This is a genomic window from Janthinobacterium sp. PAMC25594 (assembly GCF_019443505.1).
Classification (GTDB): Bacteria; Pseudomonadota; Gammaproteobacteria; order Burkholderiales; family Burkholderiaceae_D; genus Janthinobacterium.
This window is the reverse complement of the sequence record NZ_CP080377.1, coordinates 2,745,474-2,803,144: the sequence shown is the minus strand read 5'-3', so window position 1 is coordinate 2,803,144 and position 57,671 is coordinate 2,745,474. Positions and strand designations below refer to the sequence as shown.

Sequence of the window (57,671 nt, the reverse complement as noted above, 5' to 3'; positions counted from 1 at the left end):
CCGAGCTGGGCATCGACGGCGCCAAGGACGATTGACGCATGGCCGGGCGGGGGCTCCCCGTCCGCCTTTCCCCGCGGCGTTCCTTGCACGCCACAACACCCACAACACTCACAGCAGGCGATAAGGTAAGCTGGCGCCTGCCGGACTGTTTCGTCCGGTCTTAACTTTCATTGTGGAACTGTATGCTGATTAACTGCGTGGCCTACCAGGATGGCAAAAAACTGGCCGACTTGCCGATTGACGATATCAGCGATTACGTCGAGCGCCCCGACTGCTTCGTCTGGGTGGCCCTGCTCGACGCCACGCCGGACGAGCTGAAACAGATGCAGCACGAGTTTTGCCTGCACGAACTGGCGGTGGAAGACGCGCAGCGGGGCCATCAGCGTCCGAAGATCGAGGAGTATGGCGATTCCCTGTTTGCCGTCGTGAAAACCGTGGAAATGGTCGAGAACGAACTGGTGCTGGGCGAAGTCGACATTTTTGTCGGCGCCAATTACGTGCTCTCGTCGCGCAGCAACAGCTCGCAAGGTTTCCTCGGTGTCCGCGCGCGCGCCGAGCGCGAACCGCACTTGCTGCGCCAGGGCTCGGCCTTCGTGCTGTACGCGCTGATGGACGCCGTCGTCGACCGTTACTTTCCCGTGCTCGACGCGCTCGAATCGGAGCTGGAACTGATCGAGGACCGCATCTTCGACCGTGGCACCGAGCGCGACAATATCGAACGGCTGTACCAGCTGAAACGCAAGGTCATGGTCTTGCGCCACGTGGTGGCGCCCCTGATGGAAGCGGTGGGCAAGCTGCACGGCGGGCGCGTGCCGCCGCTGTGCCACGATACCCAGGAGTATTTCCGCGACGTGCACGACCATCTGGCGCGCATCAACGGCACGCTCGACACCATCCGCGACACCATCAGCACGGCCATCCAGGTGAATTTGTCGATGGTGGCCATCGATGAAAGCGAAGTGAACAAGCAGTTGGCGGCTTGGGCGGCTATCTTTGCCGTGTTCACGGCGTTTGCCGGCGTGTGGGGCATGAACTTCAAGTTCATGCCGGAGCTGGACTGGCAATACGGCTATCCCGTGGCCGTGGGACTGATGAGCTGTGTCTGCGGTTATATGTATTACTTGTTCAAGCGTTCCGGCTGGCTGTAAAAAATTCCTGTACATCTGTATTATTAAACAATAGCCAGGGGTACAATCGCGGCAGGTCCGCTGCAGCGGGTCATGGCTGAAAATCGCCGCGCCGGCAGCTGTGCCTGCGCTTCCGGTGCCGTGCAGGAGCATTCATGAGTATTCCGTTGTTTGATGTGAATTCGCAAGAACCCCTGTTCGATCCCGAGCAGCGGCGCACCCTGGCGGAGGCAGCCCTGCGCTCGATCACGGCCTCGACGGCGCACGCCCGTGGCGACGACTTCCTGCGCATCCTCGTCAAGGACCTGGCAGAAGCGCTCGATGTGCACTATGTGATCGCCGGGCGCCTGGTGCGCATGGACGATGGCAGCGAAGGCATCCGCACCCTCGCCCTGTGGGGCGGCGACGGCTACCAGCCGAATATCGAATACAGCCTGCAGCACACGCCTTGCCAGGATGTGACGTGCCAAAGCATGTGTTTTCATGGCAGCGACATCCAGCGTCGCTTTCCATTCGATACCCTCCTCGTCGACATGCGGGCGGAAAGCTATGTCGGCATGCCGCTGATCGATACCGAAGGCAAGACCCTGGGCATCCTGTCGGCTATCGACACGCGTCCCATCGATGAAAACAAGCGCTTGCTGGCCTTGCTGCTGCTGTCGATCTTCTCGGCCCGCGGCGCGGCCGAGCTGCAGCACCAGGAGCGCACGCAGCAGCTGGAAGAAATCGTGCGCGTGCGCACCGAATTGCTGCTGGCGGCGCAAGCGAACCTGATCGAGCAGGAACAGATGGCGGCCCTCGGCTCGCTGGTGGCGGGTGTCTCGCATGAAGTCAACACGCCCATCGGCGTGGCGTTGACGGCCGCGTCGAGCATGGGCAGCTATGCCGACCAGCTGGTGCAGCTGCTGGGCGGCGCCAAGGTCAGCCGCGCCGAACTGATCGACATTGCCGAATCGCTCAAAGGCGCGGCGGCCTTGATCGAGCGCAACCTGGCGCGCGCGGCCGACCTGATCGGTAATTTCAAGCAGCTGGCCGTGGACCAGGTCAGCGAATACGTGGCCGATCTGGCGCTGCACGACTATGTGCACGGCCTGGTGTCGGCGCACAGCCCGGAACTGCGCAAGGCGGCGCTGGGCGTGGAACTCGACATCGCGCCCGATTGCCAAGTGCGCCTGGCGGCCGGGAAATTGTCGCAAATCCTCTCGAACCTGCTGATGAACAGCGCCCGCCACGGTTATCCGCAGGGCGGGCCGGGCCGCATCACGATACGCGCGCGCATCGAGGCGGATGGGGATGACGCTGCCTTGCGCTGGCTGCTGCTGGAGTTTTCCGACGATGGCGTCGGCCTGGCGCCCGCCGTGCGCGAGCATATGTTCGAACCGTTCTTCACCACCAAGCGGGGCCAGGGCGGCTCCGGCCTGGGCATGCACATCGTCTACACCATCGTGCAGCAACTGGGCGGCCAGGTCAGTGCCGTCGATGGCACGCCCGGCTGCCACATTGATATCAGATTGCCGTTGACCCACTGACGGCGCCTGCGTTGGCGCCACTTTGGGCGAATGCGCTTCCCCGAATTTTCTTTTTATATTCACAATGTTATATGCCTGCCATACCCATAGTGAGTTTTGTTGACAGCAAGAATGTCCCCGTGATTGGGATTACAATGCCTCCTGCAACTTCTCGGAAAGCCGCGTAAAAGGCAGTATTTCCGGTTATCCTGGCGCGATTGCCGTCAGCAACCTCACATCGAGCAGCTTGCTCGATCCCTTCGTCGGCCCGGGCAAGCAGTCGGCTGCGGCGCAGGAAGCCATCAAGGCGGCTCCTTTACCGGTTGCTGGGATGGCGGCACGTCGCGCCTGCAAACCATCAACCTCAATGGCTCGACGGAAATACGGCGCCTGCCGGGCGGCGCCATGATGCTGGGCGTGGGCGCCAACATCAACCGCGAAGAATTCTCGGCCAAACCGAGTCCGTTTGCGCAAGGCATCCTGGCCGACCCAGTGAAGGGCACCTGGTGCGGTGGCACGACGGGGCTGGAATGCGACCAGCGTTTCGGCGACGTGGCCAGCAGCCAGCCGTACAGCGCCAGCAGCACGTCGAAGGGCATCTTTGGCGAAGTGATCGCGCCTGTGCTGAAAGAGCTGGAACTGGGCGCGGCCTTGCGTTTCGATGACTTCTCGGACTTCGGCGGCGCCACCACGGCCAAGGCCAGCTTCAAGTGGACGCCGGCGCCCACCTTGCTGATTCGCGGTTCCTTCGGCAATGGTTTCCATGCGCCAACGGTGCCACAGGTCAACGCCCTGCAGCGCGGCTATGGTGTCACCAGCGACAAGTACACATGTACGCCGGCCCTGCAAGCCATCACCACGCGCCTCAATGCGCGATGCCAGCCTGGCAGCCACCAGTACGACCAGCTGGCCGGCGGTAACCGCAACTTGCAGCCGGAGAAGTCGAAACAGGCCACCCTGGGCTTCCCTACGAGCCGATCAGCGCCATTACCCTGGGCGCCGACCTGTGGGATGTACAGATCCGCGATTCGCCAGTGGACGAATACCTTGAAAACGGGCAACTGGGCCAATTCGCTGACGGTCAGCTTCCTGTCCGGCTACAAGGACCAGGAAACCTCGGTCGATGTGCTCGACGCGCCCGGCGCTGTGACGGGGCAGGAAGACATCCGCATGCGGGTCGGGTTCTATTCGACCCTGGACTGGCAGACGGTGTTGACACCCAGCAAGAGCTGGGTCCTCACCGCAGGCATGTTGAACCTGGCCGACAAGAGTCCGCCATTCGTGCCATCGACGTCCGGCGCGAACCGCGGCCAGCAGTTCGGCTATGACGACCGCTACTATGATCCGCGCGGCCGCACGGGCTACCTGAATGCCTCGTACAAGTTTTAAGCAGGGGCGGCAGGCATAAAAAAACCGGCACTCAGTGCCGGTTTTTTTCGTCCTGTCTGCAGGGAGGGGCTAGCGTAGCCTAGTCGCGTGCCGCCATCGACAGCGCCACCGCCTCTGCCACCTTGATGCCATCGACGGCCGCCGACAGGATGCCGCCCGCATAGCCGGCGCCTTCGCCTGCCGGGAACAGGCCCCGTGTATTCAGGCTTTGCAGGTTGTCGTCGTGGCGCTTGATGCGGATCGGCGACGAGGTGCGCGTTTCCACGCCCGTCAGCACGGCGTCGGCCTTGTAGTAGCCTTTGATCTGCTTGTTGAATGCCGGGAACGCTTCACGCATGGCCGTGATCGCGTACTCGGGCAGGGCCGGCGCCAGATCCGTCAAGTGCACGGCCGGCTTGTATGACGGCACCACGCTGCCAAATTCGGTCGAGGCGCGGCCCGCCACGAAATCGCCCACCAATTGGCCTGGCGCATCGTAGTTGCCGCCGCCCAGGGCGAACGCGCGCTCTTCCAGGTCGCGCTGCAGGGCGATGCCGGCCAGCGGGTCGCCCGGATAGTCGGCTGGCGTGATGCCGACGACGATGGCGCTGTTGGCGTTGCGCTCGTTGCGCGAGTACTGGCTCATGCCGTTCGTCACCAGGCGGCCCGGCTCCGAGGCGGCAGCCACCACCGTGCCGCCGGGGCACATGCAGAAGCTGTAGACGGAGCGGCCATTGCTGGCGTGGTGTACCAGCTTGTAGTCGGCCGCACCCAGAATCGGGTGGCCGGCGCTGGGGCCGAAGCGGCAGCTGTCGATCAAGGATTGCGGGTGTTCCACGCGGAAACCGATCGAGAACGGCTTGGCTTCGATGTACACGCCGCGGCGGTGCAGCATCTCGAAGGTGTCGCGTGCGCTGTGGCCGATGGCCAGCACCACGTGGTTGCTGGCGATGGTCTCGCCATTGTCCAGCACCACGCCGCGCACCTGGCCGCCGTCGGCGCCCGGCACGATGTCGAGATCGACCACTTTGCTGCTGAAGCGGTACTCGCCGCCCAGCTGTTCGATATTCGCGCGCATTTCTTCCACCATCTTGACCAGGCGGAAGGTGCCGATGTGTGGCTTGCTCACGTACATGATTTCCTCGGGCGCGCCGGCCTTGACGAATTCCGTCAATACCTTGCGGCCGTAGTGCTTGGGATCCTTGATCTGGCTGTACAGCTTGCCGTCCGAGAAGGTGCCGGCGCCACCTTCGCCGAACTGGACGTTCGATTCCGGGTTCAGTTCGCGCTTGCGCCAGAAGCCGAAGGTGTCGACCGTGCGTTCGCGTACCTGCTTGCCGCGTTCCAGGATGAGGGGGCGCAAGCCCATCTGCGCCAGGATCAGCGCCACGAACAGGCCGCATGGCCCCGTGCCGATGACGATGGGACGCGGTTCATTCGTGTGGCCGGCCAGCTGTTCGCCGCCGGCGACGAATTTGTAGTTGGTGTCGGGCGCGGGCATCAGATGGATATCGTGGCCCAGGCGCGCCAGCACGGCCGCCTCATTCTTGACGTCCACCTGCAGCGAGTAAATCAACACCACGGCGCTGCGCTTGCGCGCGTCATAGCTGCGCTTGAAGACGGTATAGCCGAGCAGGTCGGTGGCAGCGATGCCGAGGCGGGCCAGGATGGCGGCGGGCAGTGCCGCGTCGTCGTGTTCGAGGGGGAGTTTTACTTCGTTGAGTCGCAACATAGTGTGTTTGTCTAAAAATGGCAGGGCTCCGTATCTAGCGGAGAGTCTGTGAGGCGCCGCGCACGGCAGCGTCAGGACGCTATTTTACCCGCATGTCCAGTTGCGGGCCATCTGCCGGGAAGGCGGCGCCTTGGCGCGGCAGGAAAGAAAAGGTGTTGCGAAAAGAAAAAATCCGGCGACCACTGCATGGCCGCCGGATTTGTCTTGCTAACTAACTGTTATATCTTGCCTGGTGATTAGAACGTGTAACGACCGCCCAGCGTGAAGTAACGACCCACTGCGCCCGATTGATGCAGCGATGGGTTGTAGTTGATGCGGCCGTAGGTTTGCACGTCCAGTGGTGCCATCCTGTCGAACAGGTTGCTGATCGACGCAGTGAGTTCCCATTGTTTCGTGACATTCCACTTGGCAAACAGATCCGTGGTGGTGAACGAAGCGATACGGCAGTTTTTGTACGGCACGCCGCTCGTGTCGGTATCCAGACAGTCGCCCTTGACATCGTTCTTGTTGCTGATGCTGCTGACGTAGTTCATGTTCGCCGTGACGTTGACCGGACCTTGATCCCAGCCCAGGGTCAGGCGGACCTTGGTCTTCGGCGTACCGCCGTTACCGGACAGGTTGGTGTCGCCGTGGGTGCCGGCAAACTCCAGTACCGTGCCATCGGCGTTGGTACGGGTGAATTCCTTCATGTACGTGACCGTCACGCCCGAGTTGAAGCGGCCGTATTCGCCAGCGTTGTACTTGCCGCGCAGATCCAGGTCGACGCCCGAGGTTTTGGTTTTACCCGCGTTCAGGTAAGGCGCTTTGACCATCAGGATAGGACCAACGAGGCCTGGGAAGTTGCTCGTCGGTTCGCCGCGAACGATGACCGCATCTGGGTAGCCAGCTGGGTTGGCAACCACGGCACCAGGATCGGAACCGTTGATTTCACCGTCGCGGACAATTTGCCACAGATCCACTGACAAACTAATGTTCTTGATTGGCTCGAGTACCATACCCAGGCTGTAGCTCTTCGACTTTTCTGGCTTGATGTTCTTGTTGCCGATGGTGATAGCACCAACTTGTTGCGACGAACAATCGATTGGCAATTTCGTTACGGCGCAACGCACTGGATCGCTGGCGATGTTGGTGAACGCGGCCACGGCGCTGTTGCCGTTTTCCGCTGCGCTAGGCGCGCGGAAACCTTCCGCATACGTACCGCGGAAAGCCACGGCCGATGCTGGCGTGAACTTGAAGCCCACTTTAGGCGTGGTCGAGCGACCGTAATCCGAGTAATCATCGCTGCGCAGCGCGAATTGCAGTTCCAGCTCTTTCATGACTGGCGCGGCGAGCTCGGCGTACAGGGCCTTGACGTTGCGCGAACCTTGCGAAGCGGAATAGCCCAAGCCAACGATATCGTTGATATCGGTGTATGGCGTCGACTGGCTGTTCGTTTCTTCCTTGCGGTATTCGGCGCCCAGAGCAATGCCCATCATGCCGCCTGGCAATTGGAACAGTTCGCGCGTAGCCTTGAAGTCCAGCGAGGTGCTCTTCGTCGTGCCCGAGTTGTTCAGCGTAGGCGATACCAGTGCCAGCACTTCTGGGCTGTTGATGACGCCCTTGCCGATACGGAAGGTGCCGTTGTTCAGTGCCGTGCGCAAGGCGCTGGTACGATAGTAACCCGTTTGCGTGCGGTCGGTTTTGCTTTCTGCATACATCAGGCCGGTATCGTAATCCCAGTTGGCATACGTACCCTTGACGCCGGCCAGGACACGGGTGACGGTCGTTTCGAGGTTCGACACGCGTGGACGCGAGGCGTCGACCCAGCGCGGACGGGCAGCGACGCCCAAGATGTTGTCCGGGTGGTTCGCCGGCATCAGCAGTTGGTCTGCGCCACTGTTGGTGTTGTTGACGCGGGCATTGATCAGGTCAAAGCCGGCGCCGGTCAGACCGGACGGGGTGGTGTAGGTGTCGGCCTTCGACTTGAAGATGCCCACTTCCGTGTAGCCTTGCGCATTTGCGCCCAATGCCAGGGTGCCGCGCATGAACAGGTTGACGTTTTCGGTCTTTGGCTGGATGGTCGCGAACTGGACCGGATCCCACAGGCAACCGCCGCGCGAGTTGTCGTTCGAGGTGCCGCCCTTTGGATCGAGGTTGATCGGATCGCACGAACCCGGCAAGTTGGTTACATTGCCAAGTGCTGGCGAGATTGGACGCAGGGTGCCCAGGAAGGAGCTGCCGCCGCCGTTGCCGGCTGTAGTGGCGCCAGCGCGCTGGTCACGTCCGCCCCATGGACGCGCATCGGCTTGGCCGATCCACTTGTCGCGGTTGCTTTGCTTGATTTCGCCCGATTTTTTCGCATCGATGGTGGCGAAGACGTTGAATTTGTCGGTGTCCATGTCGCCGAAGCCGATGGCGCCGGAGATGCTGGTGACGGTGCCGTCGCCATGGCCGCTTTGGCCGACGTTGGCGGAGATGGTCTTGCCGACATAGTTCTGGCGCAAGATGATGTTGACCACGCCGGCGATAGCGTCGGAGCCGTAAATGGCGGAAGCGCCGTCTTTCAGGATATCGATGCGGTCCACGGCGTCGAGCGGAATCGAGTTCAAGTCGACGAAGCTGCGCTGGCCGTCATCGCCGAAGCCGTATGGCGCCGTGCGGCGGCCATTGATCAGTACCAGGGTCGAACTGACGCTCAAGCCGCGAAGCGAGACGCCCGAGGCGCTGCCGGCGAAACCGCTGGTGAAGGAGCCGCTGATACTACCGTTGTTGTCGGCGGAGATGCTGCGCACGACGTCGGCGATCGAAGACTTACCGGTTTGTTCGATATCCTTGCGGGTCAGTGTTTGGATGACCGAGATGGTCTCGGCTTCCGCGCGTTTGATGCTCGAACCTGTCACTTCAACCTTTTGAATGCTTTCGCCAGTGGTCTGTGCGTTGGCCATTTGCATGCCAAACGCAAGGCTACCGATAAACATCAAACGGATAGACCGCGATAATCCTGTTTCCACCATCATTGCAAAACTCCTCACATTATGAATATGCGGCTTGACATCGCCTTGTATTGGCAAAGCCGGCCTTATATGTCTATTATTTTATCAATCGTCTCATGGACGGTGTCTTTGAAAATTCTGACTATTCAAAATCTCAAGAAGTCAATGAAACCATTGCTGTGGCTTGCCTGTCAATTTTTATAGTCCAAGTGCATATGAAAAAACAACATACCGTGCAGTTTGGCTATTTCCACTTGCCATGGAGATGGAGCATCGAATGTCGCCCAGGCCGCATGCATGCACATCTTCAAGGCCACCACGTGAAGAGGGGAGGCGGGGAGAAGTGTTGTTTTTTCGTATCAAGCAGGAGAATGATAGACGTGCGCGCCATCATGGTGCAATATTAGGTTGGTGTATCAAAAGGGTGCAGCCATGTATTATTTTGGTGCTCAATCACCGGACCTGCGTGTGTTTTTTATTTATGTCGATATTTGAAAATATAATAATGGATCCGCACATTTCATGAATGCGTGGATTACCTTTGTTTATTTATATTTTTTCATGGTGTTGGTGGAGTAGCGGGCGTGCCGTGGTATTGTAAGGTGCGGTAATACCGGTAATACCGGTAATACCGGTAATACCGGTATTATTGACGCCGAATTGATACGCGCGACAATGTGCCGTAAATGGATCGAGTGGAATTGGCGGGGGCGGCAGGTGCCTCCTGGCCGAGCCGGATCGCCCGGAGGGTCCACGCGGGCTGTGGCTGCGGCCGATTTCCGGTTCGCATATCGGCAAACGTTTACAGTTGCCGATATAAAAAATGTACCGGCGCGGTGTTGTCGTTGTTCTTTACATCCCGCCCCACAAGGCACTTAGCGTCGCCAGCGCCGTCAGGCCGGCCGTTTCCGTGCGCAGGATGCGCGGTCCCATCGACAGACCGATGGCGCCGGCGGCCAGGGCCGCCTTTTCTTCCGTTTCCGAAAATCCCCCTTCCGGCCCCACCATCACGGTGACCGCTTGTGGTGGCTGGTGACGCGCCCAGTCGGCCAGCGACTGTTCCGCGCGCGGCGTCAAAATGATGCGTTTATGTAAATTCTGCTGGCTGATCCAGCTACTAAAATCCTGCAATGGCGCCAGCTGGGCCAGGCGGTTGCGTCCGCATTGTTCCGAGGCGGAGACGATGATGCCTTGCCAATGCGCGAGCTTTTTCTCGGCCCGCTCGCTGGACAAGCGCACCACGCAGCGTTGCGCCGCCAGCGGCACGATGCCGGCCGCGCCCAGTTCGATGGCTTTTTCGATGATCCAGTCCATTTTCGACGCTTCCGGCAACGCCTGCGCCAGGGTCACGGCATACGGCAGTTCCGCCTCGCGCGCCGTGTGGGACTTCAGTTCGGCGCTGGCGCGTTTTTTCTCGACGTTGCACAAGACAGCCGTGTACTCGCCGCCCTCGCCGTTGAAGACGGTGATGGCCTCGCCCGGCATAAGGCGCACCACATGGACGTGGTGGGCGACGGCGTCGGGCAGAGCGATGGTGGCGCCTATGGCGAGTGGCTGGGGACAGAAAAAACGCGGCATGCAACATCCTGGCGGAGAGAAACAATGGAAGGTGCCGCGCCGCGCGCGGGTAGGACGCGCGCGGCTGCGACTCGAGGGTGTAATTTTAGTGCCGCTGCGCGCGGCCGGGTGAAATTCTTGCCGCTGGGCCTGCGCGCGGCGCATCCGGGGCGGGAAATTGCGTGGAGATAACAATCTGACTAAAAACAAAATGTTGTTTTTTGATTTCATAAACCATTGCATTATTGACAGTGATGCTTTTAGCGTGGTTTGATGACTATACAAGTTGTGTTGAACGACATCAATTGTTTCCGGCAATGTCGTCCGTGATGTGATTCGGTATGGTATTGGGAGACGCCGCACGTTTCAATGCCTGGGCGTATGACCTGGGCGCGTTGCGGCCAGCTTAAATTGGTTGGAAAAGCATAACACTGTAGCGGGAGCGGGAGGGCCTTGCAGTTTTTCGCAAGACCATGAGAGATTCAAGTGATTATAAAAATATAAACTAATCGCTTATCAAGTCATATCAGGGATCATGAAAAGGAATAAGTTATGATGTTTCGCGAAAAAAAGAGTGTGCAGGTGGTGAGATTGGCGTTGGCCGCGTTCGCCGGCGTCGCAACGATGAGCGTGCACGCGCAGGAAGCGATCGATGCGCCGGTGCCTAAGGTGCAGCGCGTCGAAATCACCGGTTCGAGTATCAAACGCATCGAAGCCGAAGGTATTTCCCCGATCACTGTGATGACGCGCGAATCGATCGCCCGTTCGGGCGCGACGTCGGTGCTGGATCTGATGCGCAACCTGACTGCTGCGGGCGGTAACGGCGGTGAGCTGGCGACGTCGGGTTCCTTCCGCAACGGCGCCACCAGCGTCTCGCTGCGCGGTCTGCCGACCCTCATCCTGTTGAACGGCTATCGCCTGCCGGCGTCCGGTTCGGACGAGTACAGCGGCCAGACCTCGGTCGATCTGAACGCCATTCCGCTGTCGGCCATCGAGCGCATCGATGTGCTCAAGGACGGCGCCTCGGCCATCTACGGCACCGATGCCGTCGGCGGCGTCATCAACTTCATCCTGCGCAAGGATTACCAGGGCTTGACCCTCGACGCCAGCACCGGTTCGACCACCTATGGCGACGGGCAAAACAATAAGGTGTCCGTGTCCGGCGGTTTCGGCGACCGCGACGCGCAGAAATTCAACGTGACCTATTCGGCCTCGTACGAAAAAACCAAGGCCATCCACGGTGTTGACCGCGATTGGGCGAACAGCACCGATTTCACCGGCCACAAGGGCGGCCTGTATCAGGGGGGCGTCTACGGCGCCAAGGGCCGCGATCCCGGCACCATATCGCTGGGCGGTTCGCAGCGCATGCCCGATCCGGAGTGCGACGCGGCCCACAGCAAGCCCTATCCGGATGCGCCGGAATGGGTGGCTGCGCCGAATCGCAGCTCCTGCATGTATTCCGCCGCTGAGTCGATAGACTTGGTGCGCCCGTCCACACGCTACGGCGGGGCGGTCACGGCGAACTGGGATTTGACGCCGGATGTGTCGCTGTTCGCCAATCTGTTTTACAACCACTTCGACACGCGCATCCAAGGTTCGCCGGCCTGGATCCAAAATGCCGACCGCTCCGGCGTGCTGCGTGTGGCGGCGAACAACCCCTTCAATACCTACGGCGTGCCGGTCAATATCCGCCGCCTCTTCCCTGCCGCCGAGGGTGGTACGGGCACCAATGTTGACACCACCTGGCTGGTCGGCGGCGCCACCGGCCGCGCCGCCAACTGGGATTGGACCGTGTCTGTGGGCCACAGCCAAGAGAAGGGCGAAACGCGCGTGTACGGTTCCTTCATGCACGATAAATTGCAAAGTTACCTGGCGCAGGGCAAGTTCAACCCCTTCGGCGGCAACCATAATTCGGAACAGATCATCAACGAACTGACGGCCGACCAGTACACCAAGACCAAGTCCTCGACGGACTTTGCTAAGGTGACCGCTTCGAGCGAATTTGGCCAACTGCCCGGCGGCAAGATCGGTGTGGCCGTCGGTGCCGAGTACAAGCGCGAGAAGCTCAGCTACGATCCGTCGCAGGCGTGGCGCGATGGCGCGATCGGCATCTATTCGACCCTGCGCGGCATCGACGGCTCTGAGTCGCTCGGCGCCGTGTTCGGCGAGTTGGCCCTGCCGTTGCTGAAAAACCTGGAAGCGCAGGCGGCCGTCCGCTATGATCGCTACCAGTTGGCTGGCGGTACCACCAACCCGAAGCTTGGCCTGCGCTGGACCGCCTTGCCGACCTTGATGTTCCGCACCAGCTACAGCACCGGTTTCCGCGCGCCGACGCTGTCGCAGCGCTTTAACGAAGGCCGCGGCGGTTTCGTCGCGACCAAGGATCCGAAGCGTTGCATCGTGGGTGACGCGTATTTTGACACCGCTTGCAGCGGTTCGGCGCTGTCCCTGTTGTCCGGCACGAAGGATTTGAAGCCTGAAAAATCGAAGCAGTTCAACCTGGGCGTGGTCGCCGAACCGATCAAGAACCTGACGCTGGGTTTAACCTACTGGAATATCAAGTGGAACGATCGGGTCGAGAATCTTGACAACGAAACCGTGTTGGCGGGCGAGGATGGTCAGTACAAGGACGCCGTCACGCGCTACGCCGTGACGGCGGAAGACCAGGAGAAGTATAACGCGCTGAGCGCCGCCCAGCGCGCGACGCTGGGTCCGTTGGTAGGTCGCCTGAAGCAGCTGCAGGTTGGCCTGATCAACCGCAGCAAGGTCGTCACCGATGGTCTGGATGTCGAAGCGTCGTACACGCTGCGCACGGCCGAGATGGGGCGTTTCAAGGTGTTCGGCGAGGCGACCTACACGCTGTCCTACAACCGCGTGCTGCTGCCTGACGATCCGGCGATCAATTGCGCCAATAACACGGCTTGCGAGGCCGGTGAATACGGCTATCCTAAGCTGCTGGCCAAGCTGGGCGTCAACTGGGACCGCGGTGCTTGGGCGGCGACGACGAGCGCCAACTTCACCTCGCATTACCACGTGGACCGGACACCGTCGGCGACGATCAACCTTTACTACGACGAGTACACGAACGGCCTGATGATTCCGAGCGCGACCCTGGTTGACGCCTCGCTGTCCTACAGCGGCTTCAAGAGCCTGGTGCTGCGCGGTGGCGTAAATAACGTGTTCGATCGTGTGCCGGCGTTCGATCCATCGTCGAACATCGGCTACGACACCGCCTACGGCAATCCGCGTGGCCGCTACATCTACGTGTCGGCGTCGTACTCCTTCAAATGAGGTGAGGGCAGACTGACGGGCGGGGCGGGCCGATTTGCGGCGCGCTCCGCAGCGGCGGACGTCGCAAAAAACCGGGCCAGGCCCGGTTTTTTTTCGCCCCTACCGGGCGCAAGGGGCACAGGCTGCAGCGGCGGCGTCGCGCGGTTTGATTTTTCCCCTTGTTGGTCTGGTAAAATACATAGCTCTGACTGCGCCCAGCTGCGCTGCAAACGAATTTAAACTCCGCGATCGACCACACACGATGAACTCTACGCTCCCGACTACCAAAATGGCCAATGCGATCCGCGCACTGGCAATGGACGCTGTACAAAAGGCCAACTCCGGCCATCCAGGCATGCCGATGGGCATGGCCGAGATCGCAGTTGCCCTGTGGAGCGGTCACTATCGCCACAATCCCGCGAATCCAAAATGGCAGAACCGCGACCGTTTCCTGTTGTCGAACGGCCACGGCTCGATGCTGCACTACGCGCTGCTGCACCTGACGGGCTACGACCTGTCGATGGATGACATCAAGGCCTTCCGCCAGATGCATTCGAAAACGCCGGGCCACCCGGAAGTCGATGTCACGCCAGGCGTGGAAACGACCACCGGCCCGCTGGGCCAGGGCATCGCCAACGCCGTCGGCATGGCCCTGTCGGAGCAATTGCTGGCCGCTGAATTCAACAAGCCCGGTCACGACATCGTCGACCACTACACGTATGCTTTCCTGGGCGATGGTTGCCTGATGGAAGGTATTTCGCACGAAGTGTGCGCGCTGGCCGGCACCCTGGGCCTGAATAAACTGATCGCCCTGTACGATGACAACGGCATTTCCATCGACGGCAAAGTCGAAGGCTGGTTCACGGACGACACCCCGGCTCGCTTCGAAGCGTACGGCTGGAACGTCATCCGCGCCGTCGACGGTCACGATGTTGCCGCCGTGGCTGCCGCCATCGCCGCCGCCAAGACCGCCAGCAAGCCAACCTTGATCTGCTGCAAGACCATCATCGGCAAGGGTTCGCCGAACCTGCAAGGCGGCGACAAGGTCCACGGCGCCGCGCTGGGCGACAAGGAAATCGCCGCCGTGCGCGAATACATCGGCTGGGATGCCGCACCGTTCGAGATGCCTGCCGACGTGTACGCGGCCTGGGATGCCAAGAAACAAGGCGCCCTGCTGGAAGCGGACTGGAACGAGCGCTTCGCCGCGTACGGCAAGGAATTCCCGCAGCAAGCCGCGGAACTGACGCGCCGCATGCAGGGCGAGTTGCCACAGGCGTTCGAAGCGGCCCTGAGCGCCGCCATCGCTTCCTGCGTAGAAAAGAAAGAAAACATCGCCACGCGCAAGGCCAGCCAGAACGCCATCCAGGCACTGGCGTCGTCGCTGCCGGAATTCCTCGGCGGCTCGGCCGACCTGACCGGTTCGAACCTGACCAACTGGAAAGAGTGCGTGGCCGTGCGTTCGGGCCAGCCTGGCAACCACATCAACTACGGCGTGCGCGAATTCGGCATGAGCGCCATCATGAACGGCATCACCTTGCACGGCGGCTACATCCCGTTCGGCGCCACGTTCCTGACGTTCTCCGACTACAGCCGCAATGCGCTGCGCATGGCCGCGCTGATGAAACTGCGCTCGATCTTCGTGTTTACCCACGATTCGATCGGCCTGGGCGAAGACGGCCCGACCCATCAATCGGTCGAGCACGTCTCGTCGATGCGTCTGATCCCGAACCTGGACAACTGGCGTCCATGCGACACCGTCGAGTCGGCTGCTGCCTGGGGCGCCGCCGTGCGCCGCAAGGATGGCCCGTCGACCCTGATCTTCTCGCGCCAGAACCTGCCATACCAGGAGCGTTCCAGCGAGCAAATTGAAAATATCTACCGCGGCGGCTATGTGCTGAACGACGTGGCGGACGCCAAGGCGATCCTGATCGCCACCGGTTCCGAAGTGGAACTGGCTGTCGCTGCCGCCAGCGCGCTGGCCTCGGAAGGCATCAACGTGCGCGTCGTGTCGATGCCGTCGACCGACGTGTATGACCGCCAGGACGCCGCCTACAAGGCCAGCGTGCTGACGAAGGGCGTGCCGCGCGTGGCCATCGAAGCGGGCGTGACCAGCTTCTGGTACAAATACGTGGGCCTGGAAGGCGCCGTGGTCGGTATCGACACGTTCGGCGAATCGGCGCCTGCCGGCGTGCTGTTCAAGCATTTCGGTTTCACGGTCGAGAACGTTGTCGCCAAGGTGAAAGCCGTTATCGCTGGCTAATATTGATTTTTAACGGTCCTGGCGATGTGCTCGCCGGGGGCGTGCATGTACCTTCTTTTTTAATCAGGAGCAGAGTATGACGATCAAAGTTGCAATCAATGGCTACGGCCGCATCGGCCGTAATGTGTTGCGCGCTTTCTACGAAGGCGGCAAGAAACAGGATATCCAGATCGTTGCCATCAACGACCTGGGCGATGCCAAATCGAACGCCCACCTGACCCGCTACGACACCGCGCACGGCAAGTTCCCGGGCACGGTCACCGTCGAAGGCGACAACATGATCGTCAATGGCGATCCGATCCGCGTGTTTGCACAGCGCAACCCGGCTGAAATCCCATGGGGCGAGCTGGGCGTGGACGTCGTGCTGGAGTGCACGGGCTTCTTCACCACCAAAGAGAAAGCTTCGGCTCACTTGAAGGGCGGCGCGAAAAAAGTCATCATCTCGGCACCAGGCGGCAAGGACGTCGATGCAACCGTCGTGTTCGGCGTGAACCACTCGGTACTGAAATCGACCGACACCGTCATCTCGAACGCATCGTGCACCACCAACTGCCTGGCACCGCTGGTCAAGCCACTCAACGACGCCATTGGCATCGAAACGGGCCTGATGACCACCGTGCACGCCTACACCAACGACCAGGTGCTGTCCGACGTGATGCATGAAGACCTGCGCCGCGCCCGTTCGGCCACCATGAGCATGATCCCGACCAAGACGGGCGCCGCCGCCGCCGTTGGCCTGGTGCTGCCTGAGCTGAATGGCAAGCTGGACGGCTTCGCCATCCGCGTGCCGACCATCAATGTGTCGCTGGTCGACCTGACATTCATCGCCAAGCGCGACACCACCGTGGAAGAAGTCAACGCGCTGATGAAAGCCGCGTCGGAAGGCGCGCTGGAAGGCATCCTGACGTACCAGACCGAACCGCTGGTCTCGATCGACTTCAACCACAACCCGGCTTCGTCGAACTTCGATTCGACCCTGACCAAGGTCTCGGGCCGTCTGGTAAAAGTATCGTCGTGGTATGACAATGAGTGGGGTTTCTCGAACCGCATGCTCGACACCACCGTCGCACTGATGTCGGCCAAGTAATTTTTTGACCGCATAAGAAAAAACGCCCTTCGGGGCGTTTTTTTCGTCTGTCGCCAGCCTATTCCTTGGGTTCGCACTGATTGCGCCACTGCTCACACGACGCCTCGACGCCCTGGTAGCACATGTTGAGGATGTAGTCGCAGTTTTCCGATGGAATCCACGTGCGCACGGCGGCCGTGCTGGAGAACGAAGCTGCGGCGCCGATGGCGAGGGCAAAGACAAACAGGGCTTTTTTAGTGGAAATCATTTTTCTCGCTTTCACAATTGGACAACGGTAGGGTGTCAAATCAAAAGGCCGCCACGGCAGGCATGATGGGCCTGCCAAGCGCAGAAAAATATTAGCATAAAGTTGGATTTTTATTGCTTTAAAGAGAAATATTTTTATTAATGTTGCACGTGCAGGCGGCGCCGGTAGAAGCGCCACAGCACGCGCAAGTCGCGCAGCACGGGCACGCCGGACAGCAGGGTCAGCACGCCGGCGAGCAGGATGGTGGCGGCCGGAAAGCCGATGTGCTTGAAGGCCAGGGCGCCGCTGACGCCGCCGATGAAGAAGCAGCTGATCAGCAGGCTGTGCGTTCTCAGCTTGCCGCGGTTGACCTTCACCATCCGGTCCGGCAGGTGGCGCCGGTTGTAATACGCCATCTTGCCCAGTTCGATGCCGATATCGGTGGACAGGCCCGTCACATGCGTGGTGCGGATGACGGCGCCCGAAATCTTGGTGATGATGGCGTTCTGCAAACCCATGACAAAGCACAGCAGCAAGATGGTGACGGGACCCAGCACGTCGGGCATGGTGGCCAGATAATTGCCCGTCAGGCCGAACAGCAATAACAGGGCCGCTTCCAGCAGCAGGCTGGCGGCAAACTGGCTGTGCAGCCGGCGCCGCTTGCCCCAGTTCACCATGATGGCCGTGACGGCCGCACCGCTGACAAAGGCCAGCCAGGCGCCCAGCGCGGCCAGGGCCAGCGTGATATTGCCCAGCGCCAGGTCATCGGCCATGCCGGAAACGATGCCCGTCATGTGCGAGGTATAGCCGCCGATGGCGAGAAAACCGCCCGCGTTGACGGCGCCGGCCACCAGCGCCAGCACGCAGCCCAGCTGCAGGTTGGCTTGCGTATCGCGTGCCGATCCGCTCAGGCGGGACAGGTAATGAAGCGGCATGCGGGCGCGGTTTCCTCTTTCCTTGGCTTATTTATAGATGCCGGAACCGACAATCATATTGTCGACCCGTTCGATGTAGCCGGATTTTTGCTCGACCACCTTGGTCAGCGGATTGGGCCACTTGAAGTCTACCCAGCCGCGTCCGGCCGGCGTATTGGCCGTGGTGATCAGCGACTTGACGATGGCCTTGCCCTCATTGTCCTTCAGATCGATCAGGTTCTTGCCGACCATCTTGGGATTGTTACCGTGCGCCAGGGTGACACCATTCATGTCGTACACATAAATGTACAGGTCGCGGTCATGGAAGCTGGTGTTGGCGGGATCGGCGATGGCGGCAAAGGCCTTTTCCTTGCCATCGGCCTTGATCATGGCCACGGCGCGCTTGGTCATGGCGATGGCTTCGTCCGCGCTGCCCTTGGGGGCTGCCCATGCCGCTGCCGGCATGGCGCAGAGGATGAAACTGGCAACGAGGGCGTGGATGCCCGTTTTTACACTCGTCTTCATACGCTGTCTCCTGGGATGATAGGCAATCCCGGCGCGGCCTGTTGTACGGCACTACTGGGAAGTGGAATTGCCTGTACGTATCATACGCCGCCGCCGGGCTTATGCAATCGTTGCGGGAAAGATCGTGTGCCACAGGCGCATCACGTTGTCCGCATGCACGCGCACCCTTTCCGGTTCCACCCGGGCCAGGTCGTGGCCTTGCAGGCGCAACTGGTGCTGCAGCTTGCGCAGCGCGCGGTAGGCATCGGCCACCAGGGCGGCCAGCTGCGCGTCGATCAGCCCCAGTTCGCCGCACAGGCGCAGCAGGGCGATATTGCCCGAGTTGGCCGTCAGCTGCGGATACTGCGCCGCATGCTGCAGCACCAGGTATTGCACCATGAACTCGATGTCGATCATGCCGCCCGGATCTTGTTTCAAATCAAAGCTGCCGGGGCGGGGCGGGTGGGCGTCCAGCATCTTCTTGCGCATGGCCACCACTTCGCCCTTGAGCGGGCCGTTTTCCGGTCGTTCCTTGCGCAAGATCGTGTCGCGGATGCGTTCGAAGTGCTTGCCGATGGCGACGTCGCCGGCGCAGAAGCGCGCGCGCGTGAGCGCCTGGTGTTCCCACACCCAGGCCGCGCTGCCCTGGTAGCGCTCGAATGCCTGCACGCTGGAAACGAGCATGCCCGAGGCGCCATCGGGGCGCAGGGCGATATCGATGTCGAACAGGATGCCGGCCGAGGTGTGCGAGGTCATCCAGGTGATGAAGCGCTGCGCCAGCTTGGCGTACAGGCCGGGCGCTTCCTGGTCGTCGTCGTCGAACAGGAAGATGACGTCCAGGTCCGAGACATAGCCCAGTTCCTTGCCGCCCAGCTTGCCGTACGCGATGACGGCGAATTTCGGCACCTCGCGGTGGCGCGCAGGTAACGTTTGCCACACGGCTTGGACGGTGGCGGCGACGATGATGTCGGCCAGCTGCGACAGGTAGTCGGCCAGCTTTTCCACGCTCAGGTCGCCCGCGAGGTCTTGCGCCAGACACTGGAACAGCTGCGCATGGTGGGTTTCGCGCAGGATATCCATCTGCCGCTCCGTGTCGCCGGGCGCGTCGTCGAGCTGACGCTGCAGGTCCAGCGCCAACGCGGCCGGGTCCGGCACCGTGTTGCGGATGCGCTCATCGAGCAGTTCATCGAGCAAAATCGGGTGTTGCGTGAGGAAGGTGGCGGCCCAGCCGCTGGCGCACACCATGCGCACGACCCGTTCCAGCGTGTGTGGATACTCTGTCAACAATGACAGATAGGCCGAGCGCCGTGCAATCGCTTCCAAAAAGTCGAGCAGGCGGCCCAGGGTGGCCAGCTGGCTGGCGTTACCGTTGGAAACGGAACAATCGGTGATCAGGGGCAGGGCGGAATTGACGAGGGCCACCAGCCGCGTGCGGCTGGCCTCGGGCAAGGATTGCAGCCGCGGCGCCTGCCACGTGGCCAGCAAACGGCGCGCGCAGGCGGCGGGCTCATGGAAACCCAGCGCGGCAAAGCGCGCCTCGATGGCTTCCTGCTGGTCCGAGGCGGCGCAGTCGTTCGACGTCTGCGGGTCGATGCCCGTGTCGGCCGGCGGCGTGCCGCTGCTCTTGTCGCTGAACATTTCGTCAAATTGTCCCGCGACAAACACGCGGTGCGCTTCCAGCCGGGCCAGCAGGGTGGGTGTGTCGGGCAAGCCCATCATCTGCGCCACGATGAGGCGGTCGGCGTCATTCGCGGGCAGGGTATGGGTTTGCGCATCATCGAGGTATTGCAGCCGGTGTTCGAGGTTGCGCAGGAAAGTATAGGAGCCGAGCAGTTGTTCCACGATGGCCGGTTCCAATAAACCCTTGTCCGCCACCGTGCGCAGGGTGGCGCGCGTGGAACGCTCGCGCAGCTCCGCGTCGCGCCCGCCGCGTATCAATTGAAACACTTGCGCCAGGAATTCGATTTCGCGGATGCCGCCGCGGCCCAGCTTGACGTTGTTGCTGCGGTCGGGATGCAGCCGCTCCTGGCGGTTGACCTCGGCGCGGATCTGGCCGTGCATGGTGCGGATGGCGTCGATGACGCCGAAATCGAGGTAGCGGCGGAAGACGAAGGGGCGCACGATGGCGTCGAGCGAGGCGATGTCTTCCGGCTTGCCCGTCACGGCGCGCGCCTTGACCCAGGCGTAACGCTCCCATTCGCGCCCTTGCACGATCAGGTACTGTTCCACCATGCCAAGGCTGGCGGCCAGCGGCCCCGAGTTGCCGTTCGGGCGCAAGGCCATGTCCACGCGGAAAGTAAAACCGTCTTGCGTGATCTCGGCCATGGCGGCGATCAGTTTCTTGCCCATGCGAATGAAAAACTCGTGATTCGACAGGCTGCGCTGGCCCGGCACGGTGACTTGCGTGTCGCCATCTTCCGGGTAGACAAAGATCAGGTCGATATCCGACGAGACATTCAGTTCGCCGCCGCCCTGCTTGCCCATCGCCAGCACCATCAAGGCCTGTTCCTCGCCCGATTCCTCGCCGACGGGCATGCCGTGCAGGGCCACCATCTCGGCCATGATGGCGTCCACATGCGTGCGGATGGCGAAATCGGCAAAGCCCGTCATGGCCGTCACGACTTCGTTCAAGTCGGCCTGGCCGCCCAGGTCGCGCGCGATCAGGCCGCAGACGAGCAGGTTGCGCAGGCGGCGCATGGCCCGCTCGGGCGGCAGCGGCGGCGTGGCGGCGTTCGCCTGCTCGGCCAGCGCGGCGGCAAAATCGAGCCCGTCCAGCGGCGCGCGCACCAGTTGCGCTACCTGTGCGGCGCGCTCGGGGGCGGCGTCCAGCCAGCGCTGGTAGAAACGGGAGGCGGAGATCAAAGGCTGTGTGCTCATGGTATCGGTAAGGGTCTCGTGGATGCTGCGTGCATGTTCTTGTTTAACTTGGCTGCGAACGGCGGGGGATGCGGTAAAATTGTGCCGCCGGCCCCACCGCCGGTAGTGCGTGCCCTTCCGGACGATGGTAAGGGAGGCTTTGCTCAGACGCAAGCGCAAGGATGCAGGCGCGCACCACGAATGCAGACGATTTTTGCCATTATTTGACGCCGGGCCAGTTTATTAGCTTATTGATGCAAAAACCGCCAGAAGCAAGCGTGACAGAACATGTGCCATTGGCCCTGCGCTGGCAGCGGCTGCGTGCCGCCTATCGCATGGCGAATCTGGCCACCCACCATGTGTTGGGTTTTACCGTCAAACTGGTGCTGCTCGCGTATTTCGCCTTCGCCGTGCTGTTTTTATTCCTGCGCTACGCCATCCTGCCGAATATCGATTATTACAAGGGCGATATCGAGCGGGCGGCCAGCCGCGCGCTGGGCAACCCTGTCAGCATCGCGCGTATTTATGCCTCCTGGCATGGCGTGCGGCCGAATCTCTTCCTCGGCGACGTGAGCCTGCGCGACCAGGCGGGTCGCCAGGCGCTGAGCCTGCCGAGCATCTCGGCCACCGTATCGTGGTGGAGCGTGCTCGGTTCCGTGCGCTTCGATACCCTGGAAATCACGCGGCCCGACCTGGACGTACGGCGCAGCAAGGATGGCAAGCTGTATGTGGCCGGGGTGCTGGTCGACAGCACGCAAGGCAGCGATGGCAAGGGTGCCGACTGGCTGCTGTCGCAGCATGAGATCATCATCCGCGACGGCAAGGTACGCTGGACGGACGAAGCGCGCGGCACGCCGGAGCTGGCTTTAAGCCAGGTCAACTTGCTGCTGCGCAACCACTGGCGCAGCCACCGACTGGGCTTGCAGGCCACGCCGCCCGCCAGCCTGGCCGCGCCCATCGATGTGCGCGCTCACTTCAGTCATCCGCCTTTCAGCACGCGCATCTCGGATGTGTCGATGTGGAAGGGCGAGTTGTACGCCGACCTGAAAAACGCCGACCTGGCCGCCTGGCGCCGCTACCTCGATTATCCGTTCGAGCTGAGCCAGGGCAAGGGCGCCCTGCGCGCCTGGCTGAGCCTGGATCACGCGCGCCTGGCCGGTTTCACGGCCGACGTGGGCTTGACGGATGTGCAGGCGCAACTGGGCCAGCATATCGCCCCGCTCGACTTGCTGTCGGTCAGCGGGCGCATTTCAGCAAAGGAAGAGCTGTCGGCGCAGGTGCCGGACGGCAAACCCACCTTTGGCGCGAATGGACACCAGGTGGAGTTGACGAATTTCGCGGTGGAAACCCGCGATGGCCTCAGCTTGCCGCCCACGACCTTGTCCGAGCGCTACATTGCTGCCACCAAACGTAAGCCGGCGCGTACGGAAATCACGGCCAAGTCGCTCGATTTGCACACCCTGGCCGCGCTGGCCGACAAGCTGCCGCTGGGCGAGCAGCAGCGCCAGCGCCTCGATGCCCTGGCGCCGCGCGGGCGGTTGCAGGATTTTTCAGCGCAATGGGAAGGCGACATGGCCACGCCCGCCAGCTACCGCCTGCGTGGCAAGCTCATCGATCTTGGCCTGAATGCGCAGCCGGCACGCCTGGCCGTGGCGAAGACGGCGACCAGCCCCGCACAGGCGGCCGCGCCGGCCATTCCCGGCTTCGACCACTTGACCGGCAGCATCGACGCCAATGACAAGGGCGGCAGCATCAGTATCGACGCGCAGGACCTGGTGTTGCAGTTCCCCACCTATCTGAGCGAGCCGGCCTTGCCGTTCGAACAATTCGCCATGCAGGCGCGCTGGACCTTCGAAGCGGGCAATATGCTGCAAGTCGGGCTGGACAAGCTTGATTTCGATCAGCAAGGCTTGCGCGTCGCCCTGCAAGGCACGCACCGCATGCCGCTCGACGGCAAGAATCTGGGCCAGGTCGACTTGACGGGCACGATCGATAATTTCCAGATCAACACCATCGGCCGCTATCTGCCGCTGCAAACGCCCGAGCACCTGCGCCACTGGCTGACGGGCGCGCTGGAAGGCGGCGTGGCGCGCGATGCCAGCCTGCGCCTGCGCGGCGAACTCGAACATTTCCCCTTCAAGGGCGATACGCCGGCTCAGCGCAGCCGGGGCGACTTCCGCGTGGCCGGCAAGCTCGAGAACGGCATCCTGAATTATGCACCGGGCGAATTGGCGGAAAACGGACCGCTGGCGGGCAAGGCGCCCCGGTGGCCGCAGGCGGAAAAAATCAAGGGCAGCTTTGTTTTCGAGCGGGCGCGCATGGAAATTCGCGGCGACACGGCCACCACGGGCGGCGTGGCTTTGACGAATGTCAAAGCCGTGATTCCCGACCTGACCGTGTTCGACACCTTGCTCGACATCGAGGGCAATGCGGCCGGCCCGATGCAGGAATTCCTCAAGTACGTGACGGCCAGTCCCGTGCTGGGCTGGATCGAGCATTTCACGGATGAAACGACGGCGACGGGCAACGCCAAGCTGGCTCTCAAATTGCACTTGCCGATCGAGCGCATGCTCGAGGCGACCGTGCAGGGCGGCTTGCAACTGGCGGGCAATGACGTGGTGCTGTTCCGCGACATGCCGCCCGTGCTGGGCACGCAGGGCAAGATCGAATTCAACGAAAAGGGCGTCAACCTGAATGGCTTGAACGGCAGCCTGCTGGGCGGGCCGCTGGCCATCTCGGGCGGCTCGCAGCCGGACAATTCCATCCAGGTGAAAATCGCCGGCAACATGACCGTCGACGGCTTGCGCAAGACGTATCCGGCACCCGTGTTGCAGCGCCTGGCGAAACATTTGAATGGCGGCGCGCGCTACAGCGGCCTGATCACGGCGCGCGACCACCAGGTGGTGGTCAATGTCGAGTCGCCGCTGACGGGCCTGGGCCTGGATTTCCCCGCGCCCCTGAAAAAGCCGGCCGGCGACAGCCTGCCCATAAAATTCACCCTGACGGGCAATGCGGCCAACGGCGCCGGCCTGCGCACGGACGATATCCGCATCGCGCTGGGGGCCGGCATCGCCGCCCGCTACCAGCGTCAGAAGCAGGGCAAGGAAGCCTGGCGCCTGGTGCGCGGCGGCATCGGCGTGAACGTGCCGGCGCCGGAACCGGACAGCGGCATGATGCTCAACGTGAATATGAAAACCCTGGACGTGGACAGCTGGATCGCCGTCGGCAGCGAAATCGCCGGCAACGCCACGGCGCCAGCCGATGCGGGTGGCAATGCCGACGACGCACCCGATATCGCGCAATATGTGGTGCCGGACATGATGGCGGCGCGCGCCAGCGAACTGATGCTGGGCGAGCGCAAGCTGGAAAATGTGGTCGTGGGCGCCACGCATCAAAAGGATGTGTGGCAAGCCAATATTGACGCGAAACAAGTGTCGGGCTATGTGACGTGGCTGGAAACGCCGTCCGGCCTGGGCAAGATGACGGCGCGCCTGTCGTCGCTGATCATTCCGGAATCGGCCGCCAACGATGTGAAGAGTTTGCTGGAAGGCAAGAGCGGCGCCCAGTCGATCCCGTCGCTCGATATCATCGCCGAGCACTTTGAACTGTTCAACAAGAAGATCGGCCGGCTGGAGTTGCAGGCCTATAACACCATGGCGGCGGGCGGGCGTGAGTGGCGCGTGGGTAAGTTGCAATTGTCGAATCCCGATGGCGCGCTGAGCGGTAATGGCAAATGGGTCATCAAGGATGGCCAAAGCACGACCAGCCTGCGTTTCGGCCTCGATATCGTCGACGCGGGCAAGTTGCTCGACCGCTTCGGCTTTGCCGACACGGTGCGCCGCGGCAAGGGCCGCCTGAGCGGCGACATCGCCTGGAACGGCTTGCCGTATTCGCTCGACATTCCCACCCTGTCGGGGCAGATCGAGATGAATGTGGAATCGGGCCAGTTCCTCAAGCAGGATCCGGGCGCGGCCAAGCTGTTGGGCGTGCTCAGCCTGCAAGCCTTGCCCCGTTTGCTGAAACTCGATTTCCACGATGTGTTTTCCGAAGGGCTGGCCTTCGACGGCATCACGGCCAACGCCAGCATCAAGCGCGGCGTGGTGACCACCGACAACCTCAAGATGCACGGCGTGGCGGCCACGGTGCTGATGGATGGCAAGGCCGACATCGCCAATGAAACGACGAATTTGCACGTGGTGGTGATCCCGGAATTTAACCTGGGCACGGGGCCGCTCGTGTATGCGCTGGCCGTCAACCCCGTCATCGGCCTGGGCAGCTTCCTGGCGCAATTGTTCCTGCGTGCCCCCGTGATGAAGGCGCTCACCTATCACATGCAGATCGCCGGCCCGTGGAAGTCGCCCGTCGTGACCAAGCTCGATGGTGGTAAATTGGAGCCTGTCGCCGTGCCTGCCGCCGCAGCCGGGGAGGCGGTGGCGAAATAGGCGAAGCGTTCGAATGGAGAAGAATGGCAATGATGCATACAGTGGCAGCAGTACAAATGATTTCCTCGCCGTACGTGGAAGAGAACCTGGCCACGGCGCGGCGCCTGGTGGCGCAGGCCGCCGCCGCTGGCGCGCAGCTGGTGGTGCTGCCCGAATACTGGGCCATCATGGGCCAGCAGGAAACGGACAAGCTGGCCCATGCGGAACAGCCCGGCAGCGGACCGATCCAGGATGGCATGGCGCAGATGGCGCGCCAGCACGGCATCTGGCTGATCGGCGGCACCTTGCCCCTGATCTCCGGCGAGGAGGGTAAAGTCCTCAATACCACACTGGTGTACGACCCGCAGGGCGAGCCGGCCGGCCGCTACGACAAGATCCACCTGTTCGGTTTTACGCGCGGCACCGAGTCCTACAACGAATCGCGCACCATCGTGCCCGGTGCGCAGGTGCGCGCTATCGAGACGCCGTTCGGCCGCGTCGGCCTGTCCATCTGCTATGACTTGCGCTTTCCCGAACTGTATCGCGCCATGGGCGATTGCGCGCTGATCGTCGTGCCGGCCGCGTTTACCCATACGACGGGCAGCGCCCATTGGGAAGTGCTGCTGCGCGCGCGCGCCATCGAAAACCAGTGCTATGTGCTGGCCTCGGCACAGGGCGGCTTGCATCCGAACGGCCGGCGCACCTGGGGCCACAGCATGCTGATCGACCCGTGGGGCGAAGTGCAAGCCGTGTTGCCCGAAGGCGAGGGCGTGGTCAGTGGCGAGATCGACCTGGTGTTTTTGGCTGGCGTGCGCGAATCGTTGCCGGCGCTCGCTCACCGCACCATGTAAATTGAATGTTGAGAAAAGATAGCCATGATTCCATTTGAACCCAATCTGTCCAGCCTGGCCGTGGCGCGCGAGATCCTGCTCACGCCGTTTGGCCTGGACGAAGACAAGCTGCTCAAAGCCCTGGGCACGATGTTTACGCACAAGGTCGACTATGCCGACCTGTATTTCCAGTCGACCAAGAGCGAAGGCTGGAGCCTGGAAGAGGGCATCGTCAAGACGGGCAGTTTTTCCATCGACCAGGGTGTGGGCGTGCGCGCCGTGTCCGGCGACAAGACGGCCTTTGCGTATTCCGACGATATTTCCGAGCGGGCCTTGCTGGAAGCGGCAGCGGCCACGCGCACGATTGCGCGCGCGGGTGCCGGCAGAGTCAAGATCGCGGGCCAGATGCAGCCACAGGGCGGGCGTACGCTGTACCTGCCCAATGATCCGCTCGCCTCGCTGGATGCCACGGCCAAGGTGCAATTGCTTGAGCGCGTGGAAAAGATGGCGCGGGCGAAAGATCCCAGAGTCGTGCAGGTGATGGCGGGGCTGGCGGGCGAATACGACGTGGTGCTGGTGCTGCGCAGCGACGGCGTGCTGGCGGCCGACATCCGCCCGCTGGTGCGCGTCTCGCTGACCGTCATCGCGGAGCAGAATGGCCGCCGCGAAACGGGCTCGGCCGGTGGCGGCGGGTGTTTCAGCTATGACTATTTCAGCGATGACGTACTGGAACAATACGCGGCCGACGCCGTCAACTCGGCCCTGGTGAACCTGGAAGCGCGCCCCGCGCCCGCCGGCCCCATGACCATCGTGCTGGGACCGGGCTGGCCCGGCATCTTGCTGCACGAGGCGATCGGCCATGGCCTGGAAGGCGATTTCAACCGCAAGGGTTCGTCCGCGTTTTCCGGATGCATCGGCGAGCGCGTGGCGGCCAAGGGCGTCACGGTGGTCGATGACGGCACCCTGGCTGGCCGGCGTGGCTCGCTGAATATCGACGACGAGGGCAACCCCACGCAGTGCACGACCCTGATCGAGGATGGCATCCTGAAGGGGTACATCCAGGACACCATGAATGCGCGTCTGATGAAGATGCCCGTGACGGGCAATGCGCGCCGCGAATCGTTCGCCCACCTGCCCATGCCGCGCATGACGAACACGTATATGCTGGGCGGCGACAAGGACCCGGGCGAGATCCTCGCCTCCGTGAAAAATGGTTTGTATGCCGTCAACTTTGGCGGCGGTCAGGTCGACATTACCAACGGCAAGTTTGTCTTCTCGGCCAGCGAAGCGTACATGATCGAAAACGGCAAGCTCAGCTACCCCGTGAAGGGCGCCACCCTGATCGGCAATGGCCCAGACGTGCTCAACCGCGTCTCCATGATCGGCAACGACATGCGCCTCGATTCGGGCGTGGGCGTGTGCGGCAAGGAGGGGCAGAGCGTGCCCGTGGGCGTGGGGCAGCCGACCCTGCGCCTGGACGGCATCACGGTTGGCGGCACGGCCTGACGTTTTGGATGGTTTGCGTAGGTCGGGTTGGTCGCGTAGGTCGGCTTAGCGCGCAGCGCGTAAGCCGACACCATCAACGGTCGCGTAAGTGTCAACAATGGTGTCGGATTACGCGTGGCTTCGCCCCGCTAATCCGACCTACGCTCCCGCTTTTCCGATTTCTCAGAATTTGTATTTCACCCCCGCACTGAAAAAGCGTCCCGCCGCGCCCGCGTAGTCGAGCGGGTTATAGCCTGTGGCGCCATACGTGAGCGGATCGAGCGGGGCGATCTTGTCGAACAGGTTTTGCACCGTTGCAAACACTTCCAGCTTGGGCGTGGCCAGCCAGCGGGCCGTCAGGTCCACCGTGGTGAACGAGGCGATGCGGCAGCCGCGCGGCGCGTCCGTGCCGTCGGCAAAGTGCGTGGCGCAGCCGTCCGGGTCGTTCTTGAAGCTGATATTGTCGAGCGGCGCGCGGTAGTTGACATTGGCCGTGACGCGCCAGTTCTGACGCTCCCAGGTGGCGCTCAGGTTGACCCTGTCAGCGGGCGTGCCCATGCAGTTGGAGACATCGCAATTGCCGTGCGTGCCGGCGAAATCGCGCTGCGTGCCGTCCTGCTCCGTGCGCAGCCATTTGTACAGATGCGTCCACTTCACGTCGAACACCAGGTTGCCATAATCGCTGCCCAGGTCGAAGCGCTGGCGGCCGTCGATATCGATGCCGCGCACCGTGGTTTGCGCGGAATTGACATAGCTGGCCAGCACGGCCGTGATGGCGCCCGGATCGCCGGGAATGCCCGTGGCCGTGGACGGGTCGCGCGCCACGTGGCCCTGCGCAATCGCCGTGTCCGTCTGTTCCTGGTTGATCTCATTCTTGCGGCGGATTTGCCACAGGTCGACCGAGAGGCTGGTGCGCGGCAGCGGGTCCCAGATGGCGCCCACGGAATAGCTGCGCGAACGCTCGGGCGACAGTTTGGGATTGGGCGAGGTGATGACGGCGATGGAGGCGGGATCGCATGCCACTTCCACGCCCAGCGCGCAGCGCAGCGGATCGGCGGCGGTGGAAAACGCGGCCAGGCCGCCGACGCCGTTTTCCGCCGCGCTGGGCGCGCGGAAGCCCTTGGCAAAGGTGCCGCGCAGGGCCAGTTCGCGCAGCGGCGTCCATTTCACGCCCACCTTGGGCGTATAGGAATTGCCCACGTCGGTGAAGTGGTCGGCGCGCAGGGCTCCCGACAGTTCCACGGTTTTCAGCACGGGCGCCAGCACTTCGGCATACAGGGCCGAAGCGTTGCGGCTGCCCTTGTAGGCGGAATAGCCGAGGCCGATGATATTGCCCCGTTCCGTGCCTGTGGTCGGGTTGAGTTCCGTCGATTCGTGGCGGAACTCCGCGCCCACGGCCACGCCCAGCTTGCCACCCTCGAGTTGGCCCATTTCGCGGCTGGCCTTGAAGTCGATCTGCGCGATATGCGTCTTGGCGTCGTTCGAGATGCGCGGCGACAGGGCCGCGTACAGGGCGGGCGAATTGAGGCCCGCGTTTTCCGCGATGCGCCATACGCTGCCGGCGGGCAGGGCCGCATAGGCCGGATTCAGGCGGGCCGCGGCGACATTGGCGTCGCTGGGGTTGAGCAGGGCGAAAGCCACGTCGCGCTGCAGGAAGCCGCCTTGCTCGTTCGCGACCTTGTTTTGCGAGTACAACAGGGCGCTGTCGATATCCCAGCCCGCCACGCTGCCCTTGATGCCGGCGACGAAGCGCGCAAAGGTGGAATCGACTTCCGAGGTGCGCGGGCCGACGTCGGCGGCCAGGTAGCGCAGCCGTGCATCGCGGCCGAAGTAGGGATTGTCAGGATGGCCGGCGCCCAGCGCCACTGCCGCATTACTGACCGGGCCGCCCGGAAAACCCACCGAGCCGCTGACGGTCGACGGCGTGGTGACGGAACTCGATTCGCTGTGATACAGATTCAGTTCCACATAGGTTTGCAGTGCCGGCGTCAGTTGCCAGGCGCCGCGGCCAAAAAAATTGATGTTCTTTTGCTTGGGCTGGATCTGGCCGTATTGCTGTGCCGCATCGGTCAGGCAGCCGCCGCCCGGATCGCCCTGCGGGTGGTTGGTGAAGTTGCCGCAGGCGGCGCCGGGGAAGGTGCGCGTAAAGCCCACGCCGGCCAGGTTGCCGCGGTTGTAGTAGTCGAAGGTGTCGGGATTGCGCACATTGCCGTTGACGGCGCTGCCGGCCGCGTTGTTGGTGGTGATGGCACCGGCGCCGCTGAGGGTTTCCTGCGCGCTGAAGCCCAGGTCGCGCAAGTCGCTGCGGCCGACGGCGCCCCGTCCGGCCCGGTCGCGGTTCGAGATCGCCCCTTTTTCGCTGTATTCGAGGTTCAGCAGCACGTTGTAGCGGTCAGCGTCGATATCGCCGAAACCATGCGTGATGGACGCGCGCGCCTCGCGCCCGTCCCAGTCCTTCGTCTTGCCATAATTGCCCTTCACGGCCGTGCCCTGGTAATCGCGTCGCAGGATCACGTTGACGACGCCGGCGATGGCGTCCGAACCATAGATGGCCGAGGCGCCATCCTTGAGGATTTCCACGCGCTCCACCGCTTCCAGGGGGATGATGTTCAGGTCGGTAAATGTCAAGACCGGCCTGGTTATATACGCGTTTAACGAATAATTCCGGCTTTTTCTCCTGCCATTTCTTCATCGCCTGAATCGGTGTTGCGTTATCCAAGGCGCGCTGGGGAATGTTGTGGTTGTAGATTTTCAGGTAATTGCGCAGCGTCGATTCCAGTTCGGCCCGGGAGCCGAAACGAGTCTGGTTGACGACCTCGCTGATACGGCCATTGAAGCGTTCGACCATGCCGTTGGTTTGCGGGTGACGCGGCGGAATCAATCGATGTTCGATCACCAATTGCTTGCACAGCACGTCAAAGACATGCTTGCCGCTCGGGATACGGTCGCCGCTGACAGGGTCTTTTTTCTTGCTGGTAAAACGGTCGGTGAACTGGCTGCCGTTGTCAGTGAGTAGTTTGACGATGGTGATCGGGCAAGCATTTTTCAGTTTGAGCAGGAAGTCGGTACTGCTGCTGTCGGACTGGTTGGCATAGATTTCCATGAAGACCCAGCGTGTGGCGCGGTCAATGGCGACGAACAGGTAACGGCGTTCGGTTTCATCGAGCATCTGCGGTAAGTACTTGATATCCATATGTAAAAAGCCCGGCTCGTAGTCCTTGAACGACTTTTTGGTAACCGGTTTGTCGTCTTCGAGTGCGGCCATTTTAAGCAAACTGGAGACACCATGGCGCCGCAAGCAGCGGCCCAGGGCGCCACGCGAAAGCGCCGGGTTGACGAACTCACGCGCCACCGCCAGCAAGTCGTCGGTGGGCAAAAGCAAGGTGGTGCGTAGCGCGATGACGACCAGTTCCTGCGCTGGCGTCAGCGTCGTATGCATGGTGTGGGGCCGGTGCGAACGGTCCTCGGCGCTGTCGCGGTTCTGCCATTTACGGATCGTCAGGCGGCTCACGTTATAGCGCTCGGCAAGCTCCCGTTGGGGCAGTGTCGAGTTGCGGATTTCTTCCCGGATCAGGTGGGTGGTGCGGGCTCGGCTGTGAAGGGCTTGGGTCATGGCGCTGGCGGTGAGGTGACAGGAATCAACAGTGTACTCAACAGGCGCCTGGCTTTGAAGTAGGGCAAGCTGCGAATAGGAATATGATCACCCAATTCTAAACAGGTAAACACTTTCTGGCCGTCGTCGGCCAGGCCGTAGGGCGCCACGCGGCGCCCGTTCAGCAAGACCAGGGTCGACGCCGTGCCCAGGCCGCGCAGCGAGATGCCCGACGCGCCGGCGGCAAAGCCGCCGCTGAAGCTGGTAGGGACGGAGCCCTGGTTGTCGACGGCCAGGGTTTGCAGCAGTTCGGCCACGCTGGCCTTGCCCGATTTCTCGATATCGGCCGCATTCAGGGTTTGCACGGCCGAGGCTGTTTCAGCCTGGGCGCGGCGGATGTTCGAGCCGGTGATTTCCACGCGCTGCAGGGGCGCAGGTGCGGCATTGTCCTGTGCCAGGACGGGTAGACTCAGCAGTGCACTGGCCAGTGCCAGGCCCAGGCGTGGTGGCGAAAAGGCAGCGGGCTGAAACAAGGGAGTAGGGCTCATTTTGTTCTCCGGAAAGGTCAGGCAATCAAAGGTTGTCGATGCGTCCTTGAGTCTTGTCCGTCCGGTCCGCCCGGGATTAGATCTTGATCAGTAGTGTGTCGTTTGCCGTCGCCGCCGTGGTGTGTGCGCCACGACGGGCTCAGCACTGAACTGACCATGCCGGTCGAATGGCGCGCAACTTTTTATGCTTTTTTACGCGCTTTGCCGTGTAAAACGGCAGCGGCATGCGGCTTTGCCGACAAATATGCTTGCCAACCCTTGCAATTTAGGTTTATAGTCGTTCATCACTTATGGATGACTCGCATGTTCGCTCGCCACTTTTTTACCGCTTATTTTTACTTTAGCAATTCCAACCCAAAGGCGGTGGAGTAGCGGTCGGTTCACGTAGCAGCAAAAAACGAGATCCCAGCAAATTCTAAAAAACCGCCACTGATGGCGGTTTTTTTTTACCCAGATGTTTTACCCATCCTTAAATTTTGGAGAAAATGATGCCCCGCACCGATGATTTGCGAATTCGCGAAATGAAGGAATTGACCCCGCCGTCCCACCTGATCCGCGAATTCGCCTGCTCGGAGCAAGCCGAACAGACCGCTGCCAGCGCCCGTATCGCCCTGCACCGCATCCTGCACGGCCAGGATGACCGCCTGATGGTGGTGATCGGGCCTTGCTCCATCCACGATACCAAGGCGGCGATGGAATATGCGCGCCTGCTGGTCAAGGAGCGCGCGCGTTTCGCCGGTGAACTGGAAATCGTCATGCGCGTCTACTTCGAAAAGCCGCGTACCACGGTGGGCTGGAAGGGCTTGATCAACGACCCGTACATGGACAACAGCTTCCGCATCAACGACGGCTTGCGCATGGCGCGCGAATTGTTGCGCGATATCAATGAGCTGGGCTTGCCTGCCGGTACCGAGTTCCTCGACGTGATCAGCCCGCAATACATCGCCGACCTGATCAGCTGGGGCGCCATCGGCGCACGCACGACGGAGTCGCAGGTGCACCGCGAGCTGGCCTCGGGACTGTCGTGCCCCGTCGGCTTCAAGAATGGCACGGACGGCAATGTGAAAATCGCCGTGGAAGCCATCAAGGCCGCCTCGCAGCCGCACCATTTTCTCTCCGTCACGAAGGGCGGCCACTCGGCCATCGTCTCGACCAACGGCAACGAGGATTGCCACATCATCTTGCGCGGCGGCAAGACGCCCAACTATGACGCGGCCAGCGTGGACGACGCGTGCAAGGCCATCGCGGCGCAAGGCCTGGCGGCGCGCCTGATGATCGACGCCTCGCATGCGAACAGCTCGAAAAAACCGGAAAACCAGATCCCCGTGTGCGCCGACATCGCCAGCCAGGTGGCGGGCGGCGACAGCCGCATCGTCGGCGTGATGGTGGAGTCGCACCTGGTGGCGGGGCGCCAGGATTTGATCCCGGGCAAGGAATTGATCTATGGCCAATCCGTCACGGATGGCTGCATCGACTGGAGCGCCAGCGTGGCCGTGCTGGAAAACCTGGCGCAAGCCGTCAAGCAGCGCCGCCTGCAGGGCGACGCGGAATGAAATGATGTGGCGCGCCGCATGAAAAAAAACCCCGGAAAGCTTAGCTTTCCGGGGTTTTTCAGTTTTCAGCTGACGGTGAGCTTAGAACTTGTAGGAACCGCTCACATAGAACTGGCGGCCCAGGGCGCTCGAGTACGATGGGTTGTAGCCCACTTGATGCGAACCCGTGTTACGCAAGGTGAACGGCGGGTCGCGGTCGAACAGGTTCAGGATGCCGCCCGTGATTTCCACGTTCTTCAGCGGACGATAAGCCGTCTGGAAGTCGAAGGTGGTGTAGCTCGGCACTTCCAGCTGGATGCCATAGCATTCGCCAGGGCTGCCGGCGACGATCACGGCGCAACCATTTGCCGTCTGTTCCTTGTCCGTGTAACCATTGCGGTAGCTGGCGCTCAGCGTATGCGTGAACTTGGCCGTCTCGTACGTGCTGGTGGCACGGATGATGTTGCGGAAGCTGACCTTGTCGTTCGAACCGTAGCGATTCAGGCTGGTTTCCCATTGATCATTGGTGCCTGGCGTCGTGTAGCGCGAGCGCAGCAGGTAGGTACCCATCAGTCGGCTCGTCAGGCGGCCGTCCAGCAGCTTCATCTTGTGGGTGAAGTCGTAGTCGATACCGCGGTTTTCCACCTTGCCGATGTTGATTGGCAGCAGTTTGACGGCCAGCACGTCCTTGCCCGTCGAGGTGATGTGCTTGGTGGTGAACAGGTCGGCGTACTTGGCCGGATTGTTGAAGATCAAGCCTTCGGAGACCGCGGTCACCTGATCGTTGATCTGTACGTTCCACAGGTCGAACGACATCGACAGGCTGTCGATCGGCTCAAATACGGTACCGATGCTCCATTGCTTCGACGTTTCCGGTTTCAATTCCGGATTGCCGCCCTGGAAGGCTTCGAACTGCTGGCGCACCACGCCTTCGCAATAGTTGGCCAGCGGATGGCCGCCCATGCCGTTTGCCGCCGTCAACGGGCATTGGTAGTTACCGCCCGTGACGCCCCAGTCTTCCAGTGGGCCGGCAATTTCCTGCATGCTGGCGGCGCGGAAGCCGGTGCCGGCAGCGGCGCGGAACATCAGGTTCTTGGTCGCGGAATACTTGCCGCTGACTTTCCAGGTGGTGGCGTTTTCTTTCTTGCCTACCGTCTTGCCCGTCAGCTTGTCGTCGATGGCGCCGATCTGGTCATAACGCAGCGAGCCGGTCATTTCCAGTTTTTTCGAAATCGGCAGCATCAGTTCGGCATACGCGCCAGCGTTGTCGCGTGCGTATTCGCTGTCGACCTGTGCATTGTCAAACAGGATTTGCGCCTGCTTGGCGACGTCCGCCTGCTGCACCTTGTACGACGTGTTGCGGTAGTCGGCGCCCACGCCCAGCATGGCGGTGCCGCCTGGCAGCGAGAACACGGGACGCGAAGCGCGGCCATCGACGCCCTTCATTTCCACGGTTTGCGTGTTGTAGGTGCCGCTGAAACCGGTGCCCATCAATGCCTGGCGCATGGCGTCCGGCATGGAACCTACAGGGTAGGCGAACGGGTCGATATTGCCGGCGGCGATTTGCGCGTCGAACTTGTCGGCCAGCGGGAAACCGCTGACATAGGTCTGCGTTTGCTTGTTTTTCGAGTACGTTACAGCCGAGTTGATATCCCAGCCGAATGCATTGCCATCGATGCCGGCGACGATATGGGTGGCTTTGGTGCCATAGTCGTAGACGCGGTTGCCCATTTCCGACAGGCGGTATTTGGCGACGGCGCCCGTGGCATTGGCCAACTGCGCCGGCGTCAGGTTAGGCGCCAGGTATTTGTTGAACAGCGGCGAGCCGACATCGACGGAGAAATCGGCCGGGTACGGCGCAATGCTGGCGATGACGCGCGCTTCTGTGTAAGCAAGGTCATAGAAACCCTGGAAGCCGGTCTTGCCCAGTTTGACGGTACCCGAGCTGAAGATGGCATCGCGCTTCGATTCGGGATTGATTTCGATGGTCGATGGCGAATCGAAATAGCAATTGCCGTCGCCATAGAAATCCATGTTGCTGGCGGCGCACTTGCCGCCATGGGCCAGTGCATACGGGTTCAGGTTGACGGTATCGACGAAAGGCTCTTTGGTCTTCGGATTGATGACCACCTGACCCGTTACCGGGTCGGTACGGTTGTAATCGACAGCCGCATTGCCCGGGGCCGAACGCGAGGAACCGTTGATGAATTGCAGCGCCTTGCCGGTCTTCGGATCGTTGAAATTGATGATGCCGCTTTTCGCGAAGCTGCGCTGCGATGCTTTCAGCGATTTTTGTTCGTCATGGCTGGCCGACACGAAGATGCTGTAGCCGTCTTCGTCGATGTCGCCAAAGCCCTTGCTGATGGAAATGGAATTGCTGGCGCCGCCTTTTTCTTCCGGGCGCGAGTACTTGGCATTGATTTCCAGCGGCGCCGCACCTTTTTTCAGGATGAAGTTGACCACGCCGGCGATGGCATCGGCGCCGTACAGGGCCGAGGCGCCGTCAGTCAGCACTTCGACGCGTTCGATGGCCGACAGGGGGATCGAGTTCAGGTCGATGGTGGTGCCTGAATTGGACGGCGCCACACGGCGGCCGTTCAGCAGCACCAGCGTGTAGGCCGCGCCAATATCGTGGATCGATGCCGTGGTGACGCCGCCGCCGCCGCCGCCAACCGAATCGGCCGCCACGGAGAAGCCTTGCATCGCCGGGATTTGCTGGATGAAATCGGTGACCGTGGTGACGCCCGTTTTCTTGATATCTTTTTGATTGAACGTCTGCACCGGCAGCGACGCTTCGGAAGCGATGCGCTTGATGCTCGAACCCGTGACTTCCACGCGTTGCATGGTGCCATCTGTTGTTTCTTGTGCATACGCGGCGTGCATGCTCAGGGCCATGCCGCCTGCAAACATCAGGCGCAGCGACCGCGATATTACATTTTCTATCATCATCTGAAATTCCTTGTTATTGTGATAAAGGCGGCAATTATTTTGAAATAACTTGTTGCTTGCCAACAATTTATTTGCCTTTTTGAAAATCCACCAATGAAAATTCTGTAAATTTTCTGGGCCCTCATCAAAACATTCATGATTCAGATTGTCAATTTCGTGCGGACTTTTTGGATGAAATGCAACATATTCCTGTTTTTTTCATAATCCTTCAGTAATAAAATATCGTGAACCCTTGTCAGGCGTGCTCAGATGGGTAAAATAAAACGGCGCACATCATCGCTGACGGCGCCGCTTTTCTGTTGCTGGCACGCTGTTGCCAGCGCTGCCTGTTTTATCTGTCGCCCTGAAAATTCCCCTTAAAACGTATAGCTGCCGCGCAGGTAATACGCGTGCCCGATCGGATCCGTGTAGCGCGGGTCATAGCCTTTCTGGAACAGGGTGCCCTGGTTCGAGAACGGTGGTTCCTTGTCGAACAGGTTTTTCACGCCGGCCGTCAGCAGCAAGCCTTTCCACACGTAGCTGCCCGACACGTTCAGCAGGCTGTAGGAGGGCACATCGTGGCGGTATTGCGGATCGACCTGGTTCTGGTCCGTGTAGCCGGACTTGAACGATTGCGACACGGTGGCGCCCCAGTTGCCCTTGCGCCAGTTCAGCGCGGCCGTGTGTTTCCAGCGGAACACGGGATTGTTGTCCGCATAGCGGCCCACGTTGGCGATGAATTCGCCGCCGCGCTCGTTCTGGTAGTCATACTTGTGGGTCCAGGTGCCGTCCACCGACACGCTGAAATCGCCATAGGCGCCGCGTCCCAGGCGTGCATTCAGGCTGACGTCGATGCCGTCGGTTTTCACTTCACCGAGGTTGTCGTTCAGGTCGAGAATGGCAAAAGGCGAGCCGTCGGGATTGCGCAGGAACAAGGCCTTGTATTTCTCATAGTTGCCATAGATGGATTGCTCTGGCAGCGAGGAAATCTTGTCTTTCAGGTGGATGTTCCAGTAGTCGATGGCAACCGTGACTTCCTTGACCGGTTCGAGCACCAGGCCGAAGGCAAACGTGGTGGATTTTTCCGGTTTCAGCTTTGCATTGCCGCCTTGCAGCTTGAATTGCTGCAAGTCGCAATCGCGCAGCGGATTGGCGCCCGGCTGCGGCACGCCGCCCGGGCACAGAATCGGGTCGTCGTAGGAATCGTTGGTATCGTTCTTCGACGGCGGCGCGTTCTTTTCAAACAAGGTCGGGGCGCGGAAGCCCGTGCTGGCCGAACCGCGCAGCACCAGCGCGTTGCTGGCCTGGTAGCGCAGGGCCAGCTTGGGATTGGTGGTGCTGCCCACGTCGCTGTAATGGTCGAAGCGGGCGGCCAGCTGCACTTCCAGATCCTTGATCAATGGCAAGTTGACTTCGCCGAAGACGGCCTGGATGGTGCGCGAACCGCTTTTCGACAGCGAACCGGACAGGCCGGAACTGGCGGCCTGGCTGGCGATATCGCGGTTGACATTGAAGTCGGCTTTTTCACGCCGCAGCTCGCCGCCGAGAGCGATGGCCAGCGGGCCGCCGGCCAGCTGCATCAGTTCGCGGCTGCCCTTGATGTCGAAGCCCGTGGTGGTGACCTTGGCATTTTGCACTTCGCCGCGCAGGGCCGTGCTGTCCAGGTAAGCCTTGCCGGCCGCGTCCTGCATGCCGAAGGGGTTCAGGATGCCATTGAGCACGCCAGCGGCAAAGCCCGCATCCTGCACATAGCCGCCCGTAAATTTCTCGGACGACTTGCTGATCGCATGGCTCAGGCCCGTCTTGTAGTCCCAGCCAGCCAGCTCGCCTTCGAGGGCCAGCACCAGGCGGTCCGCCTTGCCGGTGGAATCGATCTGCCGCTGACCCGCTTCCACAGGGCGCCAGTTGACGCTCAGCGGCTGTCCCGACAGCCCCGGCTGGGCCGGCACGCCGCCCGCATTGCCCGGATAGTATTTGCTGGTATTGGGCAAGATCAAGCCCGTTTGCGGCGGCGGCGCCGTGCGCGCCTCCACCTTGTTTTCCGAATGCAGATATTCCACGGTGGCCAGGTGCCCGTCGCCCAGCTTGAAGGCGCCCTTGCCGAAGAATGCCACCTGCTCCTGTGCCGGCAGGTCGTCGATCTGCCGCGTGTAGTCCTGGCGGCAGGTGCCGTTGGCCGCCGCCACGGACAGGGGCGGGTTGCAGCCCGTGGCCGCATACGGATTGCCGGCCAGGCCCTTGCCGCCATTGGCCGCCGCATCGAAGTAGTTGCCGGGGAAAGTGGTGCCGCTGGTGAGCGACAGGCCGCGCTCGGGAATGATGCCCGTTGCCGAGAAGGCGCGGTCTTGCGAGGTCAGCACATTTTGCTTGTGGTAATCGACCACGCCGAAAATATTGTAGCCGTCCGTATCGAGCTTGCCGAAGCCCGTCGACAGGTTGATGCGGTGTTCGCCAGCCCCCTTGTGCTCGGGCGCGACGACCTCGGCGGTGATATTCGTGACGTTGACCGAGCGCTTGGTGATGAAGTTGATGACGCCGCCGATGGCGTCCGTGCCGTAGATGGCCGAGGCGCCGTCGCGCAGTACTTCGACGCGCTCCAGCGCGGCGATGGGAATGATGTTCAGGTCGACGCTGGCGCCGTCATACGGATGGTTGGCGATGCGCCGGCCATTGAGCAGCACCAGGGTCTTGTCGCCGCCCAGGCCGCGCAAGTCGGCGCTGGCCTGGCCGCCCGTGGGCAAGCCGCTGGTATTGCCGCCGACGGCATTGCCGCTGCCCATGCTGGAGGAATTCGAGGGTATCTTGCTGAGCACTTCCTGGGCGGTGGTCAGGCCCTGTTTGGCGAAATCCTCGGCCTTGAAGATGGACAGCGGCGTGGCCGTTTCCGAAACGAGGCGCTTGATGGACGAACCGGTGACTTCGACGCGCTGCATGCCGGCCGTTTCACCGGTTTCCTGGGCCAGTGCCGGCTGGCTGAGGATGCCGGCGGCGAGGCCGCTGGCGCAGATCAGGCGGATGGAGCGGGACAGGCATATTTCTCTAATCATGTTCAAGACTCCTGATGAAGCGGTTGGCTAAAAGGGCAAGAACGGCCGCGCTGGTTGGCGCACCGAGAATATTAAAAAGGATTTATATCTTTTCAACGGAGCCACTGTAATGATCCGCAAAAGTCCTTGTCAACATGGCAAACGGCTTTGTGTGCTTAAACAACGTAGTACGTCATTGGTACTGATTTAAAACAAAGAAGATGCATTTTGTGCCACATTGGCGAGGAAAACGGCCGTGCCCAATGCAGGCTTCGGGTAAGCAAAATAAAAACGCCCGCTGCGGTGCAACGGGCGTTGGCGTGACTGGCATGGCGATAGTGACTTGCGCCTGCGCCGGGGCTTAGAAGAACTTGTAGCTGGCGCCCAGTTTGAAGTAGCGGCCGATGGCGCCGCTGGCATCCATCGGGTTGTAGCTCATGCCGCCGTAGGTCAGCGGGTCGAGCGGCGCGATCTTGTCGGTCACGTTGTTGATCGAGGCAAACAGTTGCAGCTGTTTGTTGACGTTCCAGCGGCTCGACAGGTCCAGCGTGGTGAACGAAGCGAGCTTGCAACCGTTCGGCGCCGGCGTGCCGTCGGCCAGCTTGGAGGCGCACGGCTTGCCTTCAAACAGGATGTTTTTCATGTCCGAGCGGTAGTTCAGCACGCCGCTGAAGTTCCAGTTGCCCAGGTCCCACGAGCCGGTGAGATTGATCTTGTCCTTTGGCGTGCCGGCGCAGTTGGAGGTATCGCAATTGCCATGCGTGCCAGCGAACTGGTAGCGCACGGTGGCCGACTCGGCGCGTACCCACGAGGCGATGTGGGTCCAGGTCAGGCCAAACGTGGCGCGGCCGTAGTCGCCCAGGCGCACGCGCTGCTTGACGTCCAGGTCGACCCCCTTGATCTCCGTGAAGCTGGAGTTGCGGTATGGCGCCTTGGTGATCAGCAAGGTGCCCGTGTTCGGCGTGACCACGCCATTGATGGTCAGGTTGTTGTCGGCGCGGACGGCGGTCGGCAGTGCGGCCGCTTCGTTGTACGGCAGCGGATTGATCTCGTTTTCACGCTTGATCTTCCAGCCATCGAGCGACAGGCTGGTATCGTTGAACGGATCCCACACGAGGCCCAGGGTGTAGCCCTTGGACTTTTCCGGCTTGAGGCTGGGGTCGCCGATCTTGACGGCCGCCACCTGCAGTTCGCAGTCGCTGGCATTGGCGCCCGGCAGGCGGGTGCCGCCCGGGCAGCGCACGGGATCGCTCACCGTCGAGGTGCCCGTCGATTGAGAATTGGCATTGCTTTCCGCTGGACCAGGTGCGCGGAAGCCTTCCGAATATGTGCCGCGCACGGCGAAGGTCTTCAGCGGCGTCCACTTGGCGCCCAGTTTCGGCGTGGTCGAGGAGAACCGGTCATATTTGTCGTAACGCAAGGCGCCCGACAGTTCCACCGTCTTGATCACGGGCGCCAGCACTTCGAAGAACACGGCCGAGACCTTGCTGTCGCCTTTGGCCGCCACATAGCTGGAGTTGATGGAACCGTCCTGCGTGCCCGACAGCGATGGATTGTCGAGCTTGTCGCGGCGGTGTTCCGCGCCTACGGCCAGGCCCAGGGAGCCACCCGGCAACTGCATGAGTTCGCGCGATGCCTTGAAGTCGATGATGTCGAGCTTGGTGGTGGAATCGGAGGTGGCGTTCGTCACCATGGCCGCATACAGCGAGGCCGGATTCTTGCCTGCCTGCGCGCCGATGTAGTACGGGAAGTGTGGGCTGTTCGGATTGCCCAGCGCATCCTTGACGACGGCCATGTTCAGCATGTTGCTGTAATCGAGGTGCAGCTTCGATTCCGAATGCGTATAGCCGGCATCGTAGTCCCAGCCCATGGCGTTGCCCTTGATGCCGAGCACGATGCGGTTGAACTCGTTGTTGGCCTGGCGCGTGCTGGCGCCCACGTCGAAGGCCTGGTAGCGCACGCGCACGGGCACGCCATACGGATTTTGCGGATGGTTGGCGGCCAGCACAATGGTGGTGCCGGCGCCGGAACCGTAGTTGACGACGCCAGTCGGGCTGGTGGCATTCGGCGGGAAGGCGATGGTCGGCGTGATCGATGGCGGTATCAGGGTGAAGGCCGTATCGCGCTTCGAATAACCCGCTTCCGCATACACCTGGGTGTCGGCATTGACTTGCCAGGTGCCGCGCGTGTACAGGTTGATCGATTCGATCTTCGGCTGCATCGAGCGGAACTGGTCGTGGTGCCACAGGCAGCCGCCTTTCGGATCTTGCGGTGAAGACACGGACAAGTTGGCGCAGCCGGGCAGGGACACATAGTTGTTGGTGACGGGGTCGCGGATCAGGCCCGTCGGCGCGGCATTCGCATCGTTGTTGCCATTGATGTAGCCGCCGGCGAACTGGGTGTTGATCGCGTAGCCATACGGCCGCAGGTCGGCCTTGCCTATCCATTTGCGGCCGGCGCGGTCATTGTTCATCAGCATGTCCGATTTGCTGTACTCGGCATTGAGGACGAAGTTGAATTTATCCGTGTCCAGGTTGCCCTTGCCGAAGGTCAGCGAGGCGCGGTGCTGCTTGGCGTCGCTGTCGCCGGAGATGCCCGTGTCGCCTTTCAGGGTCAGGCCTTCGAAGTCCTTGCGCAGGATGATGTTGACGACGCCGGCGATGGCGTCCGCGCCGTAGGTCGACGATGCGCCATCCTTGAGGATTTCGATGCGCTCGACGATCTGCATCGGCACGGTGGACAGGTCGGTAAAGCTCTTCTGGCCGTCATCGGCGCGCGCGAACGGCGCCATGCGGCGGCCATTGAGCAAGACCAGGGTCGAGGTGGCGCCCAGGCCGCGCAGCGAGATGGCCGTGGAGCCGGCGGCAAAGCCGTTGCCGAAGCCCGTCGGCAGGGAGCCGGCGCCATCGGCGGTCAGGGTTTGCAGGTATTCGGCGACAGTGGCCTTACCCGATTTCATCAAATCGTCGCGGGTGATGACCTGTACCGGCGATGCGGTCTCGGCCGTGGCCCGTTTGATGCTCGAGCCTGTAATTTCCACACGTTGTACATTGGCGTCTTGCGCCATTGCCGGCGCAGCCATCATGCCTAGGCTGAGCGCTGCTACGCTACCTGAAAAAATCAGGCGTACGGATCGGGACATCACTGTTTCCATCATCATTCTCAGAACTCCGAAAGTGTGCTCGGCCGGCCCTTGTGCGGCACAGCTTTGCCAGGGTGATAAAGATTGCTGCGTCGGCAATCGCCATGGGTCAAACGGCATATCGCGTGAATTGCCGTCATTGATAAGACCACTTGCCAAGAAACTTTGTCAACGCACACGCATGTGCTTTCATCATGGAAACAACAGTGTTTTTTAGAATGTTGATATGTTTTAATATTTGCAATTATTTTAATGTTGCACTGCGATGCGTATTTTTCGTACTGCCATAAAAACAGTTGTCATTGGCGGCCGTAACGGTTACTGCCAAGTCGATTTTTCATGGCGGCGGCCTGTCTTTGTTGCGGTGCGGAAAATTCTCTCCGCAAGGCAGGTGGCCGTGGCTGCGCGCCACGCCAGTGCTGCGGCTTTTCGCCCGGCGAACGGAATATGCGTTATCGTTACGCCTTTTTCCGGCTCGCCTGCTTGTGGGTGTGGCTGGCGACGAACAAGGCACAGATCTTGCGAGGATGGACTGGTTTTGGCGGTGGACTCCTGTATCCCAGGGGGAAGCCAGTACAAGCGCACTAATACGGTGCGACAGATAATCGAGATGAAGGGTATTACATGAAGTCACCATGGATGCGGCGCGTGGCGCTGCTCGCCTGCCTGGCCACCCTGCCGCTGGCGGCCGTTGCCGTTGCTGCGGATGCCACCCCGGCCCCCGCGGCCGCGCCGGTGAAAACCTTGCGCTATATCCTGCCGGCCGCCGAGACGGGTTTCGACCCGGCCACCGCGCGCGACCTGTATTCTAACCACATCACGCAGGCCGTCTTCGACACCCTGTACACGTATGACTACCTGGCGCGCCCCGTCAAGGTGGTGCCCGGCGCGGCGGCCGCCATGCCGGAAGTGTCGGCCGACGGCAAGACCTACACCATCCGCCTGAAAAAAGGCATCCTGTTCACGCCCGACGCCGCGTTCGGCGGCAAGCGCCGCGAACTGACGATGGCCGATTATGTGTATTCGTGGAAGCGTTTGTTCGACCCGCGCCTGGCCTCGCCGCACAGCTGGCTGTTCGAAGGCAAGGTAGTGGGCCTGGACGATCTGGCCAAGGAAGCGGCCAAGTCGAACAAACTCGATTTCAATAAAAAGGTGGCGGGCCTGGAAATCCTCGACCCGTACACCCTGCGCATCTCGCTGACCAAGACCGATTTCAATTTCCCCATGATTCTCGCCTATGTGCCGACGGCTGCCGTGGCGCGCGAAGTGGTGGAAAAATACGGCGACGTGAAGGGCGAAGTGGGCTCGAATCCTGTCGGCACCGGCTACTACACCTTGGGCGAATGGACGCGCGGCAACCGCATCGTTTTAAACCGCAATCCGCAGCACTTGCCCGAGACGTGGAATTTCATGGCCGGCGACGACCCGGACGACCAGCGCATCGTGCGCCAGATGCAGGGCAAGCGCATACCCGCCATCGACCGCATCGAAATTTCCGTGATGATCGAAGACCAGTCGCGCTGGCTGTCTTTCCAGAGCGGCGGCACGGACGTGTTCTGGCTCGATGGCCCGCTGGCGCCGAAAGCCTTGCTGAACGGCAAACTGCGCCCCGAGCTGGCGGAGAAGGGCGTGCAACTGTCGCGCCTGCTCGATCCCGAGATCAGCTATTACTACTGGAATATGCAAGACCCGACCCTGGGTGGCTTCAGCAAGGAAAAGATCGCCCTGCGCCGCGCCATTGCCATGGCGCACAATATCGACGAGGAAATCCGCATCATCTGGAATGGCCAGGCCAAGCGCCTCGACTATCCAATTCCACCGGGCGTGGTCGGCTACGACCCGCACTATAAATCCCTGCTGCAATACGATCCCGTGCTGGCGAATAAACTGCTGGATAAATTCGGCTACAAGAAGGGCGCCGACGGCTGGCGTACTTTGCCAGATGGCAAGCCGCTGCTGATCCGCTACGCTTCGCGCAACGAAGCCAATGGCGTGCTGCAGGCGGAAATGTGGCGCAAGACGTACAACTCGCTGGGCATCCGCATGGAAAACGACCGCATGATCTTTTCCGACATTCTGAAGACGGAAAAGCAGTGCAAGATGCAGACGCGCACGGCACCGTGGCTGGCCGATTATCCGGACGGCGACAACTTCATGCAGCTGTTCTATGGCCCGAACACGCACCAGAACAACAATGGTTGCTACCAGGACCCCGAGTACGATAAATGGTATGCGGCCAGCCAGGCCATGCCGGCCAGCCCCGAGCGCGACGAGCTGTTCCACAAGATGGCGCGCCGCCTGGAAGTCAATGCGGGCGCCCTGATCGGCTACGCGCGCTATCGCAACATGCTGGCGCAAAAGTCGGTGCAAGGCTACAAGAAGCACCCGATCCTGTTCCAGGAATGGGCCTTCATGGACATTGACAGCAATGGCGCACCAGTTCCCGCGCCAGCCGCCAAATAAGCGCAGCTTATAAAAACAAGGAATCATTATGTTTGCTTATATCCTGCGCCGTCTGTGGCAGATGCTGCCCACCATGCTGGGCGTCGTCCTGCTGGTGTTTATATTGTTCAACTGGGTGGGCGGCGACCCCGCCTACATTTTGGCCGGCAAGATGTCGAGCGCGGAAAGCATCGCCAACATCCGCCGCCAGCTCGGTGTCGACCAGCCGTACTACGTGCAGCTGTGGATCTTCATCAAGCAGATCGTCACGTTTGACTTCGGCCAGAGCTGGGCGACTGGCGAGTCCGTGTCGCACATCATCACCTCGCGCCTGGGGCCGTCGATGATGGTCTTGATCCCGCTGACCGTGCTGGAAACGTTTTTTGGCGTGGCGCTGGCGCTGGCCATCGCCTTCGTGCGCGGTTCGCTGACGGACCGGATGGTGATGATCGCCTGCACGGTGGGCATGTCGATTTCCATTCTCGTCTACATCATCGTCTTCCAGTATGGCTTCGCCTATAAACTGGGCCTGTTCCCCGTGCAGGGCTGGGGCGACAGCTTCTGGGAAAACCTGCTGCGCTATTCGACCCTGCCGATTCTGATCGGCCTGGCCGTGTCGATCGCGCCGACCCTGCGCCTGTTCCGCACCTTCGTGCTGGACGAAGCGAACCAGGATTACGTGCGCACGGCGCGCGCCAAGGGCCTCAAGGAAGGCCGCATCATGTGGGTGCACGTGCTGCGCAACGCCGGCATCCCCATCATTACCTATGTGATGTCGAACTTGCCGGCCCTGCTGATCGGCGCTTTCCTGCTCGAGCGCTTTTTCGGCATCCCCGGCATCGGGCGTGAAGTGATTCTGGCCGTCGAGCGCAGCGACTTTCCGGTGATCAAGGCGATCACCGTGTACGTCGCCGCCGCCACCATGCTCTTCAACCTGCTCACCGACCTGCTGTACCAGGCGGTCGATCCTCGCGTACAACTGAAGTAGAAAGAGACGATGTCGAAACCTCATACATCGCCCGGCCTGTGGGCCCTGGCGTGGCGCCGTTTGCGCGGCGACAAGATTGCAATGGTATCGCTGGCCGTGGTCGGCGCCTTTTTCCTGCTGGTGCTGGCCTCCGCCAGCGGCCTGGTGGCCTCGAACTGGGAAGATGAAGTGGCCGTCAGCTATGCGCCGCCCACTTTTGTGGGTGCCGACAAGGACGCGGCCGGCGCCGGCGACGGCGCCATTCCCCAGTCCGACGAGCGCAGCGCGCCGACACCCGTCAATGTGCTCGACCTGCTGGCCGACGATATCGCCGAACTGCGCGCGCAGATGGGCAGCAATCCTTCTGCCGGCGTGGACATGTACGGCGTCACCGACCCGCTGGCCGACGACTTGACGGCCTTGCGCGCCGGCATGGGCAAGGCCAAGAAATTGATCGCGCACAAGGCGGCGACACTGCCATTCGGCGCCGACAAGTGGGGCCACGACATCGTGCAGAAAACCATCAAGGGCGGCGAGACATCGATCGTCGTGGGTCTGGTGGCGGCCTTGCTGGCCGTTGTGCTGGGCACACTGTTTGGCGCCGTGTCCGGCTACTTCGGCGGCATCGTCGATGACTTTTTTAATTGGTTCTACAGCATCTTCACGTCGATTCCGTCGATCTTGATGATCTTGACGGTGGCGGCCGTGCTGCAACAGAAGGGCGTGCTGACCATCGTGCTGATCCTCGGTTTGACGGGCTGGACGGGGCCGTACCGCCTGATCCGCGCCGAATACATCAAGCACAAGGCGCGCGAATACGTGATGGCGGCCGACGCCATCGGCGCCTCGCACTGGCGCAAGATGTTTTCGCATATCTTCCCGAACGTCAGTCACGTGGCGCTGGTGCAAATGTCGATTCTGGTGGTGGGCTTCATCAAGGCCGAAGTGATTCTGAGCTTCCTCGGCTTTGGCGTGCCGGTGGGCACCGTCTCGTGGGGCAGCATGCTCAACGAGGCACAAAATGAACTGATCCTGGGCAAATGGTGGCAGCTGACAGCCGCCGCCACGGCGATGGCCGTGCTGGTGACGGCGTTCTCGCTGTTTACCGATGCCTTGCGCGATGCGCTCGACCCCAAAGTGAAATAGGAGTTGCTCATGGACCAGAATAACCTGTTGGAAGTGCGCGACCTGCGCGTCACCTTCCGCCTGGACAAGAAGACCACGTTCGAAGCCGTCAAGGGCATCTCGTTCAACGTGCCGCGCAACAGCACCGTCGCCCTGGTGGGCGAGTCGGGCAGCGGCAAGTCCGTCAGCTCCTTGGCCGTGATGGGCTTGTTGCCGCCAGATAACACCATCATCGACAAGCAATCGAGCATCCTTTTCGGCGGGCGCGATTTGCTGCAATTGTCGATCGCCGAGCGGCGCACCATGTGCGGCAAGGATATCTCGATGATCTTCCAAGAGCCGATGTCGTCGCTGAACCCCGTGTTTACGGTGGGCTTCCAGATCGCCGAAGTGTTGCGCCAGCATATGGGCATGAACCGCAAGCAGGCGCGCGCGCGCACGCTGGAGTTGCTCGACGAAGTGGGCATACCCGATCCCGCCACCAAGATCGACGCCTATCCGAGCCAGATGTCGGGCGGCCAGCAGCAGCGCGTGATGATCGCCATGGCGATCGCCTGCGAACCGAAACTGCTGATCGCGGACGAACCGACGACGGCGCTGGACGTGACGATCCAGAAGCAGATCATGGACCTGATCGCGGCGCTGCAAAAGAAGCATCAAATGTCCGTGCTCTTCATTACCCATGACCTGGGCCTGGTGGGAGAGATCGCCGACCAGGTGATCGTCATGCGCCATGGCGAAGTGCGCGAGACGGGGGAAGTGCGACAAGTGTTTGAAGCGCCGGCCGACGCTTATACCAAAGCCCTGCTGCATTGCCGCCCGTCCCTGGACCAGCGCCCGTGGCGCTTGCCCGTCATTGCTGATTACATGGACGGCAAGGCCGGCCCCGGCATCGAAATGCAACAGCGCACGCGCGGCTACACGCCGGGCGACGAACCGGTGCTGGTGGTGAATAACCTCAGTAAAAGCTTTTATACGCGTGTAGGCCTGTTCGGCAAGCGCGAATTCCAGGCCGTCAAGGATGTGTCCTTCACTTTACCGCGCGGAAAAACCCTGGGCGTGGTGGGCGAGTCCGGTTCCGGCAAGACGACGGTGGGCCTGACCTTGCTGCGCCTGCACCAGGCAACGAGTGGCACGGCCATGTTCCACGGCAAGGACCTCATTTCCATGCCGAACAGGGAGTATTTGCCCTATAAACGCCGCATCCAGATCATCTTCCAGAATCCGTATGCGTCCCTGAACCCCCGCTTTACGGTGGGACAGATCTTGCTGGAGCCGATGCGCATTCACAAGATCGGCGCGAACGACCAGGAACGCATCGCCAAGGCCTACTGGCTGCTCGATAAAGTCGGCTTGCCGGAACAGGCTTTCCACCGCTATCCGCATGAGTTTTCCGGCGGTCAACGCCAGCGCATCGCGATTGCCCGCTGCCTGACCATGCAGCCGGAAATTCTGGTGTGCGACGAATCCGTGTCGGCGTTGGACGTGTCGGTGCAGGCGCAGGTGCTCAACCTGTTGCAGGATTTGCAGGATGAATTCGGCTTGTCGTACATCTTCATCTCGCACGACTTATCCGTGGTGAAATACATCGCCGACCAGGTGATGGTGATGCACAAGGGGCAAGTGGTGGAGCTGGCCGATTCGGATGAGCTGTACCGCAATCCCGTGCATCCGTACACGCGGACCTTATTGAGTGCGATCCCGAAGGGCGTGCAAATATAAACACGCTTTTACGGTAAGATAGCGGCCATGCCCAACCTCATTTACCTGCTCGAACATTACGGTGTCCTGATTGTCTTTGGCATCGTGCTGGTGGAGCAGCTCGGCTTGCCGATACCCGCCTTTCCCATCCTCGTGGTGGCGGGTGCGCTGGCCGTCGATGGCGACATGAATGGGGGGCTGGTGCTGGCCGCCGCGCTGGGTGCCTGCCTGATCAGCGACTTCACATGGTTCCGCGCGGGCCGGCATTTCGGCAAGCGCATCCTGCGGCTGCTGTGCCGCATCTCGCTGTCGCCCGATTACTGCGTCAGCCAGACGGAAGACAAATTCAAGCGCTGGGGCCCGAAAGCCCTGATCGTTTCCAAGTTCGTGCCGGGATTCAATACCGTGGCCGCGCCCATGTCGGGCGCGCTGGGCACGCCGCCGGGCCTGTTCTTCTTGTACGCGAGCCTGGGCGCCTTGCTGTGGAGCGGCACGGGCATCGTCGTCGGCGTGATTTTCCATGCCAGCGTGCAGCAGGTGCTCGACTTGCTCAGCACCATGGGCAGCACGGCTTTGCTGATGCTGGCCACCTTGCTGGGCTTGTTCCTGCTGTATAAATTCCTCGAACGCCGGCGTTTCCGCCAGGCCTTGCAAATCGAGCGCATCGGCATCGATGAATTGTTCGAACTCATAGAGCAGGGCGAAGAACCGCTGATGGTCGACGCGCGCAGTGCCACGGCGCAGGCGCTGGAGCCGGCCGTGCCGGGCGCCTTGTTCTTCAATGGCAAGGAACCTGTGCCGGCCTTGATCGGCATGGACAAGGACCGCCACATCATCGTGTATTGCAGCTGTCCCAACGATGTGACGGCCGCGCAAGTGGCCCAGCTGCTGCACCAGCACGGCTTTCACCGGGCCAAGCCCCTGCATGGCGGCCTCGATGCGTGGAACGCCGCCTACCGCTCGGACCAGCCGGCGCCCGCCAGCCTGCTGGGCGAAGGCATGCCCTCCTGATCAGTAAAAACCGGTAGTAATAATACGAAAACACCGCCGCCGGGCCACCGGGACGGCAGCGCCACGCCTGCGCCGTTCCATACAAAGCGGCTTTGCGCAAACTGCGGCATACTCTCCGTGGAGGGCTATTCCTGCTGCTGTGCAGCATGCTTTTCGCGCGCTTGTCGAGTGCAAGTACTTACTATAAATCATTGTTTTTGAGTAATTTTGGCGCCGCCTGTTGCATTTGGAGTGGAACTACCAATAAAGGCCTGATTTGATGTACTTAAACTACAAACTTTGCTTGCCTCCGGGCGCATTCATCCTTTAAGCTTGGCGTCCCATGCGTCCCACTTCATCATTTAAAATCATGAGCGCTTCGTCTTCTCCCGTACTGCCGACTTCCGCCTTTGCCGATGGACCGCGCCTGCTGGCCGACGTGGGCGGCACCAATGCCCGTTTCGCCCTGGAAGTGGCCACCGGCCACATCACCCTGGTGGAAGTGCTGCCCTGTGCCGATTACCCGAGCCTGTCCGCCGCCCTGCAAGCCTATCTGGCCCTGCCGCACATCGCCGCCGCTGGCGGGCAAGCTGTGCGCCATGCCGTGATCGCCATCGCCAACCCGGTCGACGGCGATTTCCTCAGCATGACGAATCACCACTGGTCGTTCTCGATCCGCGCCATGCGCGAAGAGTGCGGTTTCACGACCCTGGACGTGGTCAACGATTTCACGGCCCTGGCGCGCTCCTTGCCGCAGCTGTCGAGCGAACAAAAACACCAGGTGGGCGCGGGCACGGCCCGTCCGAACACGGCCATCGGCCTGATCGGCGCCGGCACTGGCCTGGGCGTGTCGGGTCTGATTCCCTCGCACGGCGGCTGGATCGCCCTGCAAAGCGAAGGCGGCCACGTCAGCTTCGCGCCGTTCAATGAAGTGGAAGTGAGCATTCTGCAATTTGCCTGGCGCGAATACGAGCACGTCTCGGCCGAACGCCTGATTTCCGGCGATGGCCTGGAACTGATCTACCGCGCCCTGGCCGACCGCGCGGGCGTGCCGGCGGAAGCCTTGCCGGCGGCGGAGATCACGCGCCGCGCGCTGGCCGGCGAATCCCAGCTGTGCGACGACGTCATCGAAGCGTTCTGCTGCATGCTGGGCACGGTGGCGGGCAACGTCGCCGTCACCCTGGGCGCGCTGGGCGGTATTTATATCGGCGGCGGCATCGTGCCGCGCCTGGGCGCGCGTTTCGACCGCTCCGGCTTCCGCGCCCGTTTCGAGCGCAAGGGCCGCTTCGCCAATTATGTCTCGCAAGTGCCGACCTTCGTCATCACGGCGCAGTACCCGGCTTTCCTGGGTGCATCGGCCATTCTCTCGGAGAAACTCGCCTCCCTGTGATGCGGGCAGCGGGCGATATGTCGCGCCAGAACCGGGTAAAACGCGTGTTTTGCCCGGTTTTGCGCTTTTCCGCTTTTTATCAGGTACAATTGGCATCGTTGGATGAAACGACGACTGTCGCTCTCCTGTCTGGCTGAATCTTCGCCACGGGAATAGCAGCGGCTCAGGAGTTCGTTTCATTGCTGGTTATTTAAGGCCAGCACCATGGATGGCAGGACTTTCACTGCATCCGCTTTAATCCCGCTTTGCGCGCATCGGCCAAGGCGTCGGAAAAACAGCCTCAACTTGTAACCCAGCACGGCGTCATCATCGATGTCTGCCATCTGTTACGTTGAAATGAACGTTTTTGATTTCTTTCTCTGCCTACGAATTGCAATACACATCCGCACAGAATTGCTATGAATACAATTGAGGCTAAAAAAGTCCTCGAAACCGCGTTGCTGTGCGCTCGTGAATCGCTGACGATCCACAGCCTGAAAAAGCTGTTCGTCGATGCGGACGAGAACGGTCGCGTGCGCGGTGTCGGCGTCGGCGCCGACACGATCAAGCAATTGCTGGAAGAATTGCGGCAGGAGTGGGAAGGGCGCGGCATCGAGATCGTCAGTCTGGCTTCGGGCTGGCGCTTTCAAAGCCGCCCGGAAATGAAGATGTATCTTGACCGCATGACGCCCGAGCGGCCGCCCAAGTATTCGCGGGCGACCCTGGAAACCCTGGCCATCATCGCCTACCGCCAGCCGGTGACGCGCGGCGATATCGAGGAAATCCGCGGCGTTGCCGTCAATTCGCAGACGATCAAGATGCTGGAAGACCGTGGCTGGGTCGATGCCATCGGTTACCGCGACGTGGTGGGACGGCCGGCCTTGCTGGCCACCACCAAGCAGTTTTTGGATGACCTGGGTTTGCATTCGTTGTCCCAGCTGCCGCCTTTGCAGCAAATCAGTGAAATGCAGGGCAATGGGCTCGAAGCCCTGGAAGCGGCCCTGCAAGAAAATTTTGACAAGGCAAGCAACGAGCTTGTCCCCCAGCTTGGTGCAGGTAGCAATACGGCTGTGACAGATGTAGATGTGACAGCAAGCCTTGATGCCGGCCCCGATGCTTCGCCCACGGACGAAGCCTACACTCACGACCCTGCGCCAGAACTAACGGTTGACGCTGCGCCAGGTCAGCACAGCCAAGAAACGAAGAATGAATAATCCGAACACACCCGAGACAGTAATCGCCAGCGACGAAGCCATCGTTGCCAAGCCCAAGCGCCGCACCAAGGCCCAGATCGAAGCTGATACGGCCGCTGCTGCCGTTGCCGGCGACGCCGTCGCTGCCAAGCCGAAGCGCCGCACGAAAGCCGACGTGGCCGCCGACGCGCCCGTCACCGCCGCCGCTGGCGATGCTGCCGCAGAAGCTGCGCCAGCCGTCAAGAAAACCCGCGCCAAGCCGGCCCTGAAAGCCGTCGCCGACGCCGCCGAAGCGGCCGCCGAGGCGGTTGCCGCCCCGGCGCCGCGTCCGCCGCGCGCGCGCGCCGCCGCCAAGGCCGCCGCCGCCGAGGCGGAAGCCGCGCCGGAAGTCGTCGCCGACAAGCCGGCCGAAGCACATCCGACCCGTGGTCCGCGCCAGATGCGCGGCGTACAGGCGGAACGCGCATTGCGCCAGCCGCCGCGCGCGGAAGCGCCGCAGGCGGCCGAAGCCGTTGCGGCAGCGCCTGCCGCAGAGCAAGTAGCCGCGCCTGTCGCCGATGTGTTTGATGCCGAAGGCAACCTCGTTTCCGGTCCGCGCCTGCCGCGCGGTCCGCGCAACGACGTGCCGGGCGCCGGCAAGAATGCCGGCAAGAGCCGTAAAAAGGGCAAGGGCCGCCAGGCTGCGCCAGGTAAACTCAGCGACGCTGACGCTGTCTTCTCGTTTGTCACCTCCGACGCGTTCGACAGCGAAGAAGGCGGCACGGGCCGCGTGCAGAAAGTGGCCGTGCGCCGCGACCTGACGTCCGACGACGACGCGCCGAAGCTGCACAAGGTGCTGGCCGAAGCCGGTCTCGGTTCGCGCCGCGACATGGAAGACCTGATCATGTCGGGTCGCGTGTCCGTGAATGGCGAGCCAGCCCACATCGGCCAGCGCATCTTGCCGAGCGACCACGTGCGCATCAATGGCAAGTTGATCCAGCGCCGCGTCAGCAAGAAGCCGCCAAGAGTGCTGGTGTACCACAAGCCGGCCGGCGAAATCGTCAGCCACAACGACCCGGACGGCCGTCCATCCGTGTTTGACCGCCTGCCGACCATGAAAGCGGGCAAATGGCTGGCCGTTGGTCGCCTCGACTTCAACACGGAAGGCTTGCTGCTGTTTACCACCTCCGGTGACCTGGCCAACCGCCTGATGCACCCGCGCTACGGCATCGACCGCGAGTACGCCGTGCGTACCCTGGGCGAGCTGGAAGAGGGCATGCGCCAGAAGCTGCTGGCCGGCGTCGAGCTGGAAGACGGCCTGGCGCAATTTTCGAAGATCGCCGATGGCGGCGGCGAAGGCATCAACAAGTGGTACCGCGTGGTGATCGGCGAAGGCCGTAACCGCGAAGTGCGCCGCATGTTCGAGGCGATCGGCCTGACCGTTTCGCGCCTGATCCGCACCCGCTACGGCGCCATGACCCTGCCAAGCGGCTTGAAGCGCGGTCGTTGGGAAGAAATGGAAGAAAATACCGTGCGCGATCTGTTGACCGCCTACGGCATTGAAAAGAAAATGCCGGCATCGGGCGACCCCCGTGCCGCTGGCGCCGCCAAGGGCCGCGAAGCGCGCAAGGTCGAACGCAAGGACCGCGATGACGAGCCGAATGGCAACCGCATCGATGTCAGCAACCGCAACGCCGATCCATTCCCGGTCGCGCCGCGCCGTGGCCAGCCGCAAGGCCAGTTTGCCCGTCCGCAAGGCCAGGGTCGTCCAGGCGGCACCGGCCGTCCAGGCGAAGCGCGTGGTCCTGGCCGTGGCCAGCCGCAAGGTCCGTTCCAGGGTGGGCAGCCGCGCTCGTCGGCATCGTTCGACGGTGCGCAAGGCCAAGGCCAAGGCCAAGGCCAGGGCCGTCCGCCGCGTGCGGCAGGCCAGGGTCAGGGGCGTCCTGCCGGTGGTGAAGGCCGCGCGCCGCAGCGTGGTCCGCGCCAGCCCGATCCGCTGCAAACGACCTTCGGCTTCGCCAACACGGGTCCGCGCCGCAATGCGGGCGGTGCTGCCGGTGGTCAGGCGCGTTCCGCTGGCCAACCGCGTGGCGGCATGGACCGTGGCGGCATGGATGGCATGCCGCGCCGTCGCAGCAAAGGTTAAATCAGAGGATTTCTTCTTGCGCGCCCGATAATCCGCTGCGGGCGCGCGCTCTTGTAACTGTTGTAAGCCGGGCCGCTCCTTGTGTGCGGCATTGCGGCGAAGTTAATAAGAGGTTATAATCCGCAGCCTAATAAAAGTTCTCCGCAGGGTTGTTTGGCGGGGAGTGCTTATCTGGTTGGGGAAATACAGGAAGATGGGCAGATGCCCATTTTTTTTTGTTGAACCGTTTGTCATGGCTCCGCAAGGGGCCATATATGACTTGAATGCGTGTTTTTGCATGTTGTCGGCGCTCAATGCGGCGCTGTCATGCCGAAAACGGGCCTTATTTCTGGAGAATTTCTTGCAGCAGTTGGGATTAATTGAAAAGACAGTTACAGGTCTGGGCTATGAGCTCGTTGATGTCGAACGTGCCGAGCGCGGAATGCTGCGCGTCTTTATTGATTTCAGCGCCGCCGATGCCGCTGAAAAAGGTCCGATCACGGTCGAAGACTGTGCCACGGTGAGTCACCAGTTATCGCATGTGTTGACGGTAGAGAACGTTCCTTACGAGCGTCTCGAGATTTCTTCCCCGGGTCTCGATCGTCCGGTGCGCAAGCTGGAAGACTTTGTCCGTTTCGCAGGCCAGGAAATCATCGTCAAGCTGAATGTGGCGATGCCGGGTACGAACAACCGGAAATCGTTCCAGGGGATCTTGCAAGAACCCGTGGGCGATAAATTGTCGTTGGAATTTGAAGGTAAGGATGGTCCGGCGATGTTGGAATTTACGCTCGCGGATGTGGATAAGGCACGCTTGGTGCCGCAGGTGGTTTTTAAGGGACGCAAAGCATGAGCCGCGAAGTTTTATTATTGGTTGACGCGCTGGCGCGCGAAAAAAACGTCGATAAAGATGTCGTCTTCGGCGCCCTCGAATTCGCGTTGGCGCAAGCCACGAAGAAACGGTATGAGGGTGAGGTAGACATCCGCGTTTCGATCGACCGCGAAACGGGCGAATTCGAATCGTTCCGCCGCTGGCACGTGGTGCCCGATGAAGCTGGCCTGCAATTGCCGGATCAGGAGATCCTGCATTTCGAGGCAAAAGAACAGATTTCCGATATCGAAGTCGATGACCACATCGAAGAGCCGATCGAATCCGTTGAATTTGGCCGCCGTTTCGCCCAGGATACCAAACAGGTTGTCCTGCAGCGCGTGCGTGACGCCGAACGTGAACAGATCCTGGTCGACTTCCTGGAACGCGGCGATTCGCTCGTCACCGGCACCATCAAGCGCATGGAACGCGGCGACGCCATCGTCGAATCGGGCAAGATCGAAGCGCGTCTGCCACGCGACCAGATGATCCCGAAAGAAAATCTGCGTATCGGCGACCGTGTGCGTGCCTACATCTTGCGCATCGACCGCAATATGCGCGGCCCGCAAGTGATCCTGTCGCGTACCGCGCCAGAATTCATCATGAAGCTGTTCGAACTGGAAGTGCCGGAAATCGAGCAAGGCATGCTGGAAATTAAATCCGCAGCCCGCGATGCCGGCGTACGCGCCAAGATCGCCGTCTACACGGCCGACAAGCGCATCGACCCGATCGGTACTTGCGTCGGCATGCGCGGTTCGCGCGTGCAGGCTGTCACCGGCGAGCTCGGTGGCGAACGTGTCGACATCGTGCTGTGGTCGGAAGATCCGGCGCAGTTCGTCATCGGCGCCCTGGCGCCGGCGAACGTGTCGTCGATCATGGTCGATGAAGAAAAACACGCGATGGATGTCGTCGTGGATGAAGAAAACCTGGCAATCGCGATCGGCCGTTCCGGCCAGAACGTGCGCCTGGCCTCGGACCTGACCGGCTGGAAGATCAACATCATGACGGCCGAAGAATCGGCTGACAAAGCTGCCCAGGAAACGGCTGCCGTGCGCATCCTGTTCATGGAAAAGCTCGATGTCGACCAGGAAGTGGCCGATATTCTGGTGGAAGAAGGTTTCGCCAGTCTGGAAGAAATCGCTTACGTGCCAATTTCCGAAATGCTGGAAATCGAATCGTTTGACGAAGATACCGTCAATGAACTCCGTACCCGTGCGCGTGATGCGCTCGTGACCGAAGCGATTGCTTCGGAAGAGGGTCTGGAAGGCATGGACGAGGCGTTGGTGGGTCTGGAAGGCATGGACCGCATTACCGCCGGCAAGCTGGGTCTGGCTGGTATCAAGACCGTTGAAGCATTTGCAGCACTGGCATACGACGAATTTGGCGCAATCCTGGCCTTGTCTGCGGACCGTGCGCGTGAACTGATTACAAGTGAATTTAAAGATGTGACCGACGATGAGATGAAGTTGGTTGACTCGAAATATGACGATCGTGCCAAGGCGTTGCAAGCCAAGGCATGGAGTCTGGCCGAATCCGCAAAGGCTTAATTTGAGTATCTTTATCATCTCCGCGACACATAGAAAAGAGGACTGAATGGCGAGTAACAACGTAGCCCAATTTGCCACCGAACTGAAGATGCCTGCAGATTTGCTGCTGACGCAGCTGCGTTCTGCCGGCGTCGAGAAAAGTTCGACGTCAGATCCATTGTCGAAAGATGATAAGGACAAGCTTTTGGATCATCTGCGCCGCACACACGGCGCAGCGGCTGACACAGAAAAGAAAAAAATCACCGTGACCCGCAAGGAAACGACTGAAATCAAGCAAGCTGACGCCACCGGCAAGTCGCGCACCATCCAGGTGGAAGTGCGCAAGAAACGCACTTTCGTCCAGCGTGACGAAGCTGTGCCGGTCGCGGCAGAACCGGTCGCGCCTGCCGCACCGGTGATCGATCCCGCCGACGTGGCGCGCCGTGAAGAAGATGCCCGTAAACAGGCTGAACTGATCGCCCGCCAGGAAGCCGATCTGCGCGA

Annotated in this window: 34 protein-coding genes and 1 pseudogene (2 of these 35 cut by a window edge); 22 read left to right on the top strand and 13 right to left on the bottom strand. The window is 61.4% G+C overall.

Features of this window, described 5'->3' with window-relative positions; translation table 11 throughout:
* From ntrC to KY494_RS12565, 4 genes are all read left to right on the top strand, one after another.
* Positions 1 to 35 carry the 3' end of a nitrogen regulation protein NR(I) gene (gene ntrC, locus KY494_RS12580; RefSeq protein WP_219891157.1) on the top strand. The gene continues 1,456 nt to the left of window position 1, outside the view, so only the last 35 of its 1,491 coding nucleotides appear in the window; its start codon lies off the left edge, out of view; it ends in the stop codon at positions 33 to 35.
* A gap of 147 nt (positions 36 to 182) precedes the next feature.
* A complete protein-coding gene (gene corA, locus KY494_RS12575) occupies positions 183 to 1,148 on the top strand; it encodes a magnesium/cobalt transporter CorA (RefSeq protein WP_086146847.1) in 966 nt (321 codons plus the stop codon).
* A gap of 134 nt (positions 1,149 to 1,282) precedes the next feature.
* The gene (locus tag KY494_RS12570; RefSeq protein ID WP_219891156.1) at positions 1,283 to 2,656 is read left to right on the top strand and encodes a GAF domain-containing sensor histidine kinase; all 1,374 of its coding nucleotides are present in this window, start codon (positions 1,283 to 1,285) and stop codon (positions 2,654 to 2,656) included.
* Between the two features lie 384 nt (positions 2,657 to 3,040).
* Complete coding sequence (locus KY494_RS12565; protein WP_258194829.1) at positions 3,041 to 4,024, top strand: TonB-dependent receptor; 984 nt, start codon at positions 3,041 to 3,043, stop codon at positions 4,022 to 4,024.
* A 79-nt stretch (positions 4,025 to 4,103) separates the two neighbouring features.
* Here the strand turns inward: KY494_RS12565 and KY494_RS12560 are convergent, their stop codons facing one another.
* The 3 genes from KY494_RS12560 to KY494_RS12550 form a co-directional block, all read right to left on the bottom strand.
* A complete protein-coding gene (locus KY494_RS12560) occupies positions 4,104 to 5,735 on the bottom strand; it encodes an NAD(P)/FAD-dependent oxidoreductase (RefSeq protein ID WP_219891155.1) in 1,632 nt (543 codons plus the stop codon).
* A 236-nt stretch (positions 5,736 to 5,971) separates the two neighbouring features.
* Complete coding sequence (locus tag KY494_RS12555) at positions 5,972 to 8,659, bottom strand: TonB-dependent receptor (RefSeq protein WP_258194828.1); 2,688 nt, start codon at positions 8,657 to 8,659, stop codon at positions 5,972 to 5,974.
* Between the two features lie 900 nt (positions 8,660 to 9,559).
* On the bottom strand, positions 9,560 to 10,285 hold the full coding sequence (locus KY494_RS12550; protein WP_219891153.1) for a 16S rRNA (uracil(1498)-N(3))-methyltransferase: 726 nt from the start codon (positions 10,283 to 10,285) through the stop codon (positions 9,560 to 9,562).
* Between the two features lie 564 nt (positions 10,286 to 10,849).
* Here KY494_RS12550 and KY494_RS12545 point away from each other — a divergent pair.
* The 3 genes from KY494_RS12545 to gap all read left to right on the top strand — a co-directional run bounded on the left by KY494_RS12545 (position 10,850) and on the right by gap (position 16,881).
* Positions 10,850 to 13,555, top strand: coding sequence for a TonB-dependent receptor (locus KY494_RS12545; RefSeq protein ID WP_258194827.1), 2,706 nt, complete (start codon positions 10,850 to 10,852; stop codon positions 13,553 to 13,555).
* A gap of 241 nt (positions 13,556 to 13,796) precedes the next feature.
* On the top strand, positions 13,797 to 15,794 hold the full coding sequence (tkt, locus tag KY494_RS12540) for a transketolase (protein WP_219891151.1): 1,998 nt from the start codon (positions 13,797 to 13,799) through the stop codon (positions 15,792 to 15,794).
* A 76-nt stretch (positions 15,795 to 15,870) separates the two neighbouring features.
* Complete coding sequence (gene gap, locus KY494_RS12535) at positions 15,871 to 16,881, top strand: type I glyceraldehyde-3-phosphate dehydrogenase (protein WP_096234037.1); 1,011 nt, start codon at positions 15,871 to 15,873, stop codon at positions 16,879 to 16,881.
* A 58-nt stretch (positions 16,882 to 16,939) separates the two neighbouring features.
* Here gap and KY494_RS12530 read toward each other — a convergent pair whose 3' ends face one another.
* The 4 genes from KY494_RS12530 to glnE form a co-directional block, all read right to left on the bottom strand.
* Entirely contained in the window at positions 16,940 to 17,128 is a 189-nt protein-coding gene (locus KY494_RS12530; protein ID WP_219891150.1) for a hypothetical protein, read from the bottom strand.
* A gap of 137 nt (positions 17,129 to 17,265) precedes the next feature.
* On the bottom strand, positions 17,266 to 18,042 hold the full coding sequence (locus tag KY494_RS12525; protein ID WP_219891149.1) for a YoaK family protein: 777 nt from the start codon (positions 18,040 to 18,042) through the stop codon (positions 17,266 to 17,268).
* A gap of 27 nt (positions 18,043 to 18,069) precedes the next feature.
* Positions 18,070 to 18,546 carry a cache domain-containing protein gene (locus KY494_RS12520; protein ID WP_099760460.1) on the bottom strand — a complete coding sequence of 159 codons (477 nt, stop codon included), beginning with the start codon at positions 18,544 to 18,546 and terminating at the stop codon, positions 18,070 to 18,072.
* Positions 18,547 to 18,645: 99 nt separating this feature from the next.
* Positions 18,646 to 21,402, bottom strand: a complete 2,757-nt coding sequence (gene glnE / locus KY494_RS12515; RefSeq protein ID WP_258194826.1) for a bifunctional [glutamate--ammonia ligase]-adenylyl-L-tyrosine phosphorylase/[glutamate--ammonia-ligase] adenylyltransferase — start codon at positions 21,400 to 21,402, stop codon at positions 18,646 to 18,648.
* A gap of 233 nt (positions 21,403 to 21,635) precedes the next feature.
* Here glnE and KY494_RS12510 point away from each other — a divergent pair, with 233 nt between their 5' ends.
* The 3 genes from KY494_RS12510 to tldD are packed head-to-tail and all read left to right on the top strand — an operon-like array spanning position 21,636 to position 28,138.
* Positions 21,636 to 25,823, top strand: coding sequence for a YhdP family protein (locus tag KY494_RS12510; RefSeq protein WP_219891148.1), 4,188 nt, complete (start codon positions 21,636 to 21,638; stop codon positions 25,821 to 25,823).
* 29 nt (positions 25,824 to 25,852) lie between these two features.
* Entirely contained in the window at positions 25,853 to 26,653 is an 801-nt protein-coding gene (locus tag KY494_RS12505) for a carbon-nitrogen hydrolase family protein (protein WP_219891147.1), read from the top strand.
* 24 nt (positions 26,654 to 26,677) lie between these two features.
* The gene (tldD, locus tag KY494_RS12500) at positions 26,678 to 28,138 is read left to right on the top strand and encodes a metalloprotease TldD (RefSeq protein ID WP_219891146.1); all 1,461 of its coding nucleotides are present in this window, start codon (positions 26,678 to 26,680) and stop codon (positions 28,136 to 28,138) included.
* 162 nt (positions 28,139 to 28,300) lie between these two features.
* Here tldD and KY494_RS12495 read toward each other — a convergent pair whose 3' ends face one another.
* The 3 genes and pseudogenes from KY494_RS12495 to KY494_RS12485 form a co-directional block, all read right to left on the bottom strand.
* Positions 28,301 to 30,745 (bottom strand): TonB-dependent receptor domain-containing protein, encoded by a 2,445-nt coding sequence (locus KY494_RS12495; RefSeq protein ID WP_258194825.1) that lies wholly within the window; start codon positions 30,743 to 30,745, stop codon positions 28,301 to 28,303.
* Positions 30,741 to 31,730 (bottom strand): annotated as a pseudogene (locus KY494_RS12490) (IS481 family transposase); the annotation flags it as partial. The pseudogene KY494_RS12490 and the gene KY494_RS12495, both read right to left, overlap by 5 nt.
* Positions 31,727 to 32,257, bottom strand: coding sequence for a Plug domain-containing protein (locus KY494_RS12485; RefSeq protein WP_258194824.1), 531 nt, complete (start codon positions 32,255 to 32,257; stop codon positions 31,727 to 31,729). The pseudogene KY494_RS12490 and the gene KY494_RS12485, both read right to left, overlap by 4 nt.
* 488 nt (positions 32,258 to 32,745) lie before the next feature.
* Between KY494_RS12485 and aroG the strand changes: the two genes are divergently transcribed.
* Positions 32,746 to 33,810: a 3-deoxy-7-phosphoheptulonate synthase AroG gene (gene aroG / locus KY494_RS12480; RefSeq protein WP_308836442.1), complete on the top strand. Its 1,065-nt coding sequence runs from the start codon at positions 32,746 to 32,748 to the stop codon at positions 33,808 to 33,810.
* 81 nt (positions 33,811 to 33,891) lie between these two features.
* Here aroG and KY494_RS12475 read toward each other — a convergent pair whose 3' ends face one another.
* The 3 genes from KY494_RS12475 to KY494_RS12465 all read right to left on the bottom strand — a co-directional run bounded on the left by KY494_RS12475 (position 33,892) and on the right by KY494_RS12465 (position 42,885).
* The gene (locus tag KY494_RS12475; protein ID WP_219891144.1) at positions 33,892 to 36,738 is read right to left on the bottom strand and encodes a TonB-dependent receptor; all 2,847 of its coding nucleotides are present in this window, start codon (positions 36,736 to 36,738) and stop codon (positions 33,892 to 33,894) included.
* 356 nt (positions 36,739 to 37,094) lie between these two features.
* On the bottom strand, positions 37,095 to 39,764 hold the full coding sequence (locus KY494_RS12470) for a TonB-dependent receptor (protein WP_219891143.1): 2,670 nt from the start codon (positions 39,762 to 39,764) through the stop codon (positions 37,095 to 37,097).
* A gap of 340 nt (positions 39,765 to 40,104) precedes the next feature.
* A complete protein-coding gene (locus KY494_RS12465) occupies positions 40,105 to 42,885 on the bottom strand; it encodes a TonB-dependent receptor (RefSeq protein ID WP_219891142.1) in 2,781 nt (926 codons plus the stop codon).
* Positions 42,886 to 43,509: 624 nt separating this feature from the next.
* Here KY494_RS12465 and KY494_RS12460 point away from each other — a divergent pair.
* From KY494_RS12460 to infB, 11 genes are all read left to right on the top strand, one after another.
* Positions 43,510 to 45,348 (top strand): ABC transporter substrate-binding protein, encoded by a 1,839-nt coding sequence (locus KY494_RS12460; RefSeq protein WP_258194823.1) that lies wholly within the window; start codon positions 43,510 to 43,512, stop codon positions 45,346 to 45,348.
* A 28-nt stretch (positions 45,349 to 45,376) separates the two neighbouring features.
* The gene (locus tag KY494_RS12455) at positions 45,377 to 46,315 is read left to right on the top strand and encodes an ABC transporter permease (RefSeq protein ID WP_070219240.1); all 939 of its coding nucleotides are present in this window, start codon (positions 45,377 to 45,379) and stop codon (positions 46,313 to 46,315) included.
* A 9-nt stretch (positions 46,316 to 46,324) separates the two neighbouring features.
* A complete protein-coding gene (locus tag KY494_RS12450) occupies positions 46,325 to 47,440 on the top strand; it encodes an ABC transporter permease (RefSeq protein WP_219891141.1) in 1,116 nt (371 codons plus the stop codon).
* 9 nt (positions 47,441 to 47,449) lie between these two features.
* A complete protein-coding gene (locus KY494_RS12445) occupies positions 47,450 to 49,141 on the top strand; it encodes an ABC transporter ATP-binding protein (protein WP_219891140.1) in 1,692 nt (563 codons plus the stop codon).
* Positions 49,142 to 49,168: 27 nt separating this feature from the next.
* On the top strand, positions 49,169 to 50,131 hold the full coding sequence (locus tag KY494_RS12440; RefSeq protein ID WP_219891139.1) for a VTT domain-containing protein: 963 nt from the start codon (positions 49,169 to 49,171) through the stop codon (positions 50,129 to 50,131).
* A 349-nt stretch (positions 50,132 to 50,480) separates the two neighbouring features.
* Complete coding sequence (locus KY494_RS12435; protein ID WP_219891138.1) at positions 50,481 to 51,500, top strand: glucokinase; 1,020 nt, start codon at positions 50,481 to 50,483, stop codon at positions 51,498 to 51,500.
* A gap of 398 nt (positions 51,501 to 51,898) precedes the next feature.
* Entirely contained in the window at positions 51,899 to 52,693 is a 795-nt protein-coding gene (gene scpB / locus KY494_RS12430; RefSeq protein WP_034782524.1) for an SMC-Scp complex subunit ScpB, read from the top strand.
* Positions 52,686 to 54,797: a 23S rRNA pseudouridine(2605) synthase RluB gene (gene rluB / locus KY494_RS12425; RefSeq protein ID WP_219891137.1), complete on the top strand. Its 2,112-nt coding sequence runs from the start codon at positions 52,686 to 52,688 to the stop codon at positions 54,795 to 54,797. Before scpB ends, rluB begins: the two co-directional genes overlap by 8 nt.
* 340 nt (positions 54,798 to 55,137) lie before the next feature.
* Complete coding sequence (gene rimP / locus KY494_RS12420; RefSeq protein ID WP_071079329.1) at positions 55,138 to 55,626, top strand: ribosome maturation factor RimP; 489 nt, start codon at positions 55,138 to 55,140, stop codon at positions 55,624 to 55,626.
* Positions 55,623 to 57,188 carry a transcription termination factor NusA gene (nusA, locus tag KY494_RS12415; RefSeq protein ID WP_071079176.1) on the top strand — a complete coding sequence of 522 codons (1,566 nt, stop codon included), beginning with the start codon at positions 55,623 to 55,625 and terminating at the stop codon, positions 57,186 to 57,188. The genes rimP and nusA overlap by 4 nt, the downstream gene beginning before the upstream one ends.
* A gap of 46 nt (positions 57,189 to 57,234) precedes the next feature.
* Positions 57,235 to 57,671 carry the beginning of a translation initiation factor IF-2 gene (infB, locus tag KY494_RS12410; protein ID WP_219891136.1) on the top strand. Its footprint extends 2,422 nt past the window's final position, so the window shows 437 of its 2,859 coding nt (coding positions 1–437); it begins with the start codon at positions 57,235 to 57,237; the stop codon falls past the right edge of the window.

Excerpts from the sequence above, each read along its gene's own strand:
- corA (WP_086146847.1), top strand. The coding sequence starts at position 183 with ATGCTGATTAACTGCGTGGCCTACCAGGATGGCAAAAAACTGGCCGAC.
- KY494_RS12570 (WP_219891156.1), top strand. The coding sequence starts at position 1,283 with ATGAGTATTCCGTTGTTTGATGTGAATTCGCAAGAACCCCTGTTCGAT.
- KY494_RS12565 (WP_258194829.1), top strand. The coding sequence starts at position 3,041 with ATGATGCTGGGCGTGGGCGCCAACATCAACCGCGAAGAATTCTCGGCC.
- KY494_RS12560 (WP_219891155.1), bottom strand. The coding sequence starts at position 5,735 with ATGTTGCGACTCAACGAAGTAAAACTCCCCCTCGAACACGACGACGCG.
- KY494_RS12555 (WP_258194828.1), bottom strand. The coding sequence starts at position 8,659 with ATGGCCAACGCACAGACCACTGGCGAAAGCATTCAAAAGGTTGAAGTG.
- KY494_RS12550 (WP_219891153.1), bottom strand. The coding sequence starts at position 10,285 with ATGCCGCGTTTTTTCTGTCCCCAGCCACTCGCCATAGGCGCCACCATC.
- tkt (WP_219891151.1), top strand. The coding sequence starts at position 13,797 with ATGAACTCTACGCTCCCGACTACCAAAATGGCCAATGCGATCCGCGCA.
- gap (WP_096234037.1), top strand. The coding sequence starts at position 15,871 with ATGACGATCAAAGTTGCAATCAATGGCTACGGCCGCATCGGCCGTAAT.
- KY494_RS12530 (WP_219891150.1), bottom strand. The coding sequence starts at position 17,128 with ATGATTTCCACTAAAAAAGCCCTGTTTGTCTTTGCCCTCGCCATCGGC.
- KY494_RS12525 (WP_219891149.1), bottom strand. The coding sequence starts at position 18,042 with ATGCCGCTTCATTACCTGTCCCGCCTGAGCGGATCGGCACGCGATACG.
- KY494_RS12520 (WP_099760460.1), bottom strand. The coding sequence starts at position 18,546 with ATGAAGACGAGTGTAAAAACGGGCATCCACGCCCTCGTTGCCAGTTTC.
- glnE (WP_258194826.1), bottom strand. The coding sequence starts at position 21,402 with ATGAGCACACAGCCTTTGATCTCCGCCTCCCGTTTCTACCAGCGCTGG.
- KY494_RS12510 (WP_219891148.1), top strand. The coding sequence starts at position 21,636 with ATGCAAAAACCGCCAGAAGCAAGCGTGACAGAACATGTGCCATTGGCC.
- KY494_RS12505 (WP_219891147.1), top strand. The coding sequence starts at position 25,853 with ATGATGCATACAGTGGCAGCAGTACAAATGATTTCCTCGCCGTACGTG.
- tldD (WP_219891146.1), top strand. The coding sequence starts at position 26,678 with ATGATTCCATTTGAACCCAATCTGTCCAGCCTGGCCGTGGCGCGCGAG.
- KY494_RS12485 (WP_258194824.1), bottom strand. The coding sequence starts at position 32,257 with ATGAGCCCTACTCCCTTGTTTCAGCCCGCTGCCTTTTCGCCACCACGC.
- aroG (WP_308836442.1), top strand. The coding sequence starts at position 32,746 with ATGCCCCGCACCGATGATTTGCGAATTCGCGAAATGAAGGAATTGACC.
- KY494_RS12475 (WP_219891144.1), bottom strand. The coding sequence starts at position 36,738 with ATGATGATAGAAAATGTAATATCGCGGTCGCTGCGCCTGATGTTTGCA.
- KY494_RS12470 (WP_219891143.1), bottom strand. The coding sequence starts at position 39,764 with ATGATTAGAGAAATATGCCTGTCCCGCTCCATCCGCCTGATCTGCGCC.
- KY494_RS12465 (WP_219891142.1), bottom strand. The coding sequence starts at position 42,885 with ATGTCCCGATCCGTACGCCTGATTTTTTCAGGTAGCGTAGCAGCGCTC.
- KY494_RS12460 (WP_258194823.1), top strand. The coding sequence starts at position 43,510 with ATGAAGTCACCATGGATGCGGCGCGTGGCGCTGCTCGCCTGCCTGGCC.
- KY494_RS12455 (WP_070219240.1), top strand. The coding sequence starts at position 45,377 with ATGTTTGCTTATATCCTGCGCCGTCTGTGGCAGATGCTGCCCACCATG.
- KY494_RS12450 (WP_219891141.1), top strand. The coding sequence starts at position 46,325 with ATGTCGAAACCTCATACATCGCCCGGCCTGTGGGCCCTGGCGTGGCGC.
- KY494_RS12445 (WP_219891140.1), top strand. The coding sequence starts at position 47,450 with ATGGACCAGAATAACCTGTTGGAAGTGCGCGACCTGCGCGTCACCTTC.
- KY494_RS12440 (WP_219891139.1), top strand. The coding sequence starts at position 49,169 with ATGCCCAACCTCATTTACCTGCTCGAACATTACGGTGTCCTGATTGTC.
- KY494_RS12435 (WP_219891138.1), top strand. The coding sequence starts at position 50,481 with ATGAGCGCTTCGTCTTCTCCCGTACTGCCGACTTCCGCCTTTGCCGAT.
- scpB (WP_034782524.1), top strand. The coding sequence starts at position 51,899 with ATGAATACAATTGAGGCTAAAAAAGTCCTCGAAACCGCGTTGCTGTGC.
- rluB (WP_219891137.1), top strand. The coding sequence starts at position 52,686 with ATGAATAATCCGAACACACCCGAGACAGTAATCGCCAGCGACGAAGCC.
- nusA (WP_071079176.1), top strand. The coding sequence starts at position 55,623 with ATGAGCCGCGAAGTTTTATTATTGGTTGACGCGCTGGCGCGCGAAAAA.